This window comes from Actinomadura darangshiensis, from assembly GCF_004349235.1.
GTDB classification, from domain to species: Bacteria; Actinomycetota; Actinomycetes; order Streptosporangiales; family Streptosporangiaceae; genus Spirillospora; species Spirillospora darangshiensis.
In genome coordinates this window covers 1-57,671 of sequence record NZ_SMKY01000019.1, presented here as the reverse complement: position 1 = coordinate 57,671, position 57,671 = coordinate 1, and the positions used below count along the sequence as shown (strand labels likewise).

General features: G+C 73.1%; 40 protein-coding genes and 1 pseudogene (1 of these 41 running past the window's edge). 19 read left to right on the top strand and 22 right to left on the bottom strand.

What is annotated here, in order from left to right:
- Together E1293_RS50125 and E1293_RS06895 are read left to right on the top strand one after the other, a co-directional pair.
- Nucleotides 1–2,459 carry the 3' portion of a helix-turn-helix transcriptional regulator gene (locus E1293_RS50125; protein WP_279472982.1) on the top strand. It extends 466 nt beyond the left edge of the window, so the window shows 2,459 of its 2,925 coding nt (coding positions 467–2,925); the start codon falls outside the window, past its left edge; its stop codon occupies nucleotides 2,457–2,459.
- Between the two features lie 279 nt (nucleotides 2,460–2,738).
- Nucleotides 2,739–3,566 carry a nitroreductase/quinone reductase family protein gene (locus tag E1293_RS06895; RefSeq protein WP_132194996.1) on the top strand — a complete coding sequence of 276 codons (828 nt, stop codon included), beginning with the start codon at nucleotides 2,739–2,741 and terminating at the stop codon, nucleotides 3,564–3,566.
- Here the strand turns inward: E1293_RS06895 and E1293_RS06890 are convergent.
- The 4 genes from E1293_RS06890 to E1293_RS06875 all read right to left on the bottom strand — a co-directional run bounded on the left by E1293_RS06890 (nucleotide 3,563) and on the right by E1293_RS06875 (nucleotide 7,479).
- Entirely contained in the window at nucleotides 3,563–4,627 is a 1,065-nt protein-coding gene (locus tag E1293_RS06890) for an NAD(P)H-dependent amine dehydrogenase family protein (protein WP_132194994.1), read from the bottom strand. The genes E1293_RS06895 and E1293_RS06890 overlap by 4 nt on opposite strands.
- Complete coding sequence (locus E1293_RS06885) at nucleotides 4,624–5,403, bottom strand: SDR family oxidoreductase (RefSeq protein WP_243716069.1); 780 nt, start codon at nucleotides 5,401–5,403, stop codon at nucleotides 4,624–4,626. Before E1293_RS06885 ends, E1293_RS06890 begins: the two co-directional genes overlap by 4 nt.
- Before the next feature lie 95 nt (nucleotides 5,404–5,498).
- The gene (locus E1293_RS06880) at nucleotides 5,499–6,452 is read right to left on the bottom strand and encodes an ornithine cyclodeaminase family protein (protein ID WP_132194992.1); all 954 of its coding nucleotides are present in this window, start codon (nucleotides 6,450–6,452) and stop codon (nucleotides 5,499–5,501) included.
- A gap of 34 nt (nucleotides 6,453–6,486) precedes the next feature.
- The gene (locus tag E1293_RS06875; protein ID WP_132194990.1) at nucleotides 6,487–7,479 is read right to left on the bottom strand and encodes an ABC transporter ATP-binding protein; all 993 of its coding nucleotides are present in this window, start codon (nucleotides 7,477–7,479) and stop codon (nucleotides 6,487–6,489) included.
- Between the two features lie 304 nt (nucleotides 7,480–7,783).
- On the opposite strand from E1293_RS06875, the gene E1293_RS06870 reads away from it, so the two are divergent.
- Together E1293_RS06870 and E1293_RS06865 are read left to right on the top strand one after the other, a co-directional pair.
- Entirely contained in the window at nucleotides 7,784–8,860 is a 1,077-nt protein-coding gene (locus E1293_RS06870; protein ID WP_207938710.1) for a S1 family peptidase, read from the top strand.
- A 282-nt stretch (nucleotides 8,861–9,142) separates the two neighbouring features.
- Complete coding sequence (locus tag E1293_RS06865; protein WP_243716068.1) at nucleotides 9,143–10,198, top strand: S1 family peptidase; 1,056 nt, start codon at nucleotides 9,143–9,145, stop codon at nucleotides 10,196–10,198.
- Nucleotides 10,199–10,262: 64 nt separating this feature from the next.
- On the opposite strand, the gene E1293_RS06860 is transcribed toward E1293_RS06865, so the two are convergent.
- On the bottom strand, nucleotides 10,263–11,000 hold the full coding sequence (locus E1293_RS06860; protein WP_207938709.1) for a thioesterase II family protein: 738 nt from the start codon (nucleotides 10,998–11,000) through the stop codon (nucleotides 10,263–10,265).
- A 156-nt stretch (nucleotides 11,001–11,156) separates the two neighbouring features.
- Here E1293_RS06860 and E1293_RS06855 point away from each other — a divergent pair, with 156 nt between their 5' ends.
- Nucleotides 11,157–11,543 (top strand): helix-turn-helix domain-containing protein, encoded by a 387-nt coding sequence (locus E1293_RS06855; RefSeq protein WP_132194986.1) that lies wholly within the window; start codon nucleotides 11,157–11,159, stop codon nucleotides 11,541–11,543.
- 177 nt (nucleotides 11,544–11,720) lie between these two features.
- Here the strand turns inward: E1293_RS06855 and E1293_RS06850 are convergent, their stop codons facing one another.
- The 6 genes from E1293_RS06850 to E1293_RS06825 all read right to left on the bottom strand — a co-directional run bounded on the left by E1293_RS06850 (nucleotide 11,721) and on the right by E1293_RS06825 (nucleotide 35,705).
- A complete protein-coding gene (locus E1293_RS06850) occupies nucleotides 11,721–12,347 on the bottom strand; it encodes a GNAT family N-acetyltransferase (RefSeq protein WP_243716067.1) in 627 nt (208 codons plus the stop codon).
- Entirely contained in the window at nucleotides 12,340–12,549 is a 210-nt protein-coding gene (locus E1293_RS06845) for an MbtH family protein (RefSeq protein ID WP_132194984.1), read from the bottom strand. Before E1293_RS06845 ends, E1293_RS06850 begins: the two co-directional genes overlap by 8 nt.
- 15 nt (nucleotides 12,550–12,564) lie before the next feature.
- Nucleotides 12,565–16,521, bottom strand: coding sequence for an amino acid adenylation domain-containing protein (locus tag E1293_RS06840; RefSeq protein ID WP_243716066.1), 3,957 nt, complete (start codon nucleotides 16,519–16,521; stop codon nucleotides 12,565–12,567).
- Nucleotides 16,518–24,194, bottom strand: coding sequence for a non-ribosomal peptide synthetase (locus E1293_RS06835; RefSeq protein ID WP_132194980.1), 7,677 nt, complete (start codon nucleotides 24,192–24,194; stop codon nucleotides 16,518–16,520). The genes E1293_RS06840 and E1293_RS06835 overlap by 4 nt, the downstream gene beginning before the upstream one ends.
- Nucleotides 24,191–33,721, bottom strand: coding sequence for a non-ribosomal peptide synthetase (locus tag E1293_RS06830; protein ID WP_132194978.1), 9,531 nt, complete (start codon nucleotides 33,719–33,721; stop codon nucleotides 24,191–24,193). Before E1293_RS06830 ends, E1293_RS06835 begins: the two co-directional genes overlap by 4 nt.
- 460 nt (nucleotides 33,722–34,181) lie before the next feature.
- Nucleotides 34,182–35,705: an amino acid adenylation domain-containing protein gene (locus E1293_RS06825; RefSeq protein ID WP_243716065.1), complete on the bottom strand. Its 1,524-nt coding sequence runs from the start codon at nucleotides 35,703–35,705 to the stop codon at nucleotides 34,182–34,184.
- Nucleotides 35,706–35,961: 256 nt separating this feature from the next.
- Here E1293_RS06825 and sbnA point away from each other — a divergent pair, with 256 nt between their 5' ends.
- Together sbnA and sbnB are read left to right on the top strand one after the other, a co-directional pair.
- On the top strand, nucleotides 35,962–36,927 hold the full coding sequence (gene sbnA / locus E1293_RS06820; protein WP_132194976.1) for a 2,3-diaminopropionate biosynthesis protein SbnA: 966 nt from the start codon (nucleotides 35,962–35,964) through the stop codon (nucleotides 36,925–36,927).
- 26 nt (nucleotides 36,928–36,953) lie between these two features.
- A complete protein-coding gene (sbnB, locus tag E1293_RS06815) occupies nucleotides 36,954–37,979 on the top strand; it encodes a 2,3-diaminopropionate biosynthesis protein SbnB (RefSeq protein ID WP_132194975.1) in 1,026 nt (341 codons plus the stop codon).
- On the opposite strand, the gene E1293_RS06810 is transcribed toward sbnB, so the two are convergent.
- On the bottom strand, nucleotides 37,970–38,797 hold the full coding sequence (locus E1293_RS06810; RefSeq protein ID WP_132194974.1) for a helix-turn-helix domain-containing protein: 828 nt from the start codon (nucleotides 38,795–38,797) through the stop codon (nucleotides 37,970–37,972). The two genes, sbnB and E1293_RS06810, sit on opposite strands and share 10 nt — an antisense overlap.
- 101 nt (nucleotides 38,798–38,898) lie before the next feature.
- On the opposite strand from E1293_RS06810, the gene E1293_RS06805 reads away from it, so the two are divergent.
- On the top strand, nucleotides 38,899–39,648 hold the full coding sequence (locus tag E1293_RS06805; RefSeq protein WP_132194973.1) for an SDR family NAD(P)-dependent oxidoreductase: 750 nt from the start codon (nucleotides 38,899–38,901) through the stop codon (nucleotides 39,646–39,648).
- Between the two features lies 1 nt (nucleotide 39,649).
- Here E1293_RS06805 and E1293_RS06800 read toward each other — a convergent pair whose 3' ends face one another.
- On the bottom strand, nucleotides 39,650–40,075 hold the full coding sequence (locus tag E1293_RS06800; protein WP_279472981.1) for an NUDIX hydrolase: 426 nt from the start codon (nucleotides 40,073–40,075) through the stop codon (nucleotides 39,650–39,652).
- 193 nt (nucleotides 40,076–40,268) lie between these two features.
- Here E1293_RS06800 and E1293_RS06795 point away from each other — a divergent pair, with 193 nt between their 5' ends.
- On the top strand, nucleotides 40,269–41,000 hold the full coding sequence (locus tag E1293_RS06795; RefSeq protein WP_132194969.1) for a dienelactone hydrolase family protein: 732 nt from the start codon (nucleotides 40,269–40,271) through the stop codon (nucleotides 40,998–41,000).
- 62 nt (nucleotides 41,001–41,062) lie between these two features.
- On the opposite strand, the gene E1293_RS06790 is transcribed toward E1293_RS06795, so the two are convergent.
- The gene (locus tag E1293_RS06790; protein ID WP_132194967.1) at nucleotides 41,063–41,524 is read right to left on the bottom strand and encodes a nitroreductase family deazaflavin-dependent oxidoreductase; all 462 of its coding nucleotides are present in this window, start codon (nucleotides 41,522–41,524) and stop codon (nucleotides 41,063–41,065) included.
- A gap of 273 nt (nucleotides 41,525–41,797) precedes the next feature.
- Nucleotides 41,798–42,604 (bottom strand): SAM-dependent methyltransferase, encoded by an 807-nt coding sequence (locus tag E1293_RS06785; RefSeq protein ID WP_132194965.1) that lies wholly within the window; start codon nucleotides 42,602–42,604, stop codon nucleotides 41,798–41,800.
- Between the two features lie 227 nt (nucleotides 42,605–42,831).
- Between E1293_RS06785 and E1293_RS06780 the strand changes: the two genes are divergently transcribed.
- Nucleotides 42,832–43,014 (top strand): hypothetical protein, encoded by a 183-nt coding sequence (locus tag E1293_RS06780; protein ID WP_132194963.1) that lies wholly within the window; start codon nucleotides 42,832–42,834, stop codon nucleotides 43,012–43,014.
- A 79-nt stretch (nucleotides 43,015–43,093) separates the two neighbouring features.
- On the opposite strand, the gene E1293_RS06775 is transcribed toward E1293_RS06780, so the two are convergent.
- Nucleotides 43,094–43,684, bottom strand: coding sequence for a Uma2 family endonuclease (locus tag E1293_RS06775; RefSeq protein ID WP_132194961.1), 591 nt, complete (start codon nucleotides 43,682–43,684; stop codon nucleotides 43,094–43,096).
- Between the two features lie 148 nt (nucleotides 43,685–43,832).
- On the opposite strand from E1293_RS06775, the gene E1293_RS06770 reads away from it, so the two are divergent.
- Both E1293_RS06770 and E1293_RS06765 read left to right on the top strand, forming a co-directional pair.
- Entirely contained in the window at nucleotides 43,833–44,075 is a 243-nt protein-coding gene (locus E1293_RS06770) for a Rossmann-fold NAD(P)-binding domain-containing protein (RefSeq protein WP_132194959.1), read from the top strand.
- Between the two features lie 92 nt (nucleotides 44,076–44,167).
- Nucleotides 44,168–45,274 carry an acyl-CoA dehydrogenase family protein gene (locus tag E1293_RS06765; RefSeq protein ID WP_132194957.1) on the top strand — a complete coding sequence of 369 codons (1,107 nt, stop codon included), beginning with the start codon at nucleotides 44,168–44,170 and terminating at the stop codon, nucleotides 45,272–45,274.
- Here E1293_RS06765 and E1293_RS06760 read toward each other — a convergent pair.
- The gene (locus E1293_RS06760; protein WP_132194955.1) at nucleotides 45,249–45,659 is read right to left on the bottom strand and encodes a DUF2000 domain-containing protein; all 411 of its coding nucleotides are present in this window, start codon (nucleotides 45,657–45,659) and stop codon (nucleotides 45,249–45,251) included. The genes E1293_RS06765 and E1293_RS06760 overlap by 26 nt on opposite strands.
- A 62-nt stretch (nucleotides 45,660–45,721) precedes the next feature.
- On the opposite strand from E1293_RS06760, the gene E1293_RS06755 reads away from it, so the two are divergent.
- Nucleotides 45,722–46,522 (top strand): AraC family transcriptional regulator, encoded by an 801-nt coding sequence (locus tag E1293_RS06755; RefSeq protein WP_243716064.1) that lies wholly within the window; start codon nucleotides 45,722–45,724, stop codon nucleotides 46,520–46,522.
- A 15-nt stretch (nucleotides 46,523–46,537) separates the two neighbouring features.
- On the top strand, nucleotides 46,538–47,569 hold the full coding sequence (locus E1293_RS06750; RefSeq protein ID WP_243716063.1) for an ADP-ribosylglycohydrolase family protein: 1,032 nt from the start codon (nucleotides 46,538–46,540) through the stop codon (nucleotides 47,567–47,569).
- Between the two features lie 53 nt (nucleotides 47,570–47,622).
- On the opposite strand, the gene E1293_RS06745 is transcribed toward E1293_RS06750, so the two are convergent.
- Complete coding sequence (locus tag E1293_RS06745) at nucleotides 47,623–48,042, bottom strand: TIGR03668 family PPOX class F420-dependent oxidoreductase (RefSeq protein WP_132194953.1); 420 nt, start codon at nucleotides 48,040–48,042, stop codon at nucleotides 47,623–47,625.
- A 94-nt stretch (nucleotides 48,043–48,136) separates the two neighbouring features.
- Between E1293_RS06745 and E1293_RS48505 the strand changes: the two genes are divergently transcribed.
- Nucleotides 48,137–49,189 carry a hypothetical protein gene (locus E1293_RS48505; protein ID WP_207938708.1) on the top strand — a complete coding sequence of 351 codons (1,053 nt, stop codon included), beginning with the start codon at nucleotides 48,137–48,139 and terminating at the stop codon, nucleotides 49,187–49,189.
- Here E1293_RS48505 and E1293_RS06735 read toward each other — a convergent pair.
- Nucleotides 49,146–49,949, bottom strand: a complete 804-nt coding sequence (locus tag E1293_RS06735) for an enoyl-CoA hydratase (RefSeq protein ID WP_132194951.1) — start codon at nucleotides 49,947–49,949, stop codon at nucleotides 49,146–49,148. The genes E1293_RS48505 and E1293_RS06735 overlap by 44 nt on opposite strands.
- A gap of 37 nt (nucleotides 49,950–49,986) precedes the next feature.
- On the bottom strand, nucleotides 49,987–50,631 hold the full coding sequence (locus E1293_RS06730) for a class II aldolase/adducin family protein (RefSeq protein ID WP_132194949.1): 645 nt from the start codon (nucleotides 50,629–50,631) through the stop codon (nucleotides 49,987–49,989).
- A gap of 71 nt (nucleotides 50,632–50,702) precedes the next feature.
- Between E1293_RS06730 and E1293_RS06725 the strand changes: the two genes are divergently transcribed.
- Nucleotides 50,703–51,620 (top strand): carbohydrate kinase family protein, encoded by a 918-nt coding sequence (locus E1293_RS06725; protein ID WP_132194947.1) that lies wholly within the window; start codon nucleotides 50,703–50,705, stop codon nucleotides 51,618–51,620.
- Nucleotides 51,621–51,670: 50 nt separating this feature from the next.
- On the opposite strand, the gene E1293_RS06720 is transcribed toward E1293_RS06725, so the two are convergent.
- Nucleotides 51,671–53,215 (bottom strand): AMP-binding protein, encoded by a 1,545-nt coding sequence (locus tag E1293_RS06720; protein ID WP_132194945.1) that lies wholly within the window; start codon nucleotides 53,213–53,215, stop codon nucleotides 51,671–51,673.
- Nucleotides 53,216–53,284: 69 nt separating this feature from the next.
- The gene (locus E1293_RS06715) at nucleotides 53,285–53,920 is read right to left on the bottom strand and encodes an ACT domain-containing protein (RefSeq protein WP_132195002.1); all 636 of its coding nucleotides are present in this window, start codon (nucleotides 53,918–53,920) and stop codon (nucleotides 53,285–53,287) included.
- Nucleotides 53,921–54,114: 194 nt separating this feature from the next.
- Between E1293_RS06715 and E1293_RS06710 the strand changes: the two genes are divergently transcribed.
- The 3 genes and pseudogenes from E1293_RS06710 to E1293_RS06700 form a co-directional block, all read left to right on the top strand.
- Nucleotides 54,115–54,873 carry a nucleotide exchange factor GrpE gene (locus tag E1293_RS06710; protein ID WP_243716062.1) on the top strand — a complete coding sequence of 253 codons (759 nt, stop codon included), beginning with the start codon at nucleotides 54,115–54,117 and terminating at the stop codon, nucleotides 54,871–54,873.
- A gap of 5 nt (nucleotides 54,874–54,878) precedes the next feature.
- Entirely contained in the window at nucleotides 54,879–56,462 is a 1,584-nt protein-coding gene (locus E1293_RS06705) for an Hsp70 family protein (protein WP_132194943.1), read from the top strand.
- A 20-nt stretch (nucleotides 56,463–56,482) separates the two neighbouring features.
- Nucleotides 56,483–57,671 (top strand): annotated as a pseudogene (locus E1293_RS06700) (hypothetical protein); the annotation flags it as partial.

Below are 57,671 nucleotides of genomic sequence, written 5' to 3'. Positions count from 1 at the left end.
CGCGGCACCTGCTGACGTTCCTCAGCCGGGTGCTGCAGCGCGAGCGGGTCTGCCTCGTCGGGACCTACCGGTCAGACGATCTGCACCGGCGGCATCCGCTGCGGCCGGTGGTGGCGGAGCTGCTGCGGCTGCCGAACGTGACGGGCGTCGAGGTGCGCCCCTTCCGCCCGATCGAGACCGCCGAGTACCTGGCGGAGCTGTCGCGCGGGTCCGCGCCGGTCACCGCGGAGGCCGTCGACCGGGTGCACCGGCGGTCGGAGGGCAACCCGTTCTACGCGGCCGAGCTGTACTCCACGGGTCTGGACGGCGGGACGGCGGAGCTGCCGTCCGGGCTCGCCGACCTGCTGCTGTCGCGGGTCGAGCGGCTCTCCGACGACGGGCAGCGCGTGGTGCGGGTCGCGGCGGTCGCCGGGCGGCGGGTGGACGACGAGCTGGTCCGCCGCGTGTCGGGGCTGGACGAGGCGGCCGTCGGCGAGGCGCTGCGCGAGGTCGTGTCGCACCAGCTGCTCGTCCCGTCCGGGACCGGGTACATGTTCCGGCACGCGCTGCTGCGCGAGGCCGTCTACGCCGACCTGCTGCCGGGCGAGCGGACCCGGCTGCACGCCGACTTCGCCCGCCTCCTCGACGGGGCGCGCGAGTCGGCGGCCGAGCTGGCGCACCACAGCCTCGCCGCGCACGACCTGCCCGCCGCGTTCGCCGCGTCCGTCCGGGCGGGCGGGGACGCCATCCGGCTGGGGGCGCCCGCGGAGGCGTTCGAGCACTACGAGCGGGCGCTGGAGCTGTGGGAGGCCGTCCCCGACCCGGAGGCCGCCGCCGGGACGGACCGGGTCCGGCTGTCGCTGACCGCGGCGCGGGCGTCGGCGCGGGCGGGCGAGATCCGGCGCGCCGCGCACCGGCTGCGCCGGCTGCTGGACGTCGCCGACCCGGCGGACGTGCCCCTCGGCTCGGTGATCCGCGAACACCTCGCGACGCACATGCTCGACCTCGACGAGCTGGAGGAGGCGCGGGTCATGGCACGCGAGGCGGTGACGATGCTGCCCGCCGACCCGCCGACCGCCGACCTCGCCTGGGCCCTCGCCACCTACGCCCGGACCCTCCTCTACCTGGACCCCGACGGCGAGATGCCCGCCCTGGCCGAGAAGGCCGCCGAGTCCGCGCGCGCCGCCGGGACGCCCGGCGCCGAGGCCGCCCTGCTGGTCACGCTCGGCATGTACCGGGAGTCGCGCGAGGCCGACAGCGGCGTCGCCGAGCTGTTCGCGCGGGCCCGCGACCTGGCCGACGCCGCCGGCGACAGCCCGCAGGCGGCGCTGCGCGCCCGGTTCCAGTACGCCCGGACGAAGTTCGACCGCGGCGACCTCGTCGGCGCCGCGGCGGCGGCCGACGAGGGCGTCCGGTTCGGCCTGGACAACGGCGTCGAATGGAGCATGTACGGGATCGCCATCCGGACCCTGCGGTATCTCGTCCACTACACGGCCGGGAACTGGGCCGAGGCCGGCCGGATCGCGGACGGCTTCCCCCTCCAGGTCGTCCGGCCGCACGAGGCGCAGATCTCGTCCTACGCGCTGTTCGTCGAGGTCGCGCAGGGACGTCCCGTCGTGGACGAGCGCCTGCGCTGGATCGCCCCGCTGTGGCGCGAGGACCTCCTGGCCAACTACATCGCGCGGGGCCTCGCCGCCGAGCACGCCCTGTGGCGGGACGAACCGCGGACCGCGCTGGAGCACGTCGCCGACATCGCGGACAGCGTCTACGGCGAGGGCGCGTCCTTCATCCGCATCGCCGCGACCGGGCTGTCCGCCCACGCCGAACTGGCGGCCTGGGCGCGCATCGCGGGCGACGACGAAGCCGTGCGGCAGTCCGCCGAGGCCGCCGACGACCTGATGCGGCACGTGCGCCGGTCCGTCGAGTTCACCTTCGATCAGCCCCGCACCTGGCTCGGCCTTGAGGGTCTCGCCTGGGTGGCCCGCGCCGAGGCCGAACGCCGCCGTGTGGACGGCGTCCACGACGTCGACCTATGGCGGAAGACCGCCGACCTGTTCACCTACGGCGACCCGGACGGCGGCTTCGTCTACGAGGTGGCGCGCTCCCGCTGGCGGCTGGCGGAGGCCCTCGCGGAGAACGGCGACCGCGAGGCCGCCGCCGCGGAATGGCGCAAGGCCGTCGAGACCGCGGAACGCCTGGACGCGAAACCCCTGCTCTCCGTGCTCCGCGACCTCGGCACCCGCGCCCGCCTGGACACCGGACGCGCCGCGTCCGCCCGGTCCGGCCCGTTCGCCGCACTGACCGCCCGCGAGCGCGAGGTCTTGAAACTCGTCGCCGAAGGCCGCAACAACCGCGACATTGCGGCGGCCCTCTTCATCTCCCCCAAGACCGCGAGCGTCCACGTCTCCAACATCCTCGCCAAACTGAACGTCACCAGCCGCACCCAGGCCGCCGCGTACGCCCACCGCCAGGGCCTCTGACCTTGCATCGCATTTATGTCGGCGGTAATGTGCGGGTTGTGACTGCCGGGTCGGCCTTGGGCCACGAGCGAGTGAGGTTCCCGGCCTCCGAGTGAGGCCGGGGCGGGCGCGCGGCCCGCCTTTTCCACTCAGCTTCCTTCTCTTCTTCTTTCGCGCGTCGCGCGACGTCATCGGGCGTGCCCGTGTTCTCGGCATGCCCTTCATCAGTGATTCCTGGCCACAGGTGTCTGGGCATTCCTGTGGCCTATTCGCCATGCCCGAAAACAGTTCAGGAGACAGATGGATTTCAACAGTCAGGTCATCGAGGAGTTCCGCGCGAACGGCGGGCGGGTCGGCGGGCCGTTCGAGGGCGGGCGGCTGCTTCTGCTGACCACCACCGGCGCGCGGACCGGGGCCCGGCACACAACGCCGCTCGGATATCTGCCGGACGGGGTCGTGCGCGTTCTCGTCATCGCGTCGGCCGGAGGCTCCCCCAAGGACCCGGCGTGGTTCCGCAACCTCGTCGCCGATCCGCGCGTGACGGTGGAGAGCGGCGCCTTCAAGTACGAGGCGGACGCCGTCGTCCTCACCGGGGAAGAGCGCGACGGCGCCTTCGCGCGGGCCGTCGAGGCCGACCCGGGGTGGGGCGAGTACGAGGTCAGGTCGGGGCGGACGCTGCCCGTCGTCGCGCTGGTTCCGGTAGCCGAAGGGCCGCCGGGCGGGCCGCAGACGCCGGGGGCCATGCTCGTCGCGGTGCATGACATGTTCCGCAAGGAACTGGCGCTGATCCGGAAGGAGGTCGCGGCGTCGGGGGCCGGTGTGGGCGCGCAACTGCGCGTCAACTGCCTGTCGCTGTGCCAGGGGCTCGACAACCACCACCTGGGCGAGGACACGATGATGTTCCCGCCCCTGGAGCAGGCTCATCCCGCGCTCGCGCCGACGCTGGCCCGGCTGAAGGACGAGCACAAGGTCGTGAAGGAGCTGCTGGACGAGCTGCGGCACGTCCTCGACGCGGGCGACTCCGCGTCCCTGCTCGTGGAGGTCGAGCGGCTCACCGCCGCGCTGGAGGCGCACCTCGATCATGAGGAGGAGCGGCTCCTGCCGCTCCTCGACACGTTCGGGCTCTAGAGCAGGCCGCGGCCCGGGATCAGGGGCAGGTCGAGGGCCGTGACCAGGCCGGGGGCCGCCTCCACCACCGCGGGGACGGCGTTGACCAGGCGCATCGCGGTGGCCTTCAGCCCGGCGGTGTTGTGGTCGCCGTCCGTGCCGAGGAGCCGCAGGTCCACCGTGTAGTTCGGTTCGCCGCGGACCTCGACGCGGTAGCAGCCGGCGCCGGCGGGCTGCGGCCAGTCGGGGGCGAGGTCGTCGCGCAGGCGGGTGACGTGCTCCAGGACGACGACGGCCTCGCCGCCGCGCATGCCGCGGACCTCGAAGCGGAGCGCGGCGGTGGTGCCCTTCTCGATGGTTCCGGCGGAGACGTCGAAGGTGTCGGGCGCGGGGACGCGGGTGTGCCATTCGGCGAGCTCGTCCAGTTCCACGTCCAGGCCGGCGGCGATCTGCCGGACCACGCTCCCCCACGCCATCGTGAGGACGCCGGGCTGCAGCAGCATCGGCGTGTCGTCCACGGGGCGGCCGAAGCCCATGATGTCGAACAGGACCGTGCCCTGGTCGTAGGTGGCGTAGTTCAGGATCTCCATGCAGCGGACCTGCTCGATGCGCTCGCTGATGCCGGTGACGGCGAGCGGGAGCACGTCGTTGGCGAAGCCCGGGTCGATGCCGTTGACGAAGATCGACGCGCCGCCCGCGGCGGCGGCCTCGCGGATCGGCCGCGACATCTCGGGCGGGACGACGCCGTCCGGGAACTGCAGGAACACCGGGCTGCTGGAGACGACGTTGACGCCGGCGCGCAGGATGCGGCAGAGGTCGTCGATCGCCTCCATCAGCCGGACGTCGGCCATCGAGGTGTAGACGACGCAGTCGGGCCGCAGGGCGAGGAGGGCGTCGGCGTCGCCGGTGGCGGGGACGCCGAGGTCGCGGCCGAGGCCCGCGAGTTCGCCGGCGTCCTTGCCGATCTTGGCGGGGGTGGAGGTCCAGACGCCGGCGAGGGCCAGGTCGGGGCGCGCGTCGATGCCGGCGATCGCGTGCCGGCCGACGTTGCCGGTGCTCCATTGGACGACGCGGTACGTCACAGGTCCTCCAGGCGCAGGTCGAGGTTCGGGGTCTCGATGCCGCCGTCGACGCGCAGGATGGCGCCGGTGACGTAGGCGGCGGCGGGCGAGGCGAGGTAGAGGACGGCGGCGGCGATGTCCTCGGGGTCGCCGACGCGGCCCAGCGGGGTCTTGCTCTCCATCTCGGTGCGCAGGTCGTCGCTGGTCATGACGATGTCGAGCGCGGACGTCGCGATGGAGCCGACGGCGATCGCGTTGACCCGGACGCGCGGGGCCAGGTCGAACGCGGCGAGCCGGGTGTAGTGGGCGAGTGCGGCCTTCGCGCTGCCGTAGGCGAGGTAGCCGCGGCCCGCGATGCGCCCCATGACGGACGAGATGTTGACGACGCTGCCGCCGGCTTCGAGGAGGTGCGGCACGGCCGCCCGGGTCAGCGCGTGCGCGGTGCTCACATTGAACTGGAACGCGTTCTCAAGCTTCCGGGGCGAGGTGTCCATGAACGGGGCCGGCATCGCGCCGCCCATGTTGTTGACCACGATGTCGAGGCGGCCGAACTCCTGCGCGGCGCGCTCGGCGAGGGCGGCCGCGGCGGCGGGGTCGCTGAGGTCGGCCGCGACGGCCAGGGCCCGCCGGCCGGCCGCCTCGACCTCGGCGGCGACCTTGGCGAGCTGCTCCTCGGTCCGGGCGGAGATCACCACGTCGGCGCCCGCCTGGGCGAGCGCGACCGCGGCCGCCGCGCCGATGCCGCGGCCGGCGCCGGTCACCACCGCGACCCTGTCGTCGATTCGGAACCGGTCCATGATCACCGGCGTCACCTCCGGGTCCGTAGGGGGTCGCTCGCGCGGACAGCCTACGCAGAAGGTAGAACGTGTTTCAATAACCGGCGGCGCCCGGTTCAGGCGAGGAAGTCGAAGTGCGTGCCGGTGCCGGCGGCGCGGGCCGCCTTGTAGGCCGTCCAGCTGAGCGCGAGGTCCTGCCAGGGCAGCCCGACCGGCGCGTAGACCGTGATCTCGCCGCCCTTCACCCGCCCGGGCACCTGGCCGCGCAGCAGGTCGCGGAGCGTCCCGGCGGCGTGCTTGACGTCCAGGCCGGCGTCGGCCAGCACGCCCACCTCGACGGCGAGCGGGACGTCGTCCACGACGACGCGGGCGCCCTCCAGCAGGTCGGCGCCGAGCTCGGCCTTGCCGGGCTCGTCCGCGCCGAGGGAGGTGAGGTGCGTCCCGTGCGGCACGTCGGCGGCGTGCAGGAGGGGGCGGCGCGCCCAGGTCGCCATGACGACGATCCCGGCGTCCTGGACGGCGGCGCGCGGGTCCGCGACGACGGCCGCGGTCAGGCCGAGCCGGGCGCCGTGCCGTTCGGCGAAGTCGCGGGCCCGGCCCGCGTCGAGGTCGCAGACGGTGAGCCCGCGCACCTCCCGCAGCTCGCTCAGCCCCCGCAGGACCAGCTCCGCCTGCGCACCCGCGCCGATCACCGCCACGGTGCCGGCGTCCGGGCGGGCCAGCGCGTGCGTGCCGAGCGCGGCGGCGAGGCCGGTGCGCCAGGCGGTCACGGTCGCCGAGTCCAGCTGGGCGAGCAGCTCGCCGCTGCCGAGGTCGTGCAGGCAGACGACGCCGCGCAGCGCCGGGCGGCTGCCGGGGAACTTGGCGTTCACCTTCACCGTGTAGGCGGGGATCTCCTCGACCACGCCCGGCAGCAGCGCCGTCGCGGTGCCCTGGCCCGGCAGCTTCGCGATGACCCGGCGCGCCGCGGCCCCGCCGTCCCCGGCCGTGAAGCCGCGGCGCAGCGCGTCCAGGCACCCGGCCGGGTCGAGCAGCGATTCGAGGTCGGAGCGGGTCAGCAGGAGCGTCACGGGGCCATTGTCGCGTCCGGCCGGGCGGGCGTCACTACCGGGGACCCCGGCGCGCGGCGACGAGGGCGTCCCATTCGGTGAGCCAGTTGTGGCCCGCGTCGTCGATGAACGAGCCGGGCGGCGGGGTCACCCGGTGCTCGGCCAGCCACTGCCCGGGGCGGCGCATCCCGGGACGCAGCCGGCCGTCGCTCGGCATCAGCTGCGGCTGGATCGGCGCCGGCATCGGCGGCGGCCCCTGCGGCTCGGCCGCGACCTCGGCGAGGTCCTTCTCCTCGGCCATGCCGATGGGCCCCTGGCGGCGCGCGTTGAAGAACTGGCCGACCGCCGGGTGCGTGCTGGACAGCACCATCTCCCGCGGCCCGAACATCACCAGGCCGCGGCGGAACAGCAGGCCGAGGTTGTCCGGCAGGACGCGGGCGGTGCCGATGTCGTGGGTGACGATCAGGAAGGTGGCGCCGAGCTCGGTGTTGAGGTCGACGAACAGCTGGTTGAGGTAGGCGGTGCGGACGGGGTCGAGGCCGGAGTCCGGCTCGTCCGCCAGGATGATCTGCGGGTCCAGGACGAGGGCGCGGGCGAGCCCGGCGCGCTTCTTCATCCCGCCGGAGATCTCGCCGGGCAGTTTGCCCTCCGAGCCGCTGAGGCCGACCATGTCCATCTTCTCCAGCACGATGCGCCGGATCTCGGTCTCGCCCTTCTTGGTGTGCTCGCGGAGCGGGAACGCGATGTTGTCGTAGATGTTCATGGAGCCGAAGAGGGCTCCGTCCTGGAACAGGACCCCGAACTGGCGGCGCAGCTCGTACAGCTCGCTCTCGCGCAGCCGCGGGACGTCGCCGCCGCCGACGTAGACGTGGCCGCGGTCGGGCCGCAGCAGCCCGACGAGGTTCTTGAGGAACACCGACTTCCCGGTTCCGGACGGCCCGAGCAGGGCGGAGATCTCGCCCGCCGGGATGGTGAAGGACACGTCCTCCCAGATGACCTGCCGCCCGAACGACTTCCTGAGCCCTTCCACCCGGATCTCGACACCCATGGGGCACTCCCGAGCGGGAACCGGATGCGGGGGGTCCGCGTCGTATGTCCGGCCCCCCGTCGCCTCCGACTGTACGTCGGGACGCCGGGTCCGGGGAGACCCATTGGACCTACCGTCCAGTCACAACCCGGCCAACCGAGCCATCATGCCCGACATCGACCACAGAACCCACACCCATTGTGACAATCCGTTCATGGTCGATTAGTCACTTTCTCGTCTTACGCCGACGTTCAGGGTTCTTCCAGCATTGCCCGTGACCTCCGGTGCACCAACACGGGTGTGCCCAATCCCCCCTGGAGGCACAGTGAAGAACCGTTCCATCCGCATGAGCGGCGCCGCCGCCGTCACCATGGCGGCGTCCGGGCTGCTGGCGACCACCCTCGTCGCCGCACCCGCCGCGAATGCGTCCCTCGACGCGCCCAGCGGGCGCGTCACCACCCAGTCCGACACGGGCGGGGTGGCCGCGAAGCTGACGCAGCGGCTCGGTGGCCGCAGCGCCGGCGCGTACGTGGACCAGGCCACGAAGAACCTGGTGGTCACGGTCACCGACGCGAAGGCCGCGCAGGCGGTCCGCGCCGCCGGGGCCGTGCCGAAGACCGTCGCGCGCAGCGGCTCCGACCTGACCCGGGTCATGTCGGCGCTCCAGCGCGAGGCGACCGTCCCGGGCACCGCCTGGGCCGTGGACCCGGCCGCCAACCAGGTGGTCCTCACCATGGACAGCACGGTCAAGGGCGCCCAGCTCAAGAAGGTGCAGGCCGCCGCGACCAAGCAGGGCGCGGCCGTCCGCACCAAGCGCGTCGCGGGCGAGTTCCGCATGTTCACCGCGGGCGGCGACCCGATCTACACCGGCAGCGCCCGCTGCTCGCTGGGCTTCAACGTCAAGAAGGGGAGCGAGTACTTCTTCCTGACCGCGGGGCACTGCACCGAGGCGGGCTCCACCTGGACCGACGAGTCGGGAGGCACGCTCGGCAGCAACGCCGGCAGCGAGTTCCCCGGCAACGACTACGGCCTCGTCAAGTACGCCTCCACCCCGGAGGACACCGAGGGCGGCGTCACGAACAACGGCCAGTTCCAGGACATCACCGGTGCCGCGAACGCCACGGTCGGGCAGACCGTGACCCGCAGCGGCAGCACCACCGGCGTCCACGACGGGGAGGTCACCGCGCTCGACCAGACGGTGAACTACCAGGAGGGCAGCGTCAGCGGCCTGATCCAGACGACGGTGTGCGCCGAGCCGGGTGACAGCGGTGGCCCGCTGTTCGCCGGGTCCAGCGCGCTCGGGCTGACGTCCGGCGGCAGCGGTGACTGCTCCTCGGGCGGGACGACGTTCTTCCAGCCCGTGACCGAGCCGCTGTCGGCGTTCGGGGTCGAGATCTACTAGCGGCCCTGGCGGCCCGCCGGAGCTCCCAGGCGGCGGGAAGCCTCATCCTCGGCCCCGGTCCTCCACCAGCCCCCGGTGCAGGACCGGGGCCGAACCGCGTTCTCTTCCGCGGCGCCGCGGCGGGCATTGCGGGACTGACCATGGAGTCACCCCGCAGCTGCCAAGGGTTTGCTCCCGAATTGGTCATGTCTTGTGTCTTACGTCTGCCTTGACCGGTCTTACACCATGTCGGCAACCTCCGGCGCACCATCCCGGTGCGCCCCATCCCCCGTGGAGGCACAAGTGAAGATCGCTCACAGGCGCGCCGGCGCCGCCGCCGTCACCACCGCGGCGGCCGGCCTGGTCGCCGCCACCCTCGCCGCGGCTCCCGCCGCGTCCGCGGCCCCGGCGGCGCCCGCCGCCCCGGCCGCGCCCGGCACGGCGGCGACCTCGCTCGCCCAGCAGCTCGGCACCCGCAGCGCGGGCTCCTACCTGAAGGGCGGCAAGCTCGTCGTCACGGTCACCGACGCACAGGCCGCGCAGGCGGTCCGCGCCGCCGGGGCCGTGCCGCAGACCGTCGCGCGCAGCGGCGCCGACCTGAAGCAGGTCATGTCGGCGCTCAAGCGCGAGGCGACCGTCCCGGGCACCGCCTGGGCCGTCGACCCGGCCGGCAACCAGGTCGTCCTCACCATGGACAGCACGGTCAAGGGCGCCCAGCTCAAGAAGGTGAAGGCCGCCGCGAGCAAGCAGGGCGCGGCCGTCCGCACCGAACGCGTCGCCGGAGCGTTCCGCACGTTCACCCGCGGCGGCGAGGCCATCTACACCGGTGGCGCGCGCTGCTCGCTGGGCTTCAACGTCCGGAGCGGCAGCACGTACTACTTCGTCACCGCCGGCCACTGCACCAACATCGGCACGACCTGGACCGACGGCTCCGGCCGGACGCTGGGCCGCACCGTCGCCAGCAGCTTCCCCGGCAACGACTACGGCGTCGTCCAGTACAGCTCCACCCCCGCCGACACCCAGGGCACCGTCAGCCTGTACAGCGGTACCCGCGACATCACCTCCGCCGGGAACGCCTCGGTCGGGCAGACCGTGTACCGCAGCGGCAGCACCACCGGCCTGCACAACGGCCAGGTCACCGCGCTCAACCAGACCGTGAACTACCAGGAGGGCAGCGTCAGCGGCCTGATCCGGACCACGGTCTGCGCGGAGCCGGGCGACAGCGGCGGCTCCCTGTTCTCCGGCTCCACCGCGCTCGGCATGACCTCGGGCGGCAGCGGCAACTGCTCCTCGGGCGGGACGACGTTCTTCCAGCCCGTCACCGAGCCGCTCTCCCGCTACGGGCTGAGCGTCTACTGATCAGGAGGCTCCCATGAGCGGCAGGCCGTCCCCGTACGGACTCCATGGGGACGGCCTGCCCGGATTACCCGGCCGCGGGTACTTCGAGCGTGCGGAGGACCTCGGCGATCACCGCGGGCTGCTGCTCGGTCAGGTAGAAGTGGCCGCCCGGAAGCACCCTGAGGGCGAACCGCCCGTCGGTGACCCCGGCCCAGCCGCGGGCCTGCTCGGGGGTCACGTGCGGGTCGTCGTCCCCGACGATCGCGGTCAGCGGGACGGTCAGCCTGGTCCCGGGCCGGTGCTCGTAGCGCTCGATCAGCGCGAAGTCGTTGCGGACGTAGGGCAGCACGAGCTCGCGCAGCTCCGGATCCCGCAGCACCTCGGCGTCGGTGCCGCCGAGCTTGATCATCTCGGCGACGATGCGGTCGTCGTCCCCGTCGGCGACGCGGTCGCCGCCGCGGTCGTGCGGCGGGCGGGCGCCGGAGGCGAACACGTGCACCGGGGCGCTGCCCCGTTCCTGCAGCAGCCGCGCCACCTCGTAGGCGAGGACGGCGCCCATGCTGTGCCCGAACAGCGCGGCGGGCCGGTCCAGCAGCGGCGCCATCGCCCCGGCGACGAGGCGCGCGAGCTGGTGCGCGTCGGTGACGAGGGCGTCCGCCATCCGGTCGGCGCGGCCCGGGTACTGGACGGCCTGCACCTCAACGGCCGGGCCGGCCGCCTTGGCCCACGGCCGGTAGGACACCGCCGACCCGCCCGCGTGCGGCAGGCAGAACAGCCGCATCGACGCCCAGGGCCGCTTCTCGGGGCAGCGGAACCAAGTCACGAAACCTCCAAAGGACACCCCGGCCTCTTATGCCGGGGGAGCAACTCGGACCCTGTCAGCAGCGGCCCGGCATGGCCGTGCCTGACCTGGAGCGAAGTCCGCCGACATCCGGCCAGAATTCTTAACACGATTCGCCCTGTCGCAAAGTAACCATCCATGAGGACGGCGTACAAGTGCCGGGCGTATCCGGCTCCCGAGCAGGCGGCGGTGCTGAACCGCACGTTCGGGTGTGTACGCAAGGTTTGGAACCAGGTGCTGGACTGGCGCACCCACCACTACCGCACCCAGGGAACCCGCATGTCCTACGCCCAATCGGACCGGTACCTGACGCATCTGAAGAGGACCGAGCAACTGGCGTTCTCAACGAGGTCTCGTCGGTACCGCTGCAGCAGACGATACGGCACCAGTCCACCGCCTTCGCGAACTTCTTCGCCAAGCGCGCTCGCTATCCCCGTTTCAAGTCCCGCGAAGGCAGACAAGCCGCCACCTATTCCCGTTCGGCGTTCCGGATGCGCGGCAGTGAACTGTTCTTGGCCAAGATGACCGGGCCGCTGACATTCGTGTGGTCCTGGGCCGATATCGACGTGGCATCGGTCGACCCGACAACGGTGACGGTTTCCCGCGAACGTGACGGCACGTGGTACGTCTCGCTCACCGTGGACGTCGCCGATCCTGCCCCTCTGCCCGCCACCGGTGATGCAGTCGGGATCGACCTGGGCATCACCGATCTCGCAGTGGCTGCGGATGGTCCGCTTTGTGGCGCGGGTCCCGCGGCAGCGGCCAGGGCGCGATCCTCGGGTCTGGGACGAGCTTCGGCGCGGTGCTCTCCGCCGCCACCTTGAAGCCCCGCCGCCGGTAGTTCGCGATCGCGTTCGGGTGGTCGAGGCTGCTGGTGCGCAGCCAGACCCGGGACGCGGGGCCCGCGGCCGGCGCCCACAGCTCGCCGCGCTGCCAGGCGCGGCGGGTGCACTGCTCGACGAGGTAGCCGCCGTAGCCGCGGCCGACGAACGCGGGGGTGAGCCCGACCAGGTGGATCTCGGTGTCGCCGCCGGGCTGCGCCTCGATCTCGAAGAAGCCGGCGACCGTCCCCTCGGCCATCGCGATCCACGTGGACAGCTCGAGGCGCTCCACCCAGGCCCGCCAGCGCTCGTGCGTCCACGGGAAGCGGTCCGTCCAGCAGACGCGGGCGCCGACGGCCGCGTACAGGGCCCGGTTCAGGTCGGCGGACGGCAGCCGGGCGAGGGTGAACGTCATCTCGACGCCCGGCAGCGGGGCGGGGCGCAGGTCGGCGGCGTCCGGCATCTCCATCGTCCACTCGGTGACCGCGGAGATCGCGACGTCAGTCACCCATGGCCTCGATGAGGCTCTTCGGCCGCATGTCGGTCCAGTTCGCCTCGATGTACTCGAGGCACGCCTGCCGGGTGTCCTCCTCCTTGGCGACCGTCCACCCGGCGGGGACGTCGGCGAAGGTCGGCCACAGCGAGTGCTGGCCCTCGTCGTTGACGAGGACGACGTAGGTGCCGTCGGGGTCCTCGAAGGGGTTCGTCATCGGTGTCCCTTTCAATCAGTGCTGCGTTCGATCGGTACTGCGCAGCTTGCCGAGCTTGGCGGCCAGGACGGCGCCCATCTCGGCGGCCGGGCCCGGCTCCATGAGCAGGTGGTGCTCGGCGTCGATCGGGTAGTCCTCGATCCCGCCGTCCACGAGCGGGCCCCAGTTGGAGCGCGCCTCGGGCGACCCGGCGGCGCGGCCCTGGAGCGCGGTGAAGAACACGATGTCGCCGCGGAAGCGTCCGGGCACGTACTCCTCGGCCTGGCGGAGCCCCTGCTCGTAGTTGCGGTAGACGTTGACGAGGTCGTCCTCACCGAGGGTGGCGAAGGCGTCGTCGCGCTCGGCGAGCACCGCCATGATCTGCGCCATGTCGGGGTTGCCGTCCGCGGCGACCATCCGCGCGTCGATGCCGATCGACTCCAGCAGCTCGGGGAGGACCTCCCGGCGCTCGGCTCCGAGGTCCTGGCCGTGGTAGGCGTCGACGAGGGCGAGCAGGCCGACCCGCTCGCCGGCGGCCTGGAGCCGGACGGCCATCTCGTAGGCCACGAGCCCGCCGAGCGACCAGCCCACCAGGTGGTAGGGGCCGCAGGGCTGGACGGCCCGGATCTGCGCGAGGTAGTCGACCGCCATCTCCGCGACGGACTCCGGCAGCCGGGACCGGGTGAACGCGCGCGCCTGGAGCCCGTAGATCGGCCGGTCGGGGCCGAGGTGCCGCTGGAACTGGAAGTAGACCCAGGCCAGCCCGCCGGCCGGGTGGACGAAGAAGACCGGCGGCCGGGGGCCGGACGCGCGGATCGGCAGGAGCACCTCGAAGCCGAGCCGGTCCTCGGGCTCCCCCGCCCGCACCATCGCCTCGACGGTCTGGTGGGTGAACACGTCGCGGGGGGTGAGCTCGATGCCGGCCTGCCGGGCGCGGGTGGCGAGCCTGAGCGCGGCGATGCTGTCGCCGCCGAGGTCGAAGAAGCCGGCGTCGGCACCGACGCGGTCGAGCCCGAGGACGTCGGCGACGATGGCGCAGAGCCGCTCCTCCTCGGGCGTGCCCGGGTCGCGTCCGGCGGCGGCCTCGGTGTAGTCGGGCGCCGGGAGGGCGCGCCGGTCGAGCTTGCCGTTCGGGCCGACGGGGAACGTGTCGAGCCGGACGAACGCGGCGGGCACCATGTACTCGGGCAGCCTGTCCTTCACGAACTCGCGCAGGCCGTCCACCGGCCGCTTCTCCCCGGGGGGTTCAGGGGGGTCGTCCCCCCTGAGGGACAGAGCCGGTGCGATGACGTAGGCGACGAGGGTCTTGACGCCCGGGGTGTCCTCGCGGGCGATGACGGCGACGTTCGCGACGTCCGGGTGGGCGGCGATCGCGGCCTCGATCTCGCCCGGCTCGATCCGGAACCCGCGGACCTTCACCTGGAAGTCGGCGCGGTCGACGTACTCCAGGTCGCCGTCCGAGCGCCACCGGACGAGGTCGCCCGTCCGGTACATGCGGCCGCCGGGCGCGCCGAACGGATCGGCGACGTAGCGTCCTGCGGTCAGCGACGGGCGGCGCAGGTAGCCGCGGCCGACCCCGGCACCCGCGATGTACGCCTCGCCGACGACGCCGGGCGGGACCGGCCGCAGCCCCTGGTCCAGCACGTACACGCGCATGTCGTCGATGGGGCGCCCCAGCGCGGCGGACGTCTCGGACGGGTCGCCGAGCCGCCCCCGCAGCTCCGTGTGGGTCGTGTACGTGGTGCCCTCGGTGGGCCCGTACACGTGGCCGACGCCGGTGTCCGGGCACGCGGCGAGGACCTTGCGCATGGCCGCCGGCGAGCCCGTCTCGCCGCCGGTGAGCACCTCGCGGAGCGGGGCGAACGCGTGCGGCCGCTCGTCCGCGACCAGGTTGAACAGGGTCGTGGTGAGGAACAGGCCGGTGATGCCCTCGGCGGCGATGATCTGTTCGAGAGTGCCGGCGTCCAGCCGGCCGGGCGGCGCGACGACCGCCGTCCCGCCGCGCAGCAGCGGCGTCCACGTCTCGTAGACGGACGCGTCGAACGCGTGCGGCGAGTGGACGAGGACGCGGTCGTGCGCCCCGCCCGTGAGGCGGCCGTCGGTGGCGAGGTCGACGGCGTCCCGGTGCCGCAGCATGACGCCCTTGGGCAGGCCCGTCGACCCGGAGGTGAACAGGACGCAGGCGAGCTGCTCGGGGTGGCATTCGACGCCGGGCGGGGTCTCGGGCTGCGCGGCGGTCTGCGGGTCGTCGTCCATGACGAGGATCTCCGCGGACGTGTCGAGACCGGCGGCCCGGTCGCGCATCGGCGTGTTGACGACGAGCACGGGGGCGCCGACTTCGGCGACCGCCCACGCCGTCCGCTCCGGCGGGTAGGCGTGGTGGATCGGCGCGTACGCCCCGCCCGCCTTGAGGATCGCCAGCGAGGCGACCACCGTGTCGGCGGATCGTTCGAGCAGGACGGCGACCGGGACATCCCGTCCGACGCCGAGCCCGATGAGGCGGTGCGCGAGGCGGTTCGCCCGGACGTCGAGTTCCGCGTACGTGATCGACTCGCCGTCGGCGCGGACGGCGACGGCGTCCGGGGAGCCGGCCAGCCGTTCCGCGAACCGGCCGGTGATGGTGCCCGCGGAACGGCCGGTGACCGGACCCTGCCAGGCTTCGAGGACCCGGGTCCGCTCCTCCTCGTCCAGGACGGCGATGCGGGCGAGGGGCAGGCCGGGCCGGTACGCGATGGCTTCGAGGATGCGCTCGAACCGGCGCATCAGGCGCTGCGCACCGGCCTCGGTGCAGAAGTCGGGCCGGTGGTCGATGCGCAGGGACAGGCCGCGCCCGGGGACGGCGGCGAGGGTCAGCGGGTAGTGGGACGCGTCGTAACCGTCCACGTCGTGGAGGGTGAGGCCGCCGAGGTCGGTGCCGGCGGCGTCGGGGTCGAACGGGTAGTTCTCCAGGACCGTCATCGTGTCGAACAGCGTCCCGGTGCCGGAGAGGCGCTGGATGTCGGACAGGCCGAGATGGTGGTGCGGCATCAGCGCGGCCTGCTCGTCCTGGAGGCGGGTCAGGGCCTCGGCGACGGTGTCGGCGGGGTGGACGCGGACGCGGATCGGCAGCGTGTTGATGAACAGCCCGATCATCTGCTCGACGCCGGCCAGTTCGGGCGGGCGGCCGGAGACGGCGGCGCCGAACACCACGTCGGTGGAACCCGTGAGGCCACCGAGGAGTGTGCCCCACGCGAGTTGCAGGACGGTGTTGAGGGTGACGCCCTGGGATCGCGCGCGCGCGTTGAGCGCCGAGGTGAGGTCCTCGGTGAGGCGCACCCGGACGCGTCCGGGTGCGCCGGGGCCCGGCTCGCCGGCGCCGGGCGCCGCGAAGGTGGGTTCGTGGACGCCGTCGAGGGCACGCCGCCAGGCGTCCTCGGCGGCGGGGCGGTCCTGGGCGGCGAGCCACGCCAGGTAGTTCTTGTAGGGCGCGACGCGCGGCATCCCGGTGTCGTCGCCGTCGGCCAGGTACAGCGCGAACAGCTCGGTCTGCAGGACGGGTGTGGACCAGCCGTCCAGGAGGATGTGGTGGTTGGTGAACACCATGCGGTGCAGGCCGTCCGCCAGCTTGATGAGCAGGAACCGCAGCAGCGGCGGCTTCGCCATGTCGAACGGGCGGGCGCGTTCGGCGTCGGCCAGCTCGCGGGCCCTGGTGTCGCGGTCGGCCTCGGGCAGGCCGGAGAGGTCCTCGTCCTGCCACGGCAGCCGCACCGCGCGGTGGACGACCTGGACGGGTGTGCCCTCCTTGCGCTGCCGGAACCCGGCGCGGAGGTTGGCGTGCCGGCGCAGGAGGGTCGCGGCGGCGGCGCGCAGCGCGCCGGTGTCGAGGGGGCCGCGCAGGTCGAACACGACCTGGGCGGTGTAGACGTCGCGGCCGGAGTCGTAGAGGGCGTGGAAGAAGAGCCCCTGCTGTAGCGGGGACAGCGGGAGGATGTCCTCAAGCTGCGACGTGCTCAATCCAGCTCCCATTCGCCGTCGAGCTCGGCGGCGAGCTCGTCGATCTCGTCCTGGCCGACGTCCACGAGGGACAGGTCGGACGGGGTGAACCCGCCGACCGGCCCGCCGGCGGCGCCGTCGACGACGTGCGCGACGAGGCCGCGCAGTGCGGCGAACCAGCGGCCGGCGAGGTCCTCGATCGCCTCGTCGCCGAACAGGCCGCCCGCCCACGTCCAGGTCGCGGACAGTTCGGGTCCGTCCGGCAGATCGCGGGTGTGGGCGTTGACCTCGACGGCGTGGACGAGGCCGAGCGCGGCGTCCTGCCCGGTGCCGAGGGCGTCGGCGTCGGCCTTGCCGGCGGGGCCCCAGTCGGTGGCCTCGGGCACGGTGGAGCGGCCGAGGTAGTTGAACGCGATCTGCGGGTGGGCGGCGGGGCGCGCCGCCGGGCCGAGGTAGCGGAGGAGGCCGTGGCCGATGCCGTTGTCGGGGATCTCGCGGAGCTGCTCCTTGACCCGCTTGAGGGCGGTGCCGACGGCCTGGCCGCCTTCGCGGACGTCGGCGGGCGACAGCCGTCCGGGGTCGAGCCGCACCGGGTGGATCGTGGTGAACCAGCCGGCGGTGCGGGACAGGTCGACGCCGGGGACGATCTCCTCGCGCCCGTGCCCTTCGAGGTCGACGAGGACGGCGGTCTCGTCGGCGACGCCGCGGTCATGCCGCCATTCGGCGACGGCGAGGGCGAGGCCGGTGAGCAGGACGTCGTTGACCCGCCCGTGGAACGCGGCCGGGACCTCGGTGAGGAGCGGTCCGGTGACGTCGGCGGGCAGGTCGAACGTGCGGTGCCTCGCCGTCGCGAACGTGTCGGCGGCCGGGTCCAGCGGCCGGGTGCCGAGGACGGGGTCGGGGGTGGCGAGGATGTCGTCCCAGAGCGGCAGCTCGGCCGCGCGGGCGGGGTCGGACGCCTCGGCGGCGAGGCGCTGCGCCCAGCGGCGGAACGAGGTCGGGACGGGGTCGAGGTCTCCGCCGGCCCAGGCGGTGACGAGGTCGGGCAGGATGATCCGCCAGGACACGCCGTCCACGACGAGGTGGTGGAGGGTGAGGAGCAGGCGCCCGGACGCGGCCGGGCCCGCGTCGAACCAGACGAGCTGCGCCATCGTGGCGGCGACCGGGTCGAGGCGGCGGCGGGCGTTGTCCGATTCTTCGGCGAGGGCGGCGCGGAGCGCGTCGGTGCCGAGGCCGGCGACGTCCACGCGGTGGACGAGCGCCGCGGCTTCGACCGTGCCGGGTTCGGCCACGTCGAACTCGCCGCCGTGCACGCGGAGGCGGAGCATGTCGTGGTGGTCGAGGACGGTCTGCAGCGCGGCCGCCAGCCGCTCCGTGCCGAGATCCGGGGGGACCTGGAGCAGCATCCGCTGGCTGTAGCCGTCGACGGGGCCGGTCAGCTCCTGGAACCAGCGCATGATCGGGGTGGCCGGGATCCGGCCGATGCCGGTGCCGGGCGGCTCCGCCTCGACCCGCTCGCCTTCGCCGGCCGGCCGCGCGGTCGCGGCCAGCTCCTCGACGGTCTGGTGCTGGAACACCTCGCGGGGGGTGATGACGAGGCCGGACCGGCGGGCCCGGGAGACCAGCTGGATCGCGATGATCGAGTCGCCGCCGAGGTCGAAGAACCCGTCGTCGATCCCGACCCGGTCCAGGCCGAGCACCTCGGCGAACAGGCGGGCCAGGGTCTCCTCTTCGGGGGTGCGGGGTGCGCGGGAAGAGACCTTGGCGGCGAAGTCGGGCGCGGGGAGCGCCTTGCGGTCGAGCTTGCCGTTCGACGTCAGCGGGAGGGCGTCCAGCTCGACGACGGCCGCCGGAACCATGTGGTCGGGCAGCGTCCGGCCGGCGAAGCGGCGCAGGCCCGCGGCGTCGACGCCGGACGCGACGACGTAGGCGACCAGGCGGTCGTCGCGGACGACCACGGCGGCGTCGCGGACGTCTTCGTGCTTGGCCAGGACGGCCTGGATCTCGCCCGGCTCGATCCGGAAGCCGTGCAGCTGGACCTGCTGGTCGGCGCGTCCGAGGTATTCGAGGCCGCCGTCGGGGCGGCGGCGGCCGAGGTCGCCGGTCCGGTACATGCGGGTGCCGGGCCTGCCGTGCGGGTCGGCGACGAACCGTTCGGCGGACAGGCCGGGGCGGTTCAGGTAGCCGCGCGCCAGCCCGGCGCCGGCGACGTACAACTCGCCGGGCACGCCGGGCGGGACAGGCTGGAGGCGTCCATCGAGGACGTAGACCCGCAGGTCGGGAATGCCGGCGCCGATGACGCTGCCGGGCGCGGTCGCGGCGTGGACGCGGTCGAGCGCGGCGTAAGAGACATGCACGGTCGTCTCGGTGATGCCGTACATGTTGACGAGCGTCGGGGCGTTCTCGTCGTGCCGGGCGTACCAGTCCTCAAGGCGGCCGAGGTCGAGGGCTTCGCCGCCGAAGACGACGTGGCGCAGGGCCAGGTCAGTGCCCGGGTTCTCCTTGTCGGCCGCCATCAGCTGGTAGAACGCCGACGGCGTCTGGTTGAGGACGGTCACCCTTTCCTGCTCCAGGAGGGCAAGGAAGTCCGCGGGCGTGCGTGACGTCAGGTAGGGGACGACGACGAGCCGACCGCCGTACAGAAGCGGGCCCCACAGTTCCCAGACCGAGAAGTCGAACGCGTAGGAGTGGAAGAGCGTCCACACGTCGTCCGCGCCGAAGTCGAACCATTCCTCGGTGGAGCGCAGCAAGCGCACCACGTTCTGGTGCGGGACGACCACGCCCTTGGGGCGGCCTGTCGAGCCCGACGTGTAGATGACGTACGCCGGGTTGTCGGGTGAGACGGCGATGCCGGGATCGGTGTCGGGTTGGTCGACGACGTCCAGGTCGCCCGGGCGCAGGGTGAGGACGGGCTTCGCGTCCTCGACCATGTAGGCGATGCGGTCTTCGGGGTAGTCCGGGTCGATCGGGACGTAGGCCGCGCCCGCCTTCAGGACGGCCAGGACCGCCACGACGAGGTCGGCCGACCGCGGCAGCGCCAGCGCGACGAACCGCTCGGGCCCCGCGCCCTGCCCGATCAGCCGGTGAGCGAGACGGTTCGCCTTAGCGTTGACCTCGGCGTACGTCCACGACACGCCCTCGAACGTGACCGCGGGCGCGTCCGGGCGGGCCGCCGCCTGCGCCTCGAACAGCGCCGGAATCGTCGTCCGCTCGACGTCGCGGCCCTCGCCGCCGGCCCAGCGGCCCAGGAGGGTGCGGCGCTCGGTCCGGTCGAGGATCTCGGCGGTGGTGATGGGCGCGTCGGGATCGGCGACCAGTTCGCGGACGAGGCGTTCGAAACGGCCGGCGATCGCCTGCGCGGTGGCGGGGTCGAAGAGGTCGAGGGCGTATTCGAGTCCGGCCTCGATGCCGCCGGGCGCGCCGTCCTCGCCGTGCCGTTCCTCCAGGTAGAGGGACAGGTCGTACTTGGCGGCACCGGCCGGGAGGGGTTCGGCTCCGCCGGTGAGCCCGTCCAGGTCGAGCCGTGCCCCGGGGTTGTTCTGGAACGACAGGACGACCTGGAACAGCGGGTGCCGCGCCATCGACCGCGCCGGGTTCAGGACCTCGACGAGCCGCTCGAACGGGAGGTCCTGGTGCGCGTAGGCGGCGAGGCCGGTCTCCTTCACCCGCGAGATCAGCTCACGGAACGAAGGCTCCCCGGACGTGTCGGAACGCAGGACGAGCATGTTGACGAACATGCCGACCAGGTCGTCGAGGGCCTCGTCGGTGCGCCCGGCGATGGGCGCCCCGATCGGCACGTCCGTCCCGGCGCCGAGCCGGGTGAGCAGCGCGGCGTAGGCGGCCTGCATGACCATGAACAGGCTCGCGCCGCTCTCCCTGGCGAGCGCCAGGAGCCCGGCGTGGAGTCCGGCGTCGAGTTCGAAGGAGTGCGTGCCGCCCCGGTAGGACGCCTCGGCCGGACGCGGCCGGTCGGCGGGAAGCGCGAGCTCTTCGGGCAGCCCGTCCAGTGCGTCCCGCCAGTAGGCGATCTGCGCCGAGATGAGGCTGTCCGGGTCGTCCTCCGACCCGAACAGTTCGCGCTGCCAGAGCGTGTAGTCGATGTACTGGACGGGCAGCGGCTCCCACTGCGGTTCGCGGCCTTCCGCACGGGCCGTGTAAGCGAGGAGCACGTCGCGGGCGAGGGGCGCCATCGACCATCCGTCCGCCGCGATGTGGTGCAGGACGAGCATGAGGACGTGCGTGCCGCCGAGCGCGAACAGCCGTGCCCGCAGCGGCGGCTCGACGGACAGGTCGAAGCCCTGCCCGGCCGCCGCCGCCAGCGCCGCCGGCAGTGCGGCCTCGTCGGTGCCGGTGACGTCGAGGCGGGGGCGGGCGTCGGCCGGGTCGAGGACGAGCTGCCGGGCGCTGCCCGACCCGTCCGGGAAGATCGTGCGGAGCGGTTCGTGCCGGGCGGCGACATCGGCGAGGGCGGCGCGCAGCGCGTCGAGGTCGAGCGCGCCGTCGAGGCGCAGCGCGATCGGCATGTTGAAGGTCGCCGACACGCCGTCGAGGCGGTTGAGGAACCAGAGGCGCTGCTGCGCGTACGACGGCGGGACCGCGCCCGGGCGCTCGGCCCGCACCAGCGGCGGGCGGACGCCGCCGGCCGCGCCGGCGAGCCGTTCGGCGAGCCCCGCGACGGTCGGCGCCTCGAACAGCGCCCGGACGGGCAGCTCCGCGCCCAGCGCCGACCTGATCCTGCCGACCAGCCGGGTCGCGGTGAGCGAGTCGCCGCCGAGCTCGAAGAACCCGTCGGTCACGCCCACTCTGGACACGCCGAGGATCTCGGCGAACAGCCCGCAGAGGATCTCCTCCTGCGGCGAGCGCGGCGCGCGGCTCGCGGCGGCGCCGGTTCCGGGCGCGGGCAGGGCGGCCCGGTCGAGCTTGCCGTTCACGGTGAGGGGCAGCGCGTCGAGGACGGTGAACGCCGGGACCATGTGGTCGGGCAGCCGCTCCGCCGCGAACCGGCGGACGGCCGCGACGTCGACGTCCGGCCCCACGAGGTAGGCGGCGAGGCGCTTGTCGCCGGGCCGGTCCTCGCGGACGACCACGGCGGCCCGCACGACCCCGTCGCACCCGGCGAGGACGTTCTCGATCTCGCCCGGCTCCACCCGGAAGCCGCGGATCTTGACCTGGTCGTCGGTGCGGCCGAGGTACTCGATCGTCCCGTCCGGGCGCCATCGGGCCAGGTCGCCGGTCCGGTACATGCGGTCGCCCGGCGCGCCGAACGGGTCGGCGACGAACCGCTCGGCGGACAGGCCGGGACGGCCGAGGTACCCGCGCGCGAGCTGGGCACCGGCCAGGTAGAGCTCACCGGGGACCCCGGCCGGGACGGGCTGGAGAGCGGTGTCCAGGACGTAGGAGCGGGTGTTGCGGTAGGGCGAGCCGATGGCCGGGCGCTCGCTGCGGCCGACGACCTGGTTCATGGTGTCGATGGTCGACTCGGTCGGCCCGTAGAAGTTCCGGGCGGTGAGCCCGGGGATGGCGCGCAGATCGTCCCAGAGGCTCTCGCTGATCGCCTCGCCGCCGAGAAGAAGGTGTGCCGGCAGGTACCGCTCGTCGGCCAGCAGGCCCGATTCGCGGAGTGAGGCGAAATGCGACGGGGTGGTGTTCACCAGGTCGATCCGCGCGCGTGCCACGTACGCGGTGTACGCCTCGGCGTCGCGGCGGGTCTCGTCGCCGATGAGGTGCAGCTCGTGGCCGTGCATCATCCACAGCAGGCCCATCCAGGACGTGTCGAACGAGAACGACGCCAGATGGGCGAAGCGCATCCGGCGTCCGCCGGCGGACTCGCTCACCGGGTCGATGAAGGCGTCCCGATGCGCCTCGAAGTAGTTGAGCACGCCCGCATGCGGCACGGTCACGCCCTTGGGCCGCCCCGTGGACCCGGATGTGTAGATGACGTACGCGGCGTTCTCCGGCCGCAGTGCCCGCACCCGATCCCGGTCGGACGGGTCGTGCCCCGGCCGCGCCGCCGCTGCCGGCAGGCCGTCGGCCGTGATGGTGAGGGCCGGGCGGGCATCGGACAGCATGAAGGCGATGCGGTCCGGCGGGTACTCCGGGTCGATAGGAACGTAGGCCGCTCCGGCCTTCAGGACGCCGAGGATCGCGACGACGATCTCGGGGGTGCGCGGGAGGACCAGGGCGACGCGGTCTTCGGGGCCGATGCCCCGGGCGATGAGCTCGTGGGCGAGGCGGTTGGCGCGTTCGTTCAGTTCCGCGTAGCTCAAGGCGGTGTCGCCGCAGACGAGGGCCGCTTCCGAGGGCGTGCGGGCGGCCTGCGATTCGAACAGGACCGGGAGGGTGCCGGACGGGATGTCGCCGGCCGTGTCGTTCCAGGCCGCCAGCGCCGTGCGTTCGGTGCCGCTCGCGAGGTCGACGGCGCCGATCAGGCGGCCGGAGTCGTCGGCGAAGGCCTCCAGGAAGCGGCGGACGCGGGCCAGCAGCGCTTCGACGACCGGCTGCTCGAACGCGTCCGGCCGGTAGTGCAGGCGGAGCGACAGGTTCTCGCCCGGCACGGCGACGAACGACAGCGGGAAATGGGTCGCGTCGTAGGAGTCGGCCGCCGCGATGCGGACGCCGTTGAGCGGGCCGTCCATGGCGGACGGGTCGAACGGGTAGTTCTCCAGCACCGTCATCGTGTCGAACAGCGTGCCGCCGTGGCCGGCCGCGCGCTGGATGTCGGTGAGGCCCAGGTGGTGGTGGGCGAGGAGGGCGGTCTGCTCGTCCTGGAGCCGTTCCATCAGCGTGCCGAGCGGCTCGTCCTGGCGGTACCGGACGCGGACCGGCAGCGTGTTGATGAACAGGCCGATCATCTGCTCGACGCCGGGCAGTTCGGGCGGGCGGCCGGAGACGGTCGCGCCGAACACGACGTCGTCGGAGCCGAGGAGCCGTCCGAGGACGAGACCCCACGCGCCCTGCAGCACGGTGCTCAGCGTGACACCGTGGCGGCGGGCCGCGCGGGTGAGGCGGCGGGTGGTGCGCCCGTCCAGCTCGGTGATGGTCCGCCGCGGGGGCCGCGGGGCGCGGCCGGCGGCCTCGGGGGCGACGAGGCCGGGGGCGTCCACGCCGTCGAGGGCGCGGCGCCACGCCTCTTCGGCGGCGGCGCGGTCCTGCTGGGCGAGCCAGGCCAGGTAGTTCTTGTACGGGGTGACGCGCGGCATCCCCGTGTCGTGGCCGCCCTGCATGTAGAGCAGGAACAGCTCGGTCGCGAGGACCGGCGTGGACCAGCCGTCCAGCAGGATGTGGTGGTTGGTGAAGACGAGCCGGAACCGCTCCGGCGCCGTCCGGACGAGGACGAACCGCAGCAGCGGCGGCGCGGTCATGTCGAAGCCGCGCGCCCGCTCCCGCGCGACGACGGCATCGGCCTCGGCCCCGGACGCGGTGATCTCCTCCCACGGCAGCTCGACCGTGCGCGGGATCACCTGGACGGGGCGCGACAGGTCCTCGTGCCAGAACGCGGCCCGCAGGTTGGCGTGCCGGCGCAGCAGCGTCTCGGCGGCGGTCCGCAGCGCCGGGACGTCCAGGGGCCCCTCAAGATCGAGGACGAGCTGGGCCGTGTAGACGTCGCCGTCGCCGGCGTCGACGAGGGCGTGGAAGAAGAAGCCCTGCTGCAGCGGCGACAGCGGCAGGATGTCCTCGAGATCACCCCGGTTCACCGGCTCTGCCTCCACGCGGTCTGCAGGCGGTCGATCTCGCCCTGGTCCAGGTCGACGAGCAGGTCGGACGGGGTGAACCCGGCGGACTCCCCGGCGGCGACGTCCGCGACGAGGCCGCGCAGGGCCGCGAACCAGCCGTCCGCCAGCTCCCGGACGTCGCCGGCGTCGAGCAGCCCGCCCGGCCACGTCCACGTCGCGGACAGCACGGGGCCGGCCGGGAGGTCGCGGGTGACGGCGTTGATCTCCAGGGCGTGCGCCATCGGCATGCGGGGGTCCTCGCCCGCGGGCAGGTCCTCCGGCGCGAGCGTCCAGTCGCCGCCGTCGTCGCCCGGCGCGATCCGGCCGAGGTAGTTGAACGCGATCTGCGCGGGCGGCGCCCCGGCCAGTTCCCCGTCGCCGTCGACGTGCCGGAGCAGGCCGTAGCCGAGGGCGTCCGGGACGGCCCTGAGCTGCTCCTTCACCTTCTTGACGGCCGCGCCGCCGGTCGCGTTGCCCGCGTCCAGCCGGACGGGATGGATCGAGGTGAACCAGCCCGCCGTCCGGGAGACGTCGACGCCGGGGACGACGTCGTCGCGGCCGTGGCCTTCGAGATCGATGAGGACTCCGCTGCCGCGCCCGCCGTGGTGCCTGCGCCACCGGGCGACCGCGACGGCGAGGCCCGTGAGGAGGACGTCGTTGGCGCGCCCGTGGAACGCGGCGGGCACGTCGGTGAGCAGCGGCCCGGTCACGTCGGCGGGCAGGTCGAGGGTGACCGAGCGGGCGCGGGCCGCGATGTCCACGCGCGGGTCGAGCGCGCGGGCCGCGATGTTCTGCGGCGGGCCGTCGACGATGTCGAGCCAGTCCTCCAGCGCGTCCTCGTCCCGTTCGGCCGCGGTGAGCTTCTGCGCCCAGCGGCGGAACGACGTCCCGACCGGCTGGAGCTCTCCCCCGGCCCAGGCCGTGACGAGGTCGGGCAGGAGGATGCGCCACGACACGCCGTCCACGACGAGGTGGTGCAGGACGACGAGCAGGCGTCCCTGCTCCTGGCCCGCGTCGAACCAGACGAGCTGCGCGACCGTCCCGGCGACCGGGTCGAGGCGGTCGCGGGCGGCGGCGGCCTGCTCGCCGATGACGGACCGGACCTTTTCCGAGTCCATGCCCGCGACGTCGATGCGGGTCACGAGGTCGGACGCGCCGGACGAGCCCGGCTGCCGGACGACCGGCTGCCAGCCGTCCAGGCGCAACCGCAGGACGTCGTGGTGGTCCAGGAGGGTCCGGAGCGCGGCGGTCAGCTTCTCCAGGCCGAGGTCCGGCGGGGTGCGGAGCAGCATCGCCTGGTGGAAACCGCTGATCAGCGACGCGTCGCCGGCGACCCGGTCGCGGAGCCAGGCGATGATCGGGGTGATCGGGACGGGGCCGACGCCGGCGCCCGGCGCCTCCGCCTCGATCTCCTCGTCCTCGCCGACCGGCCGCGCGATGGCGGCCAGCTCCTCGACGTTCTGGTGCTGGAACACATCGCGCGGCGTGATGACCAGGCCGGACCGGCGCGCGCGGGAGACGACCTGGATGGCGATGATCGAGTCGCCGCCGAGGTCGAAGAACCCGTCGTCGATCCCGACCCGGTCCAGGCCGAGCACCTCGGCGAACAGGCGGGCCAGGGTCTCCTCCTCGGGTGTGCGGGGCTCGCGGGCGGAGACCTTGGCGGTGCGGCCGGGCGCGGGCAGCGCGTTCCGGTCGAGCTTGCCGTTGACGGTGAGCGGCAGCGCGTCCAGCTCGACGACCGCGGCCGGGACCATGTGGGCGGGCAGGTCCCTGCCGGCGGACCGGCGCAGCTCCGCCGCGTCGATGCCGGACCCGGCGACGTAGGCGACGAGGCGGTCGTCGCGGACGACCACGGCGACGTCCGAGACCGTGTCGTGCCGGGCGAGTACCGACTCGATCTCGCCCGGCTCGATCCGGAAGCCGCGCAGCTGCACCTGCTGGTCGCTGCGGCCGAGGTAGTCGAGGCGGCCGTCGTTCAGCCGGCGCGCGACGTCGCCCGTCCGGTACATGCGGGCGCCCGGCGCGCCGAACGGGTCGGCGACGAACCGCTCGGCGGACAGGCCCGGCCGGTTGAGGTAGCCGCGCGCGAGGCCCGCGCCGGACACGTACAGCTCGCCGGCGACACCCGGGGCGACCGGCTGGAGCCGATCATCTAGGACGTAGACGCGCAGGTCGGGGATGCCGGTGCCGATGACGCTGCCGGGCGCGGTCGCCGCGTAGGCGCGGTCCAGGGCGAGGTACGAGACATGCACCGTGGTCTCGGTGATGCCGTACATGTTGACGAGTGCCGGGGCGTCCTCGTCGTGCCGCGAGTACCAGTCCTCAAGGCGGCCCAGTTCGAGGGCTTCGCCGCCGAAGACGATGTAGCGCAGGGCCAGGTCGGTGCCCGGGTTCTCCTTGTCGGCCGCCATCAGCTGGTAGAACGCCGACGGCGTCTGGTTGAGGACGGTCACCCTCTCGCGTGCCAGGAGAGCGAGGAAGTCCTCCGGTGAACGCGATGTCAGGTACGGGACGACGACGAGCCGGCCGCCGTAGAGCAGCGAGCCCCACAGCTCCCACACCGTGAAGTCGAACGCGTAGGAGTGGAAGAGCGTCCACACATCGTCCGGGCCGAAGTCGAACCATTGCTCGGTGGAGCGCAGCAACCGCACCACGTTCTGGTGCGGGATCACCACGCCCTTGGGGCGGCCTGTCGAGCCGGACGTGTAGATGACGTACGCCGGGTGGTCCGGGGAGATGGCGACGCCGAGATTGGTGTCGTCGTAGCCGGTCGCGTCCAGGTCGTCCGGTCCGAGGGTGAGGACGGGCTTCGCGTCCTCGACCATGTAAGCGATGCGGTCTGCCGGATAGTCCGGGTCGATCGGGACGTAGGCCGCGCCCGCCTTCAGGACGGCCAGGATCGCCACCACGAGGCCGGCCGACCGCGGCAGCGCCAGCGCGACCAACTGCTCGGGCCCCGCACCCCGCTCGGCGAGCCGCCGTGCGAGACGGTTCGCCTTAGCGTTGACCTCGGCATACGTCCACGACACGCCCTCGAACGTGACGGCCGGCGCGTCCGGGCGTGCCGCCGCCTGCGCCTCGAACAGCGCCGGAATCGTGGCCCGCTCCACCGGGGCGGGTGAACCTCCCGCCCACTCGCCGAGGATCAGCGACCGCTCCCTCGCCGACAGGACGTCGGCGGACCCTATCGGCGCGTCGGGCGCGGCCAGCAGCGCCGACAGGAACCGCTCGAACCGCTCGACGAGGCGCTGCGCGGTGGACGGGTCGTACAGGTCGAGGGCGTACTCCAGCTCGCCGTCGAGCCCGTCCTCCCGCTCGGTGAGGATCATCAGCAGGTCGAACCGGGACACTCCGGCCGCCAGCGGCTCCGGCTCGGCAGTGAACCCGGGCATCTCCAGCCGTGCCTCGGGATTGTTCTGGAACGTCAGCCCGACCTGGAACAGCGGGTGGCGGGCGAGGTGGCGCGGCGGGTTGAGCACCTCGACGAGCCGCTCGAACGGGACGTCCTGGTGCGCGTACGCGGCCAGGCCGGTCTCCTTCACCCGGCCGACCAGCTCGCGGAACGAGGGGTCGCCGGACGTGTCGGTCCGGAAGACGAGCATGTTGACGAACATGCCGACCAGGTCGTCGAGGGCCTCGTCGGTGCGCCCGGCGATGGGCGAGCCGATCGGCACGTCCGTCCCGGCGCCGAGCCGGGTGAGGAGGGCGGCGAACGCGGCCTGCGCGACCATGAACGGGCTGGCACCGGTCTCCTGGGCCACCTTCACGACGCCCGCGCGGACGTCGGCGCCGAGCCGGAACCGGGCCGTCCCGCCCCGGTAGGACGCCGCGGCCGGGCGCGGCCGGTCGGCCGGCAGCGCGAGCTCCTCCGGCAGTCCGGCCAGAGCGTCCCGCCAGTACGCGATCTGCGCCGAGATCAGGCTGTCCGGGTCGTCCTCGGAGCCGAAGAGGTCCTGCTGCCAGAGCGTGTAGTCGGCGTACTGGACGGGAAGCGGCGCCCACTCGGGCTCACCGCCCCCGGCACGGGCGGCGTAAGCGGTGATGAAGTCGCGCGACAGCGGCGCCATCGACCAGCCGTCGCCGCCGATGTGGTGCATGAGCAGCAGCGCCACATGCTCGTGCGGCCCGACCCGGAACAGGTGGGCGCGGAGCGGCGGCTCGGCCGAGATGTCGAAGGTGTACCCGGCGGCCATGGCGAGCCGCGACGGCAGCTCCGCCTCGGTCGTCTCGGTGACCTCCAGCTCGGGACGGGCGGCGGCCGGGTCCAGGATGAGCTGGCGGGGCACTCCCCCCGCGTCCGGCAGGATCGTGCGGAGCGACTCGTGTCGTGCGACGAGGTCGCCGACGGCGGCGCGGACCGCGGCCACGTCCAGGGGGCCGCGGATGCGCAGCGCGGCCGGCATGTTGTAGGTGGCGGAGGGCCCCTCGAACCGGCCGAGGAACCAGAGCCGCTGCTGCGCGTACGACGGCGGGATCACCTCGGGGCGCTCGCGCGGCTCCAGCGCGGGACGGCCCGGCGAGGCACCGCCCTCCAGCAGCGCGGCGAGGCTCGCGACGGTCGGCGCCTCGAACAGGGCGCGGACGGGCAGTTCGACGTCCAGTGCGCGGCGGACGCGGCTGACGACCCGCATCGCGACGAGCGAGTTGCCGCCGAGCGCGAAGAAGTCGTCGTCGGCGCCGACCCCGTGCACGCCGAGCAGGTCGGCGAAGACGGCGGCGACGGCCTCCTCCGCCTCCCCGGACGGGGCGCGGAACGCGGTCGCCGGGAGGATGGTCAGCTCCGGCTTCGGGAGCGCCTTGGCGTCGACCTTGCCGTTCGGGGTGAGCGGCATCTCGTCCAGGACGACGACCGCGGCGGGCACCATCGACTCGGGCAGGCTCTCCCGGATGTGGGCGCGCAGCTCCTCCGGGTCGAGCGTCTGGCCGGGCGCGGCGACGACGTACGCGACGAGCCGCTTCTCGGTCGGCGCTTCCGCGATCTCCGGGGCGCCGGGAAGTTCGAGGTCCAAGGCCGTGACGGCTCCGCCGGACGCGACGGCGGCCTCCAGGGTCCGCCGGAACCAGCCGGCGAGCCGCCCGGCGGTGTCCCGGTCGAACAGGTCGAGCGCGTATTCGAGCGTCCCCGCGAACCCGCCCGCGCCGTCGCGGGCGTCCGCCAGCAGGAACTCCAGGTCGAACTTGGCGACCCCGGCGTCCACCGGCTCGACGGCGACGTCCAGGCCGGGCAGCTCGACGGACGCCTCCGGGTTGTTCTGCAAGGTCAGCATGACCTGGAACAGCGGGTGCCTGGCCAGCGACCGGACCGGGTTCAGCACCTCGACGAGCCGCTCGAACGGGACGTCCTGGTGCGCGTACGCGGCGAGGTCGGTCTCCCGGACCCGGGCCAGCAGCTCCGCGAACGACGGGTCGCCGGAGGTGTCGGTCCGCAGCACCAGCGTGTTGACGAAGACGCCGACGAGATCGTCCAGGGCGGCGTCGGTGCGCCCGGCGATGGGCGAGCCGATCGGCACGTCCGTCCCAGCCCCGAGCCGGGTGAGGAGGGCGGCGAGCGCGGCCTGGAACACCATGAAGACGCTGACCTGGTGGTCGCGGGCGAGCGTCCGGAGGCCGTCCGCCAGTTCCGCCGGGACGTCGAAGGCGACCTGCCCGCCCCGGTAGGAGGCGCGGTCCGGCCGCGGGCGGTCGTGCGGCAGCCGGATCTGGTCGGGCAGCCCGGCGAGGGCGTCCTTCCAGTAGGCGATCTGGCGGGCGGCGAGGCTGCCCGGGTCGCTCTCGCTGCCGAGCAGGTCGCGCTGCCAGAGCGCGTAGTCGGCGTACTGGACGCCGAGCGGCGCCCACGCGGGGGCGTCTCCGTCGAGCCGGGCGAGGTAGGCGGTGATCACGTCGCGGGCGAGCGGCGCCATCGACCAGCCGTCCCCGGCGATGTGGTGCAGGACGATGAGGAGCAGGTGCTCGTTCTCGTCCAGCCGGTACAGGTGGGCGCGCACCGGCAGCTCGTTCGCCAGGTCGAAACCGCGCGTGGCGTCCATGAACAGGGCGCCGTGCACGTCGTCGGGCTCGGTGACGGTGAGCCGCGGGGCGGCCTCGTCCGGCGCCAGGATCACTTGGTGCGGCTCGCCGTCGGCGTCGCCGAACAGCGTCCGCAGCGACTCGTGCCGGGCGACGACGTCGCGGAGCGCGTCCCGCATCGCCTCGTGGTCGACCGCACCGGTGAGCCGCAGCGGGATCGGCAGGTTGTAGGTGGCGGTGAGCCCTTCGAGCCGGTTCAGGAACCAGAGCCGCTCCTGCGCGTACGACACCGGCAGCGGGACGGGGCGTTCCACCGCCTCCAGGGCGGGACGCCCCGCCTCCCCCGCGGACGCGATGTACTCGGCGAGGCCCGCGACGCTCGGGGTCTCGAACAGCGCCCTGACCGGCAGTTCCACGTTCAGCGCCGCGCGGGCGCGGGCGACGGCGCGGGTCGCCTTCAGCGAGTCGCCGCCGTGGTCGAAGAACCCGTCGTCGATGCCGACCCGCTCCAGCCCGAGGACGCCGGCGAAGATCCCGCAGAGGATCTCCTCGCGGGCGTCACGCGGGCCGCGGGCGGTGCGGCCGGCGGTGAAGTCCGGCTCGGGCAGCGCGGCCCGGTCGAGCTTGCCGTTCGGGGCGAGCGGCATCGCCTCCAGCACGACGATCGCGGACGGCACCATGTAGTCCGGCAGCGTCTTCGCGGCGAAGGCCCGGAGTTCGGCCGGATCGGCGGAGCCGACGACGTAACCGGCGAGCACGGTGTCCCCGGCGGCGTCGCGGCGCGCGACGACGACGCTCTGCGTGACGGCGGGGTGCGCGGCCAGTGCCGCCTCGATCTCGCCAGGTTCGATGCGGAAGCCGCGCACCTTGACCTGGTGGTCGAGGCGGCCGAGGTACTCGATCTGGCGGGCGCGGTCCTCCTGTGGGGGGGCGACCCCCCACGCCCCCCGGGAACCGCCCAATCGCCAGCGGACCAGGTCACCCGTCCGGTACATGCGCTCCCCCGGCCCGCCGAAGGGGCAGGCGACGAAGCGGTCCGCGGACAGGCCGGGGCGGCGCAGGTAGCCGCGCGCCAGGCCGTCGCCCGCCACGTACAGCTCGCCGGGCACGCCGGCCGGGACGGGCTTGAGCCGCTCGTCCAGCACGTAGGCGCGGGTGTTGGCCATCGGGCGGCCGATCGGCGCGAGGCCCTCGGCGTTGCCGTCGTCGAACCAGCCGGTCACGAAGATCGTCGCTTCGGTGGGGCCGTAGATGTTGGAGATCCGCGCTTCCGGCAGCAGCGCCCGGACGTCCTGGACGAGCTGCGGCGGCAGCGCCTCCCCGCCGAGCGCCACGTCCCCCACCTCGAGCCGGATCCGGGAAGACGAGTCCCCGGCGGCGGCGTCGGGGTGCCCGCCCCTGGCGAGGAGGACCGACACGGCGGACGGGACGCCGCTGATCAGCGTCCCGGACCAGCCGCCGCGCTCGGCGATTTCGAGGAGGTCGCGGACGACCTCGATCTCGCCGCCGCTGGTGAGCGGCACCAGCCACTCGAACACCGAGACGTCGAAGTTGAGCGACGTCGAGAACAGCACGCGGCGCATCCGGTCGGGCCCGTAGCTCGCCATCGACTCGGCGCAGAAGTCGACGACGTTGGCGTGGGAGATGACGACGCCCTTGGGGCGGCCCGTCGAACCGGACGTGTAGATGATGTAGGCCGGGTTCTCGGGGCGCAGCGGCCGGACGCGTTCGGCGTCGGTGACGTCACCGCCGGAGAGGCCGTCGAGAGCGAGCGCGTCGAGTTCGACGCGCGGCGTGCTTCCCGGCAGGTCCGCGTCGCGCGTGGTGATGACGCAGGCCGGGGCGGCGTCCTGCAGCATGTAGGCGATGCGGTCGGACGGGTACGCCAGGTCGATCGGCTGGTAGGCGGCGCCCGCCTTCAGCACGGCCAGCGCGGCGACCACCAGGTCGGCGTTGCGCGGGAGGGCGAGGGCGACGAAGTCCTCCGCGCCGACCCCGCGTCCGACGAGGTGGCGGGCGAGGCGGTTCGCGCGGGCGTTGAGCTCGGCGTAGGTGAGGACGGCATCACCGGCGACGACCGCGGTCGCGCCGGGTACCTGGGCGGCCTGCGCTTCGACCAGGTCGGGAACGACGGCCGGTGCGACGGGCAGGTAGGTGTCGTTCCAGCCGTGGAGAAGGGTGTCGCGCTCGGTCTCGTCCAGCAGCTCGACGTCGCGGAGCCGCGTGGCCGGGTCGGCGTCGCCGAGCGTGCGCAGCAGCCGGACGTAACGGTCCAAGTGCGCGGCCACCTGGCCCTCGGTGTAGAGGTCGGGGTGCGCCTCGAAGTCGACGCGCATGCCGGCGCCGTCGAAGTTGTCGTAGATGTTGATCGACAGGTCGTCGATCGGCCCGATCGTGAGCGCGTGCATCCGCGCCGGCAGGCCCGCGAAGTCGAGCCGGTAGTCGAACGCCATGATGTTGATGACCGGCCCGTACAGGCGGCGGCGCTCGCCGAGCAGCCGCAGGTCGCGCAGCAGGTCCTCGCGCCGGTAGCGCTGGTGGCGCAGCGCCCGCGCGCTCGCCCGCGTCGCCGCGCGCACGAGGTCGTCCACCGTCATGTCGGGGCGGACGCGCACCCGCAGCGGCAGGATCGTCGAGAGCATCGCCGGGGTGTCCCGCGCGGCCTGCGTCGTGCGGCCGGAGACGGCGAGGCCGAGGATGACGTCCTCGGTGCCCGTCATCCGCGCCACGTACGCGGCGGTCGCGGCGATCGCGAGGCCCTGCGTCGCGGTGCGCAGCCGGCGGGCGCCGGCGGCGAGCCCGGCGGTCGCGTCCGGCGGGACGACGGTGATCAGGCTCAGGTAGTCGGCGGTCGGCTCGGCCATCTCGTCCGACAGCGACACCGCGACCGGCTTGTCGGCGAACCGCCCGGTCCAGTAGGCGCGGTCCCGCTCGAACCTCTCCGACGTCCGGTAGGCGTCCTCGTCCGCGAGGACCTTGCGGTAGTCGCCCAGTTCGGACGGGACGTACTCGCCGCCGTTCGCCAGCGAGGTGTACACCTCGGCGGCGCGGCGGCTGACCAGCGACCCGCTGTGGCCGTCCTGGATCACGTGGTGCGCGCGGATGAACCACCAGTGCCGGTCCCGGGACAGGCGCAGCAGGGCGGTGACGTACAGCCGGTCGGCGTCGAGCGGGAGCGGCGCGGCCATCCGCTCCTTCATCCACACCCGTGCGGCGGCCTCCGGGTCGGGCTCCCCGGACAGGTCGACGAGGGGGATGGAGGCGGTCGCGCCGGAGTCGAGGAGCTGGTGCGGAAGGCCGTCCCGCTCGGCCAGCCGGACGTTCATCGCGAGCGCCTCGTGCGCGGCGATGCGCGCCACCCGGTCGAACAGCCCGTGGTCGACGGGGCCGTCGATCTCGATGTACTGCGCGATGTGGATCGGCGTTTCGGGCGCCAGCTGCTGCGCGTACCAGACGCTCCGCTGGGCCGCCGAAAGGGGGACGTTCTCGGTGGGCATCACGCGGCACTTTCCCCGTCGCAGAGAGTTCGCTTTACGCCCTTCATCGGAACCGGCAAGGCGCCGGCGGGCAGAAATTCAAAGAGAATCACCACAGAACTGATCGGGTTTCCCCGTCCCCTTTCACCCCGAGTCCCCTCCGGGTCGCGTGATCGGCCCGCGCGATCCCGGAGTCAACGCCCTGTGTTCCCGCCAATACGGAGCGCCGCCGCTTTCCGCACCTGGCCGGACCCGCCCGCGTCCCGCGTTCTACTCGGGAGTAGCGGAGTCACAGTCAAGCAGCCCTGTCACATGCCTCGCAATCCCCTCAAAAGCAGAACTTCGCCCGACCCATTGCTAACAAGAGTGACAAAACCGCCGGTCGAGACACCGCGATCAGGTATGCCGGACGCTCGCCGGATGACAAAGGTTGACAACCGAATCCGGTCATTCCGATTACGCTCGGTGAACAGTAAGGCCACTACCTGGGCGGGTACTCGTGCACCACGACCGCGGCGGCCCCGACCCCGGGGTGCCGCTGCAGCACCGCCTCGATCTCGCCCAGCTCCATCCGCACCCCGGCGATCTTGACCTGCCGGTCGACGCGTCCCAGGTACTGGAGGGTGGGGCGGTCCTCGCCCCCCGCACCCGGCGGCAGCAGCCGGACGGCGTCGCCCGTCCGGTACAGGCGGCCGGTCGGGGACGCGCCGAACGGGTCGCGGAAGAACGCCTCCCTGGTCCGCTCGTCGTCGCCGAGATAGCCGCGCCCGACGACCACGCCGCCGACGAACAGCTCGCCGGTCCCGTCCACGTCGCACGCCGCCCATGTGCCGTCCTCCTCTTCACGGAGTACGTACAAGCGCGCGTTGACGATCGGCGTGCCGATGGGGAGGCGCAGAAGGCCCAGGTCGGCGGCCGTCACGGTGTGGTGGGTGACGTCGTCGGAGCACTCGGTCGGGCCGTAGGCGTTGAGGAGCCGGGCGTGCGGCATGGCGTCCAGCCAGCGGCGGGACAGCTCGGCCGGCAGTTCCTCGCCGGTGGCGACCATCCATCGCAGGCCCGCCAACGAGCCCTTCCGGGGGGCCTCGGGGGTCGTCCCCCCAGCCTGCGGCGAGCCCGGGGCCAGGTCGTCCAGGAGGTGCCTGACCATGGTCGGGACCAGCTCGACGATCGTGATGCCCTGGTCGTCGACCGCGCGGGCGAACGCGACCGGGTCGTGGCCGGTCTCGTCGCCGATGACGTCCACCCGGCCGCCGAGCAGCAGCGGGCAGAGCATCTGCCAGATGGAGATGTCGAAGCCGAGCGGGGCGGTGAACGCGAGGACGTCCGCGCCGGTCATCCCCAGGTCGACGATCTTCGCCCAGAGGTGGTTGAGCATGCCCCGGTGCTCGACGACCGCGCCCTTCGGGCGGCCCGTCGACCCCGAGGTGAACAGCACGTACCGGGGCTGGTCGAGGCCGGTCAGGCGCGGCTCGCCCGGCCATGCCGCACGGCCCTGCGCCCTGGCCGCCGGGACCGCGCGGCAACCGGCCTCCGCGGCGCCCTCGAGCAGTGCGGGCGCGGTCTTCCCGACCGTGACCAGGATGGACGCGCCGGCCTGGTCGAGGACGTCGCGGACGCGGCCGGCCGGCCAGGTGCCGTCGGCCGGGACGTAGAGGGCGCCGACCAGCTCGATCGCGAGGAACGCGGCGACGACGGACGCGCAGCGCTCGCCGCCGACGCCGACGACCGTGCCGGGCTCGACGCCCTCGGCCAGCAGCAGCGCGGCGAGCCGGCGGGCCTCCGCGGCCAGCTCCGCATAGGTGAGCGAACGGTGCTCGTCGGTCACGGCGGGACGGTCGCGCTCGGCCGCGAACCGCTCCACCCGGGTGATGACGGGGTCGGCGAGGTCGACGTCCAGCTCGCGGAGCATCCCGAGCCGCGCGGCCAGCTCGCGGGCGCGCGCGGCCTGCTCGGCGGACACCTCCAGGGCGGGCAGCCCGGCCGGGGGGAGCAGCCGGTCCACGGCGGGTCCACGAGCACTCATCATTACCCTCCGTGATGCAGAACGTCTCCGCTGTAACGGCTTTACAAGCGCGGCCATAGCTTATGTCCGGGGTCCGCCGGAAGCACCACGCATTCTGCCCTACCGACTGGTAATCAAGGGTTGCGGCAGCAAGATGCACGAAGTACCGTGATGCTTCGCCATGGCTCTGGCGTGAAGCCCGCGGCGAACTTCGGGGGAAGATGAGGGAATTGCTTCTTCATTTCAGGATGGACGCGTGCCGATAATAACCTCGCCGCAGGATTTCAATGTCGACGACCTTTACGTCGATCTGCGGCATGTCATCGAGCGGCCGCTCTACCTCAAATGCGAGGGCTTCAATTTCGCCGGCTCGGTGAAGCTGAAGGCGGCCGCGGCGATGGTGGAGGCGGCCGAGCGGGAGGGCGCGCTCACCCCGGACTCGATCATCGTCGAGTCCTCCTCCGGCAACCTCGGGATCGCGCTCAGCCTGATCGCCGCGAGCCGCGGACTGCGGTTCGTGTGCGTCACCGACCCGCGCTGCAACCCGGCGTCGATGCGGGTCATGCGGGCGCTCGGCGCGGAGGTCCGCGTCGTGTCCGGCACGGACGCCAACGGCGGCTACCTCGGCGGGCGCATCGAGTACGTCCGGGAGCTGTGCGCGTCCGGCGGCGAGTACGTGTGGCTGAACCAGTACGCCAACCGCAACAACTGGCTGGCGCACTACCGCGGGACCGCTCCATCGATCGACCGCGAGTTCCCCGACCTGGAGGTTCTCTTCGTCGGCGCCGGGACGACCGGCACCCTGATGGGCTGCGCCCGCTACTTCCGCGAGCACGACCGCCCGGTCACGATCGTGGCGGTGGACGCGGTCGGCTCGGTCACGTTCGGCGGCGTCCCCGAGCGGCGGATGGTGCCCGGCCTCGGCACCAGCAGCAGGCCCGCGCTGGTGGACGAGTCGTACATCGACGACGTGGTGCACGTCCCGGAGACCGACACGATCGCGGCCGTGCACGCGCTCGCGGCGCGCGGGTTCCTGTTCGGCGGCTCCACCGGCACCGTCGTGTCGGGCGCGTCCCGCTGGCTGGACGAGAAGTACCCCGGCGAGGACCCGGTCGCGGTCGCCATCGCCCCCGACCTCGGCGAACGCTATCTTGACTCGATCTACGAGGAGGGCTGGCTGCGCCGGCACTTCGGCGACCCGGCCGCCTTCCTCGGCGACTGATCATCTAGAAATCACGGAGTTTCCCCATGAGCCAGCCCCCCGCATTCGCCGTGATCTCCGGCGCCCAGGTCCACGACGCGGTCGCCGGGCGGGAGGCGGAGGTCACCCGGATGGTCGAGGCGGCCTACCGGCTGCACGGCGAGGGGCTCACCGTCAACCCCGACTCCTACTTCCTGCGGTTCCCGGACCGCCCGTCCGACCGGATCATCGCGCTGCCCGCCTCGGTCAAGGGCGGCGTCGGCGTGCACGGCATCAAGTGGATCTCCAGCTTCCCCGGCAACGTCGCGAACGGCATCCCGCGCGCCTCCGCCGTGCTGATCCTGAACGACGCCGAGACGGGCTACCCGTTCGCGTGCCTGGAGAGCTCGATCATCTCCGCCGCGCGCACCGCCGCGTCCGCCGCGCTGGCCGCCGCCACCCTCGCCGGAGCCCGCGGCGCCCGCCCGCGCCGCGTCGGCTTCATCGGCGTCGGCCTCATCGCCCGCTACATCCACACGTACCTGGCGGGCAACGGCTTCACTTTCGACGAACTCGGCGTCCACGACCTCTCCGCCTCGCACGCCGAGGGCTTCAAGGGCTACCTGGAGCGGTCGGAGAAGGGCGAGATCACGGTCCACGCGTCGGCCGAGTCGCTGATCCGCTCGTCCGACCTGGTCGTCTTCGCGACCGTCGCAGGCGAGCCGCACGTGCAGGACCCCGCCTGGTTCGCGCACGACCCCCTCGTCCTGCACGTGTCGCTGCGGGACCTCTCCCCCGAGATCATCCTGTCGTCCTGCAACGTCGTGGACGACGTCGAGCACTGCATGAAGGCGAACACGTCCCCGCACCTGGCCGAACAGCAGGTCGGCCACCGCGACTTCGTCGCCGGCACCCTCTACGACGTCCTCACCGGCAAGACCACCCCGCCGGCCGGCAAGCCGGTCGTGTTCTCCCCGTTCGGCCTGGGCGTCCTGGACCTGGCCGTGGCGAAGTACGTCTACGAGCAGGTCTCTGCCTCCGGCGCCCTGAACACCGTCCCCGACTTCTTCCACGACATGAAGCGTTACGGCTGACGCCCGGTGGCCGCGAGCGAACCGAGCAGCGCGAGCGCCGCACTGCTCGCCGACCCCGGCTCCGCGTGGTAGACGACCAGTTCCTGCCCCGGGCTCGACCGGACGTCGAACGTCTGCATGGTCAGCGTCAGCGGCCCGGCCTCGCGGTGCTGGAACCGCTTGCTCTCCAGCGCCTTGCCGCGGGCGTCGTGCATCGCCCACAGCTCGACGAACTCGGGGCTGCGCTCCAGCAGCTCCGTGAGCACCCGCCGCATCCGCGGGTCGCCGGGCGCCTCGCCGTACCCGAGCCGGAAGCCGGCCACGCTGTTGCGGGCGACCTCCCGCCAGTCGCGGTAGAACGTCCGCGCCGCCGGGTCGGTGAACACGACGTGCATCAGGTTCCGCGAGTGCGCCCAGTCGTGGAACAGCGCGTCGGCGAGCGCGTTCGACGCCAGGACGTCGTAGGCGCGGTTGTAGACGATGGCCGGGTTGCCGGGCCAGGCGTCCATGAGCTGGAGGAGGCTCGGGTCGACATGGTCGGTGCCGACGGCGGCGCGGGCGCGGGGGCTGAGCCCCGCGAGGCGGAACAGGTGCGAGCGGCCGTCCTCCGCCAGCCGCAGGGCCGCCGACAGGGCGTCGATCACCTGCGCCGACGGCGTCCGCTCCCGCCCCTGCTCAAGGCGGACGTAGTAGTCGACGCTGACGCCGGCCAGCATCGCGACCTCCTCACGCCGCAGCCCGGGGACCCGCCGGAGGCCCACGCTGGGGAGACCCACCTCGTCCGGCGTGACCTGGGCTCGCCTGGCCATGAGGTAGGCGCCGAGATCGGTACGCGTCATGCCGCCATGCTAGGTCGCGGCCAGGCCCGCTCACTGGGTGCGCTGCTCCCAGGAAGACCGCGCCCTGCCACATCTCCTCCGGCCCGGCCAGTCTCGTGGACATGCCAACGAATCAATCCTGGGACCTCACCGGCCGCGTCGCCGTCGTCACCGGCGCCGCCCGGGGCATCGGCCGCGCGACGGCCCTCCTCCTCCGCGACCGCGGCGCCCGCCTGGTAGTCACCGACCACTCCGAAGCGGTCGGGGACCTCGCCGCCGACGACGTGGCCCCCCTCGTCGGCGACGTCGCCGACGAGGACCTGGCACGCTCGACCATGCGACTGGCGCTCGACCGGTTCGGGCGGCTCGACATCCTGGTCAACAACGCGGGCCGCACCCTCAACAAACCCGTCACCGAGACGACGGTCGGCGACTTCGAGGGCATCCTGCGCGTGAACGCCCGCGGCAACTTCGTCCAAGCACGCGAGGCGTTCCGCGTGATGGAGTCCGCCGGCGGCGGCGCGATCGTGTCGGTCGCCTCGGTCTCCTCCGTCGTCGCCTTCGAGACGCAGACGGCCTACGCCGCGTCCAAGGGGGCGCTCGCCCAGATGACGCGCGTCCTGGCGATCGAAGGCGGCCCCAAGAACATCCGCTCCAACGCCGTCCTCCCCGGCGTGATCGACACCGACATCATGGAGGGCGTGGTCGAGAACGGCCGCGAGATGCTCGCCTCCTTCGGCCCGGCCCACCCGATCGGCCGCATAGGCCGCCCCGAGGAGGTGGCCGAAGCCGTGGCCTTCCTGGCGTCCGACGCGTCGAGCTTCATCACCGGCGCACTCGTCGCCGTCGACGGCGGCTGGACCGCCCAGTGACTCACAGCCCGATGTTGGCCTTGGCCCCCATGTAGGAGCCCGCGCCGGGGAATCCGGCGCGGGCCAGCTCCGCGAACCGCGCACCGAACCCGAGCCCCGCCAGCTCACCGAGCGGCACGAACGTCACCCCGCGGATCGGCCTTGAGTCGGCACCCGCGACCTCGCCGACGACCCCGCCGACGCGGCGCGCCTCGAAGGTGATGTGGACGACGTCCGCCGGCAGGTGATCGCAGACGTACAGCAGCCGCCCGACCTCGACCTCGACGCCGGTCTCCTCGCGCATCTCCCGGACCAGCGCGTCCGTGAGGGTCTCCCCAGCCTCGACCTTCCCACCGGGCAGCGACCAGGACCGTCCGCCACCGGTGTCCTGGTCGAGCAGCAGAACGCGCCCGTCCTCGACGACCACCCCGGTGACCCGAACCCGCACAGCCCCGCAACCTACCGGCCCCGGCACCCGAGCCGGACGCACGCACACCGCGTCGTGATAGCTTCGGCGGCGCCGTGCACCAGTGCGCAACTTGAGGAGGTGAGACCGATCAACGCTTCGACAGGTCGGGGCTCCCTCCCTTGCATGGCCTAGGGAGCGCCCGCAGAAGGCATCCCGAAAGGCGTGAACCGCCATGCGCTTCACCTCTCAGACGTCGTCCGACGGCGTCTCCGAACAGCTCTTCACCCTCGGCGAGATCCCCGGCGTGCTGTGGACGCCGGAAGGCGCCGCCGATGCCCGCCCCCTGATCCTGATGGGACACGGCGGCGGCCAGCACAAGCAGGCCCCCGGCGTCCTCGCCCGCGCGCGCCGCTTCGCCGCGGACGGCGGTTTCGCGGTCGCCGCGATCGACGCGCCCAACCACGGCGACCGGCCGAAGGACGAGCGGTTCGTCCAGGCCACGACCGAGTTCCGGACCCGCATGGGTTCCGGCGAGAACCCGGCCGCGCTGGTCGCCGCCCTGCACGAACTCGTGGCCGGCCAGGCCGTCGCCGACTGGCAGGCGGTGATCGGCGCGGTCCAGGAACTCGACGGTGTGGGGGCCGGCCCGGTCGGCTACTGGGGCGTGTCGCTGGGCTGCGGGCTCGGTGTGCCGCTGCTCGCCGCGGAGCCCCGCGTCCGCGCCGCGGTGCTGGGCCTGCTCGCCGTGGACGGACTGGCCGAGACCGCCGCCCAGGTCACCGCTCCGGTGCGGTTCCTGCTCCAGTGGGACGACCACCTGGTCTCCCGGGCGGGCGGCCTGGCCCTGTTCGACGCCCTGGCCTCGTCCGAGAAGACGCTCCACGCCAACCCCGGCAAGCACGGAGACGTGCCGCCGTTCGAGACGGACAGCGCGCTGCGCTTCTTCGCCCGCCATCTCGGCTGACACCCGGTTCGTCGACGCGCCGGCCGGGATCCGTTCCCGGCCGGCGCCGGCGGGCGGTCGCGTCAGCGCGGCGTGAGGCGGACGACCGGGTACTCGCGGTCGGACTTGCTCTGGTACTTCGCGATGCGGGGCTGGGCGGTCGCGATGCGCTGCCAGGCCGCGTCGCGCTCGGCGCCCTCCAGGCGGTGCGGTGTGATCGGGGCGGCTTCGTAGCCGGGGAGTTCGATCGTCGCCTTGTCCGCGTTCGCCATCAGGTTGACGAACCAGTCCGGGTTCTGGCTGCCGCCGCCCGACGCGACGACGAGGCGGCCGTCGCCGTCGTCGGCGAACCACGCGACCGGGGTCTGCCGCGGTTCGCCGGTCCGGCTGCCCACGGTGTTCAGGATCAGCACGTCCATGCCCATGAAGGTGCCCTTGCCGCGCCGGACCTTGCGGTTCATGCGGGCGTTCATGCGGTGCTGCATCCACCGCGAGAACGCCCCGGGCGTCCCGCCCTGGCGCCCGCTCGTCTTCTGGTCGCTCATCGGTTTCTCCACTCGGTCGGCCTGACATCCATTGAGGTCACGCTAGGTGCGGTCCGGATACGGGCGCTTCTCGATTCCTGACCGCTTCCAACGCCGCGTCGCCGCAACCGGCACGCGCCGCCCTTCTGCGGGAGGCAGTGAACGGCCTGACCGGCGAGGGACGGGATGGCGAGGCCCCGCGGGCGAAGAGGGCGGTCCGGCGGCAGATCGCCGGGGCCGTCCGCATGATTCTTGGTGAGCCGGCCGCGGTGTCCCCCGCGGCGGCGGACGGCGTTAGGGCTTGCGGGCCACGGCGGCGTACATGTTGGTGGCGGTCTCGGGGAGGGGCTTCTCGCCGGGTGCGGGGCGCCAGTCGGGCATGGGGACGACGCCCGGGTCGAGGAGTTCCAGGCCGGTGAAGAGGCGTTCCACTTCGGCGTGGTCGCGGAGGTACATGGGGATGCCGTTGCTGGTGTAGTCGTCGGCGAGGCGCTGCGACTCGGGGGCCAGGTCGCCGGTGGGGATGGTGATGGCGAGGTAGCTGCCCGGGACGAGCGGAGCGACGAGCGCCTCGACCAGGCCCTGGGCGTCCTCCACGAACTGGAGCATCGCGATCACGGTGAGCGCGACCGGGCGGGACAGGTCGAGGACGTCGCGGAGGGCGGAGTCGCCGAGGAGCGTCTCGGCCGAGTGCATGTCGGCCGAGATGTAGGCGGTGCGGCCCTCGGGCGTGCTCGTCAGCAGCGCACGCGCGTGGGCGAGGACGATCGGGTCGTTGTCGACGTAGACGATCCGCGCGTCCGGTGCCACCTCCTGGACCACCTCGTGCAGGTTCGGCGAGGACGGGATGCCGGTGCCGACGTCGATGAACTGCCGTACCCCGAGCCGGGCGAGTTCGCGGCCCATCCGCTGCATGCAGGCCCGGTTGGCGATCATCGAGGTGCGCAGGCCCGGCCAGTTCGCCAGGACCGTCGCCGCGGTCTCCCGGTCGGCGGCGAAGTTGTCCTTGCCGCCGATGATGTAGTCGTAGACCCGCGCCGAGTGCGGCCGGTCGGTCTGCAGGTCGGTCTCGTCGATCCGGTCCCGCGGCGCGTCCGACATATGTGGGGTTCCGCCTTTCGCTCGTGCCCGTCAGTGGATCACTCTAGCTTCGGACCGCTCCATCGGGTCGCGGTTCGGACACGCCGGCGGAAGATACGGCGGCGGCGCCCGGCGACCGTGCACGCGGGCTAAAGAAGAGTGCACTCCCCCGTAACGACATCAACGTCGCCGCCCTGCACCCTCGGATGTAGAACGTCGTCGGGGAAACAGAGCGCAAGGAGAAGCGGATGCGGATCAAGAAGGCGATCACGGTGGTGCTGCTGGGCGGTGCGGCGGCCCTCGGCGGGCTCGTCCTGGGCGCCGCGAGCGCGAGCGCCGACACGAGCCCCAGCGGCCATCACGACAACATGGCACCCGCCGGCCACGATTGGGCCGACGTCGCCCCCGCCGGTCACATGTGGGCCGACTGAAGGGCAGCACCGGCCAAGGCCCGGAACAGTGACTCCGCAGGACGGCGGGCCACTGTCCGGGCCCATCGGCTGACCAGGATCAGGCGAACGCGGCGGTGTCCAGCTCGATCCCGAACGGCTCCGGCAGCGGCAGCGTCTTCCCGATCGGCACCTGGTCAGTGTGCCCGTAGTCCTTGCCGTCCGGCCCGCTGAAGAGGACCACTCTCTCTTCGTCGCGGTCTACCAGCAGATAGTAAGGGATTCCTGCCCGCGCATAGCCGGTGCGCTTCGCCTCTCTATCCTGTCCCGGCCTCGTCGAGGTCACCTCAACCACCATGACGATCCCGTCACCGGCCACGGGCATCCACGAGGCTGCTCGGTGGAACGGATCAGCCTCTGGGGAGATGAAGGTGATGTCCGGGATCACATGATTGTCTGGCTGCCCGTCGGCACCCGGGAGCTTGAGGCCCTTGTTGCAGGCGCACTCGAACTCGGTCGCGGTGTAGCGGATGACCTGACGGATGATCTTGGCGATGCATCGCTCATGGTCGCCAAGAGGGGGTGGGGTCACGACGATCTCTCCGTCGATCAGTTCGGCTCGGAAGCCCTGGGGGGTGTCGAGGGCGAGGAAACCTTCCAGGACAACGTCGGCGTTGCCGTGTGACAGAGGCTCTTGAACCATCGCAGTCATGCTCTGCTCCTTTCCTCGCGAGCGAGTCTATGAGCAGAGCGCCACCCTTCACATACAGATCGTAGTCATCGAGCTTTATGCTCCCAGCGTACGGGCCTGGAGCTCCTGGAGGGCAGATAGAACGGGCGCGAGTGGGCACGGTTTGGCTATGGATGAGCGAGAGGGCAGGCGTGGGGACGTCCAGGAGCTGTCGGACTTCGAGCTGACCGTGTACGAGACAGTGGCGGAGATCGACAAGGAGCGCGGGGCGGCCGACTTCGAGACGATCGGGACGCTCGTCGAGGCGCCCGAGGAGGATCTGTGGGCCGCGCTCGGGCACCTAGTGTCGATCAACCACCTGCATTCGACCAGCAAGGGATACGTGCTCGGGCCGCACGACTGGGCGCCCTGATCGTCCCGGTGGATGGGAACGTCCGTGAGGCGGGCGCCGGGGGGCGCGGCATGATGAGCCGGTAAGTGTGGACACGTGTGGGAGGCCGCCCGATGAAGCTCGTCCTGACCGAGGAACAGCGGGAGTTGCGGGACGCGCTGCGGCGCTTCTTCGCCGACCGGTCCCCCGGCGGCGAGGTGCGGCGGCTGATGGAGACGGCCGAGGGCTACGACCCCAAAGTGTGGGCGCAGATGGCCGAACAGTTGGGGCTGCAGGGGCTCGCGATCGCCGAAGAGCACGGGGGCGCCGGGTTCGGGATGCGGGAGCTGGCCGTGGTCTTCGAGGAGATGGGGCGGGCCGTGGTGTGCGCGCCGTTCCTCGCGACGATCACGGCCGCGGCGGCGCTGGCGGCGGGTGAAGGCGGGCACGACCTGCTGCCCGGCATCGCGGACGGGTCGATGATCGCGACGCTGGCGGTGGCCGAGGACGGCGGGTCGTGGGACGCCGGCGACGTGGAGGCGAAGGCCGAAGGCGGTGTGCTGCGGGGGGCCAAGAGCTTCGTCCTGGACGGCCATGTCGCCGATCTGGTGCTCGTGGCGGCCCGGGACGAGGACGGTGTCGGGGTCTACGCGGTCGAGGACACGGCTCGGCTCGTCCGGACCCGGGTGACGACGCTCGACCAGACGCGGAAGCTGGCGCGGATCGAGTTCGACGGCGTCCCGGCGAGGAAGGTCGGCGGGCAGGACGCGCTGCGCCGGGCGCTCGACGTCGCCGCCGTCGCGCTGGCGGCCGAGCAGCTCGGCGGCGCGCAGAAGACCCTCGACATGACGGTCGAGTACGCGAAGGTGCGGCACCAGTTCGGGCGTCCGATCGGGTCGTTCCAGGCGATCAAGCACCGGTGCGCGGACATGTTCGTGCTGGTCGAATCGGCGCGGTCGGCGGTGCTCAACGCGGCGGCGGCCGCGGACGAGAGCCCGGAGGAGCTGCCGGCGGCGGCCGCGCTGGCGAAGGCGTACTGCTCGGACGCCTACTTCCACACGGCCGGTGAGGCGATCCAGCTGCACGGCGGCATCGGGTTCACGTGGGAGCACGACGCGCACCTGTACTTCAAGCGGGCCCAGGGGTCGCGGCAGCTCTTCGGCGCACCGGACCGGCACCGCGAGCGCCTCGCCGCGCTCGCCGCGCTCGCCGGGCTCACGGGTGCAGCCGCAGCCCCTTGAGGACTTTGTCGACGCCGTTCTTCGGGCCGTGGACGGCGAAGCCGACCAGGGGCATCTCCTCGGCGGTGACCGCGCGGACCGTCTCGCGGTTGGCCTCGTCGTGGCCGGTCTTGAACATGTCCTCGATGTAGACGGCGATGTCCATCTCGCGCGCGAGGGCGCGGGCGTGGGCCTTCACGATCGTCTCGGCGCCGGCCTCGTAGACCAGGACGGGCTGCCGGAACATCGCCAGGTACCGGTTCCCGGACGCGTCCTCGTACGGTTCGCCGATGACGCCGGGGACGCCGCCCGCGACGGCGCTGGACAGGAACGCGGTGACGTTGAGCCGCTGCCAGGCGGCCAGGTCGTCCCGGACCACGATCCCGATCTTGGTGTCGAAACGCATGCCCCCAGGCTGCCTGACCTGGGGTGTGCCGTCTTGAACGCTCGTGCGCCAGACTGGGGCAGGTGGACTGGAGCAGGTACTGGCGGTCGCCCGACCGCGCCCTGGAGGCGATGCACGCCCACTTCGAGCGGCACGTCTACCACCGGCACAGCCACGAGACGTACTCGTTCGGCGTCACCGAGGACGGCTACCAGGCGTTCCGGTGCCGGGGCGGCGCCTACACGAGCGCGGCCGGGATGGTGATCGCGTTCAACCCGGACGACCCGCACGACGGGCACGCCGCCGACGAGCTGGGTTTCACGTACCGGATCGTCCACATCGGCCCGGAGCTGGTCTCCGACGTGCTCGCCGACATCGCGGACGCCCCGGCCGGGCTGCCGCTGTTCGACTCCCCCGTCGTGCCCGATCCCGTCCTGGCGGGGAACCTGCGCGGCCTGCACGCGGCGCTGCTCGGCGGCGCGCCGGCCCTGCGGCGGGACGAGCTGCTGACCGCGACCGTCGGGGCGATGGTGAACCGGGCCGCCACACGCCGGCTCCGCAGCGCGCCGTCCGGCGGCTTCGTCGAGCGGGCCCGGCGGCGCCTTGAGGAGTCGTACCTGGACGACGTCGGCGCCGGCGAGCTGGCCGAGGCGGCGGGATGCAGCCGGTTCGCGCTCTACCGGGGGTTTCGGCGGGCGTACGGGATGGCGCCCAGCGACTACCAGCGGCAGCTCCGCCTGCGCGCCGCGCGCCGCCTGCTCGCCCGGGGCGACGCGATCGGGGACGTCGCGGCGGCGACCGGTTTCGCCGATCAGAGCCATCTGACGCGCTGGTTCGTCCGCTGCTATGGCATGACGCCGGGCCGCTTCCAGCGTGCCGTTTGAGGAAGAATGCCCGCTATGACACGGGCGAGCGGGGCGATGTTCGGGCTGGCGTACGGGGACTCCCTGGGGGCGCCCACCGAGTTCCTCACCATGAAGCAGATCCACAAGCGCTTCGGCGACCACGGGCCTACGCAGCTGAACGGCGATCCCGCGCTCGTCACCGACGACACCCAGATGGCCATCGCGGTCGGCCTCGCCCTGCTGGACGCCCTGGACAACCCTCCGTTCACCCCTGACCTGATCACGCCCATGTGGAGGCGGCGGTTCGTCGACTGGCTCAACAGCCCCGACAACAACCGGGCGCCCGGCCACACCTGCCTGCGCGCATGCAGAGGGCTGGCGGCCGGGAAGCCCTGGGTGGACGCCACCGTCGCGGGTTCCAAGGGGTGCGGCGCGAACATGCGGGTGGCGCCCGTCGGCCTCGCGCCCGGCCTGTCGGACGAGACGCGGGCCGGAGCGTCGCAGCTCCAGGCCGCCCTCACCCACGGGCACCCGACCGGGCTGGCGGCCAGCGAGCTGACCGCGTTCGCCGTCCGGTGGCTGGCCGACGGGACGGCCCCGTCCGATCTGGCCGGGGCGCTCCGCGCCCGCTGCCACGACCAGCGGACCGTCTACCACGAGCGCTGGCTCGGCACCCTGTGGCAGCAGCCGGGCATGGACGCCCCTGAGACGTTCATCGCCCGCGGCTGGGACGAGTGCCTGGCCGTCCTCGACCGCCTGGACGAGGCCGTCGCGCGCGGCGACCGGACGTCCGACCCCTGCGAGATCACGGGCGGCGGCTGGGTCGCCGAGGAGGCGCTCGCCACCGGCCTGCTGTGCTTCCTGCTGTTCCCGGACGAGCCGGTCGAGGCGATCTGGCGCGGCGCCGCCAGCTCCGGCGACTCCGACTCGATCGCCTGCCTGGCCGGCGCGTTCGCGGGCGCCCGCCTCGGCATGGGCGCCTGGCCGGACGAGTGGTCCACCCGCATCGAGTACGCCGGCGACCTCGCGAGGATCGGCGCGGCCTGGGACCGGCCGGAGGTCAGTGCAGGACCGTCCGAAAGGTGACCGAGACCCGGCGGACCACCGCGAACCCGGCCGCCGTGCTTCCGGCGCTTCCGCTAGGACGCGGACCAGCCCGTCCAGGTGTCGATCGTGATCGCGATGACCGGGCCCTCCGGGGCGTGGTCGCGGTACTGGGCGTAGCGGTCCGCAAGGAGGCCGATGGGCTCGGCCATCTGGGCGGGGTCGTCGACGATGCTCGCGTGGCCGTCCACGCGGACCCACCAGAGCCGGTTCCAGTCGTCCTCGTAGTGGTCGGCCAGCAGCGCGACGCGGGGGTTGGCGCGGACGTTGGCCAGCCGCCGCAGGTCCCGGGTGCTCTTGGGCTTGTGGTCGACGGCCGTGTAGACGGCGCCCCGGTGGACGGCGAACGTCACCGGGACGAGGTGGGGCCGCGCGTCCTCCCCCACGGTCGCCAGGCGCACGACCGGGACGGTCGTCAGCAGCCGGCGCGCCTCGTCCGGTGAAAGCTTCGGCATTCCGCCAGCCTGCCACGCCGTTCCCCCGCGCGGGGTAGCCGGATCGGTCCCCGGCGGGAGGCCGGACGGTGCGTGTGCGCGCGAGGGTCGTCCCATGGAGTCGATCGGAAGGCTGTGGCCGCGGTGGGCCGGGTACGCGGCGGGCGCGTGGTCGCTGGGCGCGGTGGGGCTGGTCCTGTACTGGGCGGTCGGCGGGGATACCGGGAGTCCGCTGGACGGAGCGCGGGCGGCGGCCTGGGTGATCGCGGCGTGCCTTGGCGTCGGCGGGATCATGGCCGTGTCGAGCGTCCGGGACGTCGGGCGGCAGATGCCGCGCTGGTGGCCGCTCACCGGGCTGTGGACGTCGTGCGTCGTGGCGGGGGCCGGGACCTTCGGGTTCGTCATGAACGCGCTGCAGCTCGTCTTCACCGGGGCGGTCGACGACTGGCCGCGGTTCTGCGTCGAGGCGCTGTGCGCGGCCGGCGCGGCCCTGATGGCGGGCTCGGCCCTGGCGTATCAGCGCAGCACGGCGGGGGCCTGCGCGCGGTGCGGCCGAGTGCATGCGATGACGGGGACGCGCAAGGCCGCGGCGCCCGTGTCCTCCGCGCCGCGTCCGGTGCGGTGGGCCGCCTATGCCGGGGCGGCCGGGTTCGTCCCGTACATCGTCATGAAGACGACGTGGGCGCTCGGCGGTTCCTTCGCGGGGATCAGCAGTGCGCGGGTCGTCGCCGAGTTCGAGCGCAACGGCGCGTCCGGGCTGATCCTGACGCTGGAGAAGTACGGGCTGGACTTCACCACGCTGTCGGCGCTGCTCGGCATCTTCCTGCTGATGGGGCTCACGCACAGGTGGGGGCAGGTCTTCGCGGGACGCGCGGTGCCGCGCTGGTTGCCGCTCGCACCGGCCTGGCTCGGCGCGCTCACACTCGGCCCGTACGGCGTCGTGGCGACGTTCGGGTACCTGCTGCCGCCGGTCGTCGGGCTGGGCGGCCTCCCCGACGGCCCGCTCCTGCACGGATGGTCCGGCTGGACGGTCGCGGCGTGCGGCATCGTCGCGTTCACCGTCTACGGGGTGGCGCTGGGCGTGGCGGCATGGTCGTACCAGCGCCGGACCCGTCCGCGTTGCGTCAGTCCTGGAAGTCCGGGGGGCGGTGCTCCTTCCGCGCCTTGATCGCTTCCTCGAAGTTGTGCGTGGTGAGGCGGACGTAGAGCTGGGCGAGGCCCTCCTGGCCCATGTGGGCGTCCAGGCTCGCGGCGTCCAGGCTCGACCACAGCATCCGCTTCGTCAGCTCGGTGCCGGGACGGCTGAACCCGGCGATCCGCTCGGCCAGCTCGTAGCAGGCGTCGAGGAGCTTGTCGCCGGGGACGACGCGGGAGAGCAGGCCGATGCGCTCGGCTTCCGATGCGTCCACGTCCCGGCCGGACAGCATCAGCTCGAACGCGCGGGACGCGCCGATCGCGCGCGGCAGCAGGTAGCTGAGGCCGAGCTCGCTCGCGGTCAGCCCGTTGTTGATCCCGGCGGCGCGGAACAGCGCCGTGTCGGCGCCCAGCCGGATGTCGGCGGCCAGGGACAGGCACAGGCCGCCGCCGATCGCCGGTCCGTTGACCGCCGCGATGACCGGCTGGTGGACGCGCCGCATCGCGCGGATCACGTCGTCCAGCAGCTCCATCGACCGGAGCGCGATGGTCGGGAGCGTCAGGCCGTCGATGCCGGGGATGCCGCCCGGGTTCTCCAGGTCGGCCCCGGAGCAGAAGCCGCGCCCCGCGCCGGTGATGACGACGACGCGGGTGCCGTTGTCGCGGCTCACCTCTTCGAGGGCCTCGCGGAACGGGACCATGACGTCGAACGCCATCGCGTTCATGCGCTCGGGCCGGTTGAGGGTGATGAGGGTGACGTCCGGGCGCGGCTTGTCGATCAGGACGAAGGGCAAAGCGGACCTCCCGCGGGGCGACCTAACAAGCGTTAGGTTACACGCGCGGGAACTCCGGCGGCGCGAGCCCCCGCTCGACGACGTCCGCCAGCTCCCCGCCGGTCAGGATGCGCGGCTCGCCGATCGTCTTGGCCCGGACGTAGACGCCGCACAGCCACTCCAGGAGGCGCGCGTTCTCGAACGCCTCGTCCAGGTCGCGGCCGATCGTGACGCCGCCGTGGTTGGCCATCAGCGCGGCCCGCTTGCCGCCGGCCATGGCCGTCCGGACGTTCTCCGCCAGCTCGGGCGTCCCGTAGGTGGCGTACTCGGCGACCTTCACCACCCCGCCCAGCAGCAGCGTGTTGTAGTGGATCGGCGGCAGCTCGGACATGGTCGTCGCCACCACGACCCCGTACGTCGAGTGGGTGTGGACGATCGCCGCGGCCGGGGTCTCCGCGTAGAGCGCCAGGTGCATGGGCGTCTCGGACGAAGGGGCCTTCTCCCCCTCCACGAGCTGGGCGGACAGGGTCACCACCGGGCAGTCGGCGGGCTCCATCCGGCCGAGCGCCATGCCGCTCGGGGTGACGGCGACCAGGTCGCCCGACCGGACGCTGATGTTGCCCGACGCGCCGGTCACGAGGCCGGTGTCGGCCAGCCGCCGGCCGATGGCGCACAGCTCATGCCGTTCATCATTCAACAACATGCGAATACCTCTCACGTTCCGCGGACCTCACCGCGTACGCTACGGCCCTGACGATCTTTAAGGGGCCGGTCATGACCGTTGTCACTCTCGGCGCGCACATCCTCGACGTGCTCGCCCGGCCCGTCGAGGGCATCCCGGACGGCCAGGACACCGTCGTCGTCGAGGAGATCCGGGTGACCGCGGCCGGCGCCGCCGCCGGGACCGCGGTCGCGCTCGCCCGGCTCGGCAACGAGGTGATCTCGGTCGGCGCGATCGGCGACGACGACCTCGGCGACCTGCTGGTCACGATCATGACGCGGAACGGCGTGGACGTGCGCGGCCTCGTCCGGCGGACGGCCGACCAGACCAGCGCGTCCATCCTGCCGATCCGGCCGGACGGCGGGCGGCCGAGCTTCCACGTCCCCGGCGCCAACCTGACCCTCACCACGGGCGCGGTCGGGCCGGGCCTGCTGGGCGCGGCGAGCGTGGTGCACCTCGGCGGGCCGGACGTCACGTTCGGCCTCAACGACCCGGCGTTCTTCGACATGCTGGCCGCCGCCCGCCGGACCGGCACCGTCGTGACCATGGACCTGCTGTCCAACATGCCCGACCTGCTGACCGGCGCCGCGGCCTTCCTCCCCTACGTCGACCACTTCCTGCCCAACGAGGAGCAGGCCGCGGCGATGACGGGCGAGAGCGACCCGGAGAAGGCCGCCGCCGCGCTCCGCACCCAGGGGCCGGGCACCGTCATCGTCACGCTCGGCGCGGAAGGCAGCCTCGTCGCCACGGACGAGGGCGTGCACCGGCTGCCCGTCCTGCCCGTCAAGGTCGTCGACACGACCGGCTGCGGCGACGCGTACTGCGCCGGGTTCATCACCGGCCTCGTGCAGGGCGAGGACGTGCTGGAGGCGGCGCGCTGGGGCACCGCCGCGGCGGCGGCCGTCGCCCAGGGCCTCGGCTCCGACGCCTGCCTCACCGACCTCGACGCGGTCCTCGCCCTGCTCCGTTGACTGCGGCGTGTCGTTGTCATGAGCCGCCAGATAACAACGACACGCCGCAGTCAACGGGCGGGAGTCTCCCAGTAGGGGGCGCGCAGGAGGCGCTTGTAGAGCTTGCCGGTGGGGGTTCTCGGCATCGCGTCGACGAAGTCGACCGAGCGGGGCGCCTTGTAGCCCGCCAGCGAGGCGCGGACGTGGGCGATCAGCTCGGCGGCCAGGGCATCGGACGGCGACCCGCCGTCGGTCAGTTCCACGGCGGCCTTCACCTGCTCGCCGAACTCCTCGTCCGGGACGCCGAACACCGCCACGTCCCGGACGGCCGGATGGGTGATCAGCACCCCCTCGATCTCCGCCGGGTAGATGTTCACCCCGCCACTGATGATCATGTCGATGACGCGGTCGGCGAGGAACAGGTAGCCGTCCTCGTCCAGGTGGCCGGCGTCGCCGGTGGTGAACAGGCCGTCCGCGCGGTGCACCGAGCGGGTCTTCTCCTCGTCGCCCCAGTACTCGACGTCGTCGCCGCTGGTGTAGCGGAAGTAGATCTGGCCGCGCTCCCCCGGCGCGGCGGGCTCGCCGTCCTCGCGCAGGACGTGCACCTCGGTCGTCGGCAGCGGGCGGCCGACGCTGCCGGGCTTGTCCAGCCACTCCGGCGCGGTGATGACGGAGTTCACCGACGCCTCGGTGGAGCCGTAGTACTCCGAGACGATCGGGCCGAGCCAGTCGATCATCCGCCGCTTCACCTCGGGCGAGCAGGGCGCGGCGCCGTGCCAGACGACCGCGAGGCTGGAGCCGTCGAACGCCGACCGGGCCGCCTCGTCCAGCCGCAGCAGCCGGACGAACTGCGTCGGGACGAGGTGGACGTTGGTGATGGCGTACTCGTCGATGAGCCGCAGCGTCTCGGCCGGGTCGAAGTTCCGCCGGATGACCACCGAGCGTCCGACCAGCAGGAACATGAACGACCACAGCCACTGCGCGGAGTGGTAGACGGGCCCGGCGAGCAGCGAGCGGCCGTTGGGCGGGATCTTCAGGACGTCGGCGAAGACCTCGCCGAGCAGCGTCGCCGTCTCGATGGGGGCGCCGACGCCGGTCCTCGTCCGGCTGACGCCCTTCGGCCGCCCTGTCGTGCCCGACGTGTAGAACATCGGGTAGCCCATCGCGGGGTCGGCGATCTCCTCCTGTTCGGCCGTCGCGAGGAAGTCCTCGTACGCGGTGAAGCCCTCGACCGGGTCGCCGAACGCGATGCGGGCGGCCAGGTCGAGGCCCTCGGACGCCTCGCGCGCGACGCCGCCGAAGGCGTCCTCGGAGAACAGCGCCCGCGCGCCCGAGTCCTCCAGGACGTAGCGCAGCTCGTCGGCCGTCCAGTGCCAGTTGACCATGACGTAGCGGAGCCCGACGTGGACGGCGGCGCACATCAGCTCGAAGTACTCGCGCCGGTTCCCGGAGTGGATCGCGATCGCGTCGCCGGTGGCCAGGCCCAGGGCGCGCAGCGCGTTCGCCAGCCGGCCGGTCCTGGCGTCCAGGTCCCGCCAGGTGGTGCTGCCGCGTTCGTCGGTGAGCGCGGGTTCGTCCGGCTTGGCTTCGGCGTGCGGGGTGAGCAGGACGGCCATCGGCCACCTCCTGGAACGCGACAATTTCTAGAACGCGACTCTAATTCCACCCGGGCCGGAACCGCCAGGTCAGCCGGAGGACCGGTCCCCGAGCAGGACGGCGTCGGCCGCGCCGGCGAGCTGCTCCAGCCGGGACACCTCCGTCCGGTGGAACGGCGGCGCGCCCGTCCGGGCGACGACCAGCGCGACGCTGCCCTTGGCGAGCGGGCACACCGCGAACTCCGTGCCGTCCGGCGCCGTGAACGCGCGCGGCCGCAGCGGCAGCAGGCCCGCCACCGCGGCGCCCGCACGGCCGCCGACGCTGGCGTGCACGACCACCGCCGCGTCCTCGCCCGCCGGCTCGGCCAGGCCCGCCCAGTCGGCGCTGAGGATCGCCGGGACGGCGTCGGCGAGGATCCGCGCGCCGCGTTCCGGGACGGCCGCGACCTGGCCGATCACGGCCGCGTCCGGGCAGCCGCCCTGCGGCTCGGCCGTCGGCCAGATCCCGGCGACCTCCACGCCGGGCACCGACCCGAGCCCCTCGGCCAGCCGGTCGACGCCCGCGCCCGACGGCCACGCGACGGTGAAGTCGTCCATCGCCCGGCCGTTGCCGCGTTCGAGCACCGCCATCTGGACGACGTCCGCACCGGCCGCGCCCAGCGTGCGGGCGACCCGGCCCAGCGAGCCGGGACGGTCGGGCAGTCGCACACGTACCCGCAGCAACATCGCCACCTCCAGTGTCCGTACCAGGCCCCCAGCCTGGGTGACGGCCGTTTCCTTCGTGTTACCCAACGGTGTCGTCCGAAGAAAACGGCGCGGTAAGTCGGTGCTGGAACGGCGGGTACGGGTCAAACTAGAGTCCGGTGGAGGTCATCGGATGACCTGTCGTCTCCTACCGCCCAGCATTAAGGTGACTGCACGTGTCGAGGGACGGGGAACCCCCAGTCAATGAGGAGTCCGGAACCGGGCCGGAGCCGGCGCCCACCGGGGGCGGGACGGCCGCCGCCGGCGTGCCCGGCGGGCCGGGCACCGACGGGCCGAGCACCAGCGTGCCCGGCACCGGGCCGTGCGCCGAGGTCAGGGACGCGCTCACCGCGCTCACCGCGCTGACCGCGCGCCTCGACCGCGAGCACGAGCGCGCCGCGCACCGCGAGGCCGTCATCGACCGGCTGCACGCGGAGAACCAGCGGCTGCGGCGCGGCGAGCTGCAGGCGATGCTGGAGCCCGTCCGCGCCGCGCTGTACCGGCTGCACGACCAGGCGCGCCGCGAGTCCGACCGGCTCGCCGCGCCCGGCCCCGCCGCGCCGCCCGACGCGGGGGCGACGGCACTGCTGCTGGAGGCGGTCGCCGACGACGTCGCGGACGCGCTGGCGCGGCTCGGGGTGGAGCGGTTCACGGTCGAGCCCGGCGCCCCGTACGACGTGTCCCGGCACCGTCCGGTGGCGGTCACGCCCGTCGGCGACCCCCTGCGGGACGGGACGGTCACCGCCGTCCAGTCCGACGGGTTCGAGCAGAGCGGCAAGGTGCTGCGCAAGGCCGCGGTCAGCGTCGGCAAGCTCGACCAGGGCGCGCAGGCCGGCGGGAACGGGGCCGGGCACGCCGCCAAGGCGGGCTCGAACGGCGGCGGCGACGGCACGCAGAGCGGACAGAAGAACAGCGGACTCGGTACCGATAGGTGAGGGACATGGCTGTCTACGGGATCGACCTCGGAACCACGTACTCCTGCATTGCCTCCATCGACGATGTGGGTCGGCCGGCGGTCCTGCGCAACCTGGAGGGCACCGACACCACCCCGTCGGTCGTGTTCTTCGAGAGCGGCGAGAACGTCGTCGTCGGCGCGACCGCGAAGGACACCGCGGTCCTGGAGCCCGACAACGTCGTCAGCCTCATCAAGCGGGACATGGGCCGCGACGTGACGCGCCCCATCCACGGGATCGACTTCACCCCCGAGGAGGTGTCGGCGTTCATCCTGCTGAAGCTGGCGACGGACGCGCGCACCACCACGGGCGAGGAGACCCGGGACGTGGTCGTCACCGTCCCCGCCTACTTCGGCGCGGCCGAGCGCGACGCGACCCGCAAGGCGGGCCGGATCGCCGGGCTGAACGTCATCGACATCGTGTCCGAGCCGATCGCCGCCGCGATCACCTACGGCGTCCTCAACCCCGAGCAGGACCGCACCATCCTGGTGTACGACCTCGGCGGCGGGACGTTCGACACCACCGTCATCGCGCTGCGCGACGGCCACATCGAGGTGGTGTGCACCGACGGCGACCACGAGCTGGGCGGCGCCGACTGGGACGCGCGGCTCGTCGAGCACCTCGCCGAGCGGTTCCGCGCCGAGCACCCGGACGCGGGCGACCCGCTCGACGACAAGCAGACCGAGCAGCAGCTCCGCCGCGACGCCGAGGACGCCAAGAAGGCGCTCACCACCCGCACGTCCCACACCGTCCGGGTGATGCACGGCGGGCGGGTCGCGGCGGTCGAGGTGACGCGGGAGAAGCTGGAGGAGCTGACCAAGGACCTCCTCGACCGCACCGTGGAGATCACCGGCCGGACGCTGTCCACCGCCGCGGACAAGAACGTCGACGACTACGACGACCTCGTCCTCGTCGGCGGGTCGACGAAGATGCCGGTCGTCGCGGCGCGGCTGCAGACCGAGCTCGGGCTCGCGCCCCGCCTCCAGGACCCCGACCTCGCGGTCGCCAAGGGCGCGGCGCTGTACGCGTTCGAGGAGACCTACCGGCGGCTCGTCCGGGAGGGCGCCGCCGAGCGCGCCGAGGAGATGGCGAACCGGGCGGGCCTGTCCGCCGAGCAGCAGAAGCAGATCGCCGGGCGGCAGATCAAGACGGTCGCCTCGCACGCGTTCGGGATCGTCGTCGTCGACCGGGAGACCGGCGCCGAGAACGTCGCGCACCTCGTGCACGCCAACGACGAGCTGCCCGCCGCGAAGACCGAGGACTTCTTCACCGTCTACGACGACCAGGCGTCCGCCGACATCCGGGTGATGGAGCAGGCCGGCGTCGTGGAGTCCGCCGACCTGATCGACAACACCGAGATCGCGACCGGCGAGATCCGCGTCCCGCCGGGCAAGAAGGCGGGCTGGCCGATCGGGGTCACGTTCGCGCTCGACTCGTCCGGCCTGCTGAACGTCACCGCCGTGGAGAAGGAGACCGGCGAGCGGCTGGAGCTGAAGGTGGACGTCGGCGGCATGTCCGAGGAGGACGTCGAACGCTCCCGCAAGGCCCTGTCCCGCGTCCAGGTCAGCTGACCGGCGGCAGGGAGGCGCCCGTGGCGTTCGACGACGACTACCGGCGGGAGGTGCTGGAGCCCGCGCGGGCCGCGGGCGACCAGCCCCCCGAGGACCTGCGCGCCCGCTACGCGCTGGGCGACCAGCTGACGGCGGCGTCGGTCGCCGCCCGGGTGAAGGAGGTCCGGCAGTGCTGGCGGCGGGCGCGCGGGCAGCTGAAGTTCCGCAAGCTGATCGACCGGCTGGAGGCCGAGCACCGGGAGCTGGCGCCGCTGTTCGCCGCCGCCGAGCGCGGCGACCTGCGCCCGCTGGAGCAGCGGCTGCGCGGCGGCCGGGAGCGCACCGAGCGGCGCCGCGCCCAGACCCGCGCCCGCCTCGCCGACGCGGCCGGGGTCCTGCGGATGGTGGCGCCCGGCGAGGTCGAGAGCATCGCCCGCACCGGCGGCATGACCCGCGCCGAGCTGGGGCGGCTCGCCGCCGCCGACCGCATCGACGTCCGCGAACCCGACGCGCTGCCGTCCGCCGCGCCCTACCCGGCGTTCCGGAAGGTGCAGGAGTCCCTGGACGTCCTCGGCAAGCGGCACCTCGCCGACTTCCTGTTCGGCGCGCGCCTGACCGGCCCGATCCGCCTCCTGGACGGCTTCGCCGCGCCGGGCGGCGCCCTCCGCCTCGACAAGGACGCGGTGGCGGCGGCCGGCGCCGAATGGGCCCGCCGCAGCCGCGACACCAGCACCACGCACGCCGACACGATCCTCGCCGCGCTGCGGTCGGGCGCCGGCCTCCCCGAGCTGCTGCTGTTCGACGTGGCCGACCGGCTCCGCGAGCGGCTGCGGCAGCGGGCGTCGGAACGCGCCCTCCTCCAGTACGCGGTGGAGGACCTCGGCGTCGAGCAGGCCGACGCGCGCCGCCTCGTGTTCGCCATCGGCCGCGAGACCGGCCCGGGCGGCGGCCTCGCCGGACGCCTGCGCTCCCTCCTCGACGCGGGCGAGGTGTACGCGGCCGCCGAACTGGCCGACGCCGGGCAGATCCCGCACCCCGCACCGGACACGGACCCGCCCGAGGAGGAGGTCCTCGCCGCCGAGGCCCGCCACCGCCTCGACACCGCCCTCCGCCTCCGCGAGACCGCCGCCGCCGAGCCCGACCCGGACCGCGCCTACCGCTTCCTCGCCGACGCGCTCCAGCTCGTCCGCGACCTCCCCGGCGCCGCCGCCCAGCAGCACCGCCTGCCCC

Excerpts from the sequence above, each read along its gene's own strand:
- E1293_RS06830 (WP_132194978.1), bottom strand. The coding sequence starts at position 33,721 with ATGCCCACCGAGAACGTCCCCCTTTCGGCGGCCCAGCGGAGCGTCTGG.
- E1293_RS06810 (WP_132194974.1), bottom strand. The coding sequence starts at position 38,797 with ATGACGCGTACCGATCTCGGCGCCTACCTCATGGCCAGGCGAGCCCAG.
- E1293_RS06770 (WP_132194959.1), top strand. The coding sequence starts at position 43,833 with ATGGATGAGCGAGAGGGCAGGCGTGGGGACGTCCAGGAGCTGTCGGAC.
- E1293_RS06765 (WP_132194957.1), top strand. The coding sequence starts at position 44,168 with ATGAAGCTCGTCCTGACCGAGGAACAGCGGGAGTTGCGGGACGCGCTG.
- E1293_RS06725 (WP_132194947.1), top strand. The coding sequence starts at position 50,703 with ATGACCGTTGTCACTCTCGGCGCGCACATCCTCGACGTGCTCGCCCGG.
- E1293_RS06745 (WP_132194953.1), bottom strand. The coding sequence starts at position 48,042 with ATGCCGAAGCTTTCACCGGACGAGGCGCGCCGGCTGCTGACGACCGTC.
- E1293_RS06760 (WP_132194955.1), bottom strand. The coding sequence starts at position 45,659 with ATGCGTTTCGACACCAAGATCGGGATCGTGGTCCGGGACGACCTGGCC.
- E1293_RS06785 (WP_132194965.1), bottom strand. The coding sequence starts at position 42,604 with ATGTCGGACGCGCCGCGGGACCGGATCGACGAGACCGACCTGCAGACC.
- E1293_RS06720 (WP_132194945.1), bottom strand. The coding sequence starts at position 53,215 with ATGGCCGTCCTGCTCACCCCGCACGCCGAAGCCAAGCCGGACGAACCC.
- E1293_RS06780 (WP_132194963.1), top strand. The coding sequence starts at position 42,832 with ATGCGGATCAAGAAGGCGATCACGGTGGTGCTGCTGGGCGGTGCGGCG.
- E1293_RS06750 (WP_243716063.1), top strand. The coding sequence starts at position 46,538 with ATGACACGGGCGAGCGGGGCGATGTTCGGGCTGGCGTACGGGGACTCC.
- E1293_RS06895 (WP_132194996.1), top strand. The coding sequence starts at position 2,739 with ATGGATTTCAACAGTCAGGTCATCGAGGAGTTCCGCGCGAACGGCGGG.
- E1293_RS06715 (WP_132195002.1), bottom strand. The coding sequence starts at position 53,920 with ATGTTGCTGCGGGTACGTGTGCGACTGCCCGACCGTCCCGGCTCGCTG.
- E1293_RS06795 (WP_132194969.1), top strand. The coding sequence starts at position 40,269 with ATGCGCTTCACCTCTCAGACGTCGTCCGACGGCGTCTCCGAACAGCTC.
- E1293_RS06805 (WP_132194973.1), top strand. The coding sequence starts at position 38,899 with ATGCCAACGAATCAATCCTGGGACCTCACCGGCCGCGTCGCCGTCGTC.
- E1293_RS06855 (WP_132194986.1), top strand. The coding sequence starts at position 11,157 with ATGAGGACGGCGTACAAGTGCCGGGCGTATCCGGCTCCCGAGCAGGCG.
- E1293_RS48505 (WP_207938708.1), top strand. The coding sequence starts at position 48,137 with ATGGAGTCGATCGGAAGGCTGTGGCCGCGGTGGGCCGGGTACGCGGCG.
- E1293_RS06845 (WP_132194984.1), bottom strand. The coding sequence starts at position 12,549 with ATGACGAACCCCTTCGAGGACCCCGACGGCACCTACGTCGTCCTCGTC.
- E1293_RS06885 (WP_243716069.1), bottom strand. The coding sequence starts at position 5,403 with ATGGACCGGTTCCGAATCGACGACAGGGTCGCGGTGGTGACCGGCGCC.
- E1293_RS06705 (WP_132194943.1), top strand. The coding sequence starts at position 54,879 with ATGGCTGTCTACGGGATCGACCTCGGAACCACGTACTCCTGCATTGCC.
- E1293_RS06790 (WP_132194967.1), bottom strand. The coding sequence starts at position 41,524 with ATGAGCGACCAGAAGACGAGCGGGCGCCAGGGCGGGACGCCCGGGGCG.
- E1293_RS06730 (WP_132194949.1), bottom strand. The coding sequence starts at position 50,631 with ATGTTGTTGAATGATGAACGGCATGAGCTGTGCGCCATCGGCCGGCGG.
- E1293_RS06875 (WP_132194990.1), bottom strand. The coding sequence starts at position 7,479 with ATGGGTGTCGAGATCCGGGTGGAAGGGCTCAGGAAGTCGTTCGGGCGG.
- sbnB (WP_132194975.1), top strand. The coding sequence starts at position 36,954 with ATGAGCCAGCCCCCCGCATTCGCCGTGATCTCCGGCGCCCAGGTCCAC.
- E1293_RS06775 (WP_132194961.1), bottom strand. The coding sequence starts at position 43,684 with ATGACTGCGATGGTTCAAGAGCCTCTGTCACACGGCAACGCCGACGTT.